The 44,209-nt window shown below is 71.2% G+C and carries 35 protein-coding genes, 2 tRNA genes and 1 pseudogene (1 of these 38 cut by a window edge); 24 read left to right on the forward strand and 14 right to left on the reverse strand.

Annotated features, from left to right (window positions below):
- Both FLL47_RS06470 and FLL47_RS06475 read left to right on the forward strand, forming a co-directional pair.
- Nucleotides 1–251, forward strand: partial view of a VOC family protein gene (locus FLL47_RS06470; protein WP_144119510.1) — the 3' portion only. Its footprint begins 97 nt before the window's first position; only the last 251 of its 348 coding nucleotides appear in the window; the start codon falls outside the window, past its left edge; the stop codon is at nucleotides 249–251.
- A gap of 268 nt (nucleotides 252–519) precedes the next feature.
- A complete protein-coding gene (locus FLL47_RS06475) occupies nucleotides 520–3,363 on the forward strand; it encodes a glycoside hydrolase family 9 protein (RefSeq protein WP_144119511.1) in 2,844 nt (947 codons plus the stop codon).
- A 188-nt stretch (nucleotides 3,364–3,551) separates the two neighbouring features.
- Here the strand turns inward: FLL47_RS06475 and FLL47_RS06480 are convergent, their stop codons facing one another.
- Nucleotides 3,552–4,679 carry a DUF1996 domain-containing protein gene (locus tag FLL47_RS06480; RefSeq protein ID WP_144119512.1) on the reverse strand — a complete coding sequence of 376 codons (1,128 nt, stop codon included), beginning with the start codon at nucleotides 4,677–4,679 and terminating at the stop codon, nucleotides 3,552–3,554.
- A 61-nt stretch (nucleotides 4,680–4,740) separates the two neighbouring features.
- Nucleotides 4,741–5,451, reverse strand: a complete 711-nt coding sequence (locus FLL47_RS06485; RefSeq protein ID WP_144119513.1) for a DUF4142 domain-containing protein — start codon at nucleotides 5,449–5,451, stop codon at nucleotides 4,741–4,743.
- Between the two features lie 292 nt (nucleotides 5,452–5,743).
- Here FLL47_RS06485 and FLL47_RS06490 point away from each other — a divergent pair, with 292 nt between their 5' ends.
- From FLL47_RS06490 to FLL47_RS06500, 3 genes are all read left to right on the forward strand, one after another.
- Entirely contained in the window at nucleotides 5,744–6,742 is a 999-nt protein-coding gene (locus tag FLL47_RS06490; protein WP_186315585.1) for a ferric reductase-like transmembrane domain-containing protein, read from the forward strand.
- 100 nt (nucleotides 6,743–6,842) lie between these two features.
- Nucleotides 6,843–8,108, forward strand: coding sequence for an NAD(P)/FAD-dependent oxidoreductase (locus tag FLL47_RS06495; RefSeq protein WP_144119515.1), 1,266 nt, complete (start codon nucleotides 6,843–6,845; stop codon nucleotides 8,106–8,108).
- Nucleotides 8,109–8,131: 23 nt separating this feature from the next.
- Complete coding sequence (locus tag FLL47_RS06500) at nucleotides 8,132–8,785, forward strand: COG4315 family predicted lipoprotein (protein ID WP_144119516.1); 654 nt, start codon at nucleotides 8,132–8,134, stop codon at nucleotides 8,783–8,785.
- A gap of 78 nt (nucleotides 8,786–8,863) precedes the next feature.
- On the opposite strand, the gene FLL47_RS06505 is transcribed toward FLL47_RS06500, so the two are convergent.
- Nucleotides 8,864–10,321 (reverse strand): carbohydrate-binding protein, encoded by a 1,458-nt coding sequence (locus FLL47_RS06505; RefSeq protein ID WP_144119517.1) that lies wholly within the window; start codon nucleotides 10,319–10,321, stop codon nucleotides 8,864–8,866.
- A gap of 172 nt (nucleotides 10,322–10,493) precedes the next feature.
- On the opposite strand from FLL47_RS06505, the gene FLL47_RS06510 reads away from it, so the two are divergent.
- Nucleotides 10,494–11,705 carry a deoxyguanosinetriphosphate triphosphohydrolase gene (locus tag FLL47_RS06510; protein WP_144119518.1) on the forward strand — a complete coding sequence of 404 codons (1,212 nt, stop codon included), beginning with the start codon at nucleotides 10,494–10,496 and terminating at the stop codon, nucleotides 11,703–11,705.
- Between the two features lie 88 nt (nucleotides 11,706–11,793).
- Here FLL47_RS06510 and FLL47_RS06515 read toward each other — a convergent pair whose 3' ends face one another.
- The gene (locus FLL47_RS06515) at nucleotides 11,794–12,507 is read right to left on the reverse strand and encodes a hypothetical protein (RefSeq protein WP_144119519.1); all 714 of its coding nucleotides are present in this window, start codon (nucleotides 12,505–12,507) and stop codon (nucleotides 11,794–11,796) included.
- Between the two features lie 55 nt (nucleotides 12,508–12,562).
- On the opposite strand from FLL47_RS06515, the gene dnaG reads away from it, so the two are divergent.
- The 6 genes from dnaG to FLL47_RS06545 all read left to right on the forward strand — a co-directional run bounded on the left by dnaG (nucleotide 12,563) and on the right by FLL47_RS06545 (nucleotide 18,751).
- Nucleotides 12,563–14,407, forward strand: coding sequence for a DNA primase (gene dnaG / locus FLL47_RS06520; RefSeq protein WP_342780305.1), 1,845 nt, complete (start codon nucleotides 12,563–12,565; stop codon nucleotides 14,405–14,407).
- A complete protein-coding gene (locus FLL47_RS06525; protein WP_144119521.1) occupies nucleotides 14,407–14,925 on the forward strand; it encodes a hypothetical protein in 519 nt (172 codons plus the stop codon). The genes dnaG and FLL47_RS06525 overlap by 1 nt, the downstream gene beginning before the upstream one ends.
- Before the next feature lie 236 nt (nucleotides 14,926–15,161).
- Nucleotides 15,162–16,076 carry an ABC transporter ATP-binding protein gene (locus FLL47_RS06530; RefSeq protein WP_144119666.1) on the forward strand — a complete coding sequence of 305 codons (915 nt, stop codon included), beginning with the start codon at nucleotides 15,162–15,164 and terminating at the stop codon, nucleotides 16,074–16,076.
- Complete coding sequence (locus FLL47_RS06535) at nucleotides 16,076–16,831, forward strand: ABC transporter permease (RefSeq protein WP_144119522.1); 756 nt, start codon at nucleotides 16,076–16,078, stop codon at nucleotides 16,829–16,831. The genes FLL47_RS06530 and FLL47_RS06535 overlap by 1 nt, the downstream gene beginning before the upstream one ends.
- A gap of 11 nt (nucleotides 16,832–16,842) precedes the next feature.
- Nucleotides 16,843–17,664, forward strand: a complete 822-nt coding sequence (locus FLL47_RS06540) for an ABC transporter permease (protein ID WP_144119523.1) — start codon at nucleotides 16,843–16,845, stop codon at nucleotides 17,662–17,664.
- Nucleotides 17,665–17,827: 163 nt separating this feature from the next.
- Nucleotides 17,828–18,751: a hypothetical protein gene (locus FLL47_RS06545; RefSeq protein WP_144119524.1), complete on the forward strand. Its 924-nt coding sequence runs from the start codon at nucleotides 17,828–17,830 to the stop codon at nucleotides 18,749–18,751.
- A gap of 27 nt (nucleotides 18,752–18,778) precedes the next feature.
- Here FLL47_RS06545 and FLL47_RS06550 read toward each other — a convergent pair.
- Nucleotides 18,779–18,976: pseudogene (locus FLL47_RS06550) on the reverse strand (hypothetical protein); the annotation flags it as partial.
- A 168-nt stretch (nucleotides 18,977–19,144) separates the two neighbouring features.
- Between FLL47_RS06550 and FLL47_RS06555 the strand changes: the two are divergent.
- Together FLL47_RS06555 and FLL47_RS06560 are read left to right on the forward strand one after the other, a co-directional pair.
- Nucleotides 19,145–19,220 (forward strand) — tRNA-Asn (locus tag FLL47_RS06555).
- Nucleotides 19,221–19,394: 174 nt separating this feature from the next.
- Entirely contained in the window at nucleotides 19,395–20,861 is a 1,467-nt protein-coding gene (locus FLL47_RS06560) for a hypothetical protein (protein ID WP_144119526.1), read from the forward strand.
- Between the two features lie 60 nt (nucleotides 20,862–20,921).
- Here the strand turns inward: FLL47_RS06560 and FLL47_RS06565 are convergent, their stop codons facing one another.
- Nucleotides 20,922–21,737 carry a serine/threonine protein kinase gene (locus FLL47_RS06565; RefSeq protein WP_186315586.1) on the reverse strand — a complete coding sequence of 272 codons (816 nt, stop codon included), beginning with the start codon at nucleotides 21,735–21,737 and terminating at the stop codon, nucleotides 20,922–20,924.
- Nucleotides 21,738–21,893: 156 nt separating this feature from the next.
- On the opposite strand from FLL47_RS06565, the gene FLL47_RS06570 reads away from it, so the two are divergent.
- The 3 genes from FLL47_RS06570 to FLL47_RS06585 all read left to right on the forward strand — a co-directional run bounded on the left by FLL47_RS06570 (nucleotide 21,894) and on the right by FLL47_RS06585 (nucleotide 27,719).
- A tRNA-Ile gene (locus FLL47_RS06570) sits at nucleotides 21,894–21,970 on the forward strand.
- A 1,098-nt stretch (nucleotides 21,971–23,068) separates the two neighbouring features.
- Nucleotides 23,069–27,343: a polymorphic toxin-type HINT domain-containing protein gene (locus FLL47_RS44660; protein ID WP_186315587.1), complete on the forward strand. Its 4,275-nt coding sequence runs from the start codon at nucleotides 23,069–23,071 to the stop codon at nucleotides 27,341–27,343.
- Nucleotides 27,324–27,719 carry a hypothetical protein gene (locus FLL47_RS06585; RefSeq protein ID WP_144119528.1) on the forward strand — a complete coding sequence of 132 codons (396 nt, stop codon included), beginning with the start codon at nucleotides 27,324–27,326 and terminating at the stop codon, nucleotides 27,717–27,719. Before FLL47_RS44660 ends, FLL47_RS06585 begins: the two co-directional genes overlap by 20 nt.
- Nucleotides 27,720–27,956: 237 nt before the next feature.
- Here the strand turns inward: FLL47_RS06585 and FLL47_RS06590 are convergent, their stop codons facing one another.
- The 4 genes from FLL47_RS06590 to FLL47_RS06605 all read right to left on the reverse strand — a co-directional run bounded on the left by FLL47_RS06590 (nucleotide 27,957) and on the right by FLL47_RS06605 (nucleotide 30,677).
- Nucleotides 27,957–28,706 (reverse strand): ABC transporter permease, encoded by a 750-nt coding sequence (locus FLL47_RS06590; RefSeq protein WP_144119529.1) that lies wholly within the window; start codon nucleotides 28,704–28,706, stop codon nucleotides 27,957–27,959.
- Nucleotides 28,703–29,641 carry an ATP-binding cassette domain-containing protein gene (locus FLL47_RS06595; protein ID WP_144119530.1) on the reverse strand — a complete coding sequence of 313 codons (939 nt, stop codon included), beginning with the start codon at nucleotides 29,639–29,641 and terminating at the stop codon, nucleotides 28,703–28,705. The genes FLL47_RS06590 and FLL47_RS06595 overlap by 4 nt, the downstream gene beginning before the upstream one ends.
- 97 nt (nucleotides 29,642–29,738) lie before the next feature.
- Nucleotides 29,739–29,939: an alkyl sulfatase C-terminal domain-containing protein gene (locus FLL47_RS06600; protein ID WP_144119531.1), complete on the reverse strand. Its 201-nt coding sequence runs from the start codon at nucleotides 29,937–29,939 to the stop codon at nucleotides 29,739–29,741.
- A gap of 162 nt (nucleotides 29,940–30,101) precedes the next feature.
- On the reverse strand, nucleotides 30,102–30,677 hold the full coding sequence (locus tag FLL47_RS06605; RefSeq protein ID WP_144119532.1) for a dienelactone hydrolase family protein: 576 nt from the start codon (nucleotides 30,675–30,677) through the stop codon (nucleotides 30,102–30,104).
- A gap of 242 nt (nucleotides 30,678–30,919) precedes the next feature.
- Between FLL47_RS06605 and FLL47_RS06610 the strand changes: the two genes are divergently transcribed.
- The 3 genes from FLL47_RS06610 to FLL47_RS06620 are packed head-to-tail and all read left to right on the forward strand — an operon-like array spanning nucleotide 30,920 to nucleotide 33,761.
- A complete protein-coding gene (locus FLL47_RS06610; protein WP_144119533.1) occupies nucleotides 30,920–31,246 on the forward strand; it encodes a hypothetical protein in 327 nt (108 codons plus the stop codon).
- Between the two features lie 21 nt (nucleotides 31,247–31,267).
- Complete coding sequence (locus FLL47_RS06615) at nucleotides 31,268–33,115, forward strand: M91 family zinc metallopeptidase (RefSeq protein WP_144119534.1); 1,848 nt, start codon at nucleotides 31,268–31,270, stop codon at nucleotides 33,113–33,115.
- Nucleotides 33,102–33,761, forward strand: coding sequence for a hypothetical protein (locus FLL47_RS06620; protein ID WP_144119535.1), 660 nt, complete (start codon nucleotides 33,102–33,104; stop codon nucleotides 33,759–33,761). Before FLL47_RS06615 ends, FLL47_RS06620 begins: the two co-directional genes overlap by 14 nt.
- A 14-nt stretch (nucleotides 33,762–33,775) precedes the next feature.
- Here FLL47_RS06620 and FLL47_RS06625 read toward each other — a convergent pair whose 3' ends face one another.
- The 3 genes from FLL47_RS06625 to FLL47_RS06635 form a co-directional block, all read right to left on the reverse strand.
- Nucleotides 33,776–34,183: a hypothetical protein gene (locus tag FLL47_RS06625; RefSeq protein WP_144119536.1), complete on the reverse strand. Its 408-nt coding sequence runs from the start codon at nucleotides 34,181–34,183 to the stop codon at nucleotides 33,776–33,778.
- A gap of 72 nt (nucleotides 34,184–34,255) precedes the next feature.
- A complete protein-coding gene (locus FLL47_RS06630; protein ID WP_246157603.1) occupies nucleotides 34,256–35,437 on the reverse strand; it encodes a glycoside hydrolase family 3 N-terminal domain-containing protein in 1,182 nt (393 codons plus the stop codon).
- A 94-nt stretch (nucleotides 35,438–35,531) separates the two neighbouring features.
- On the reverse strand, nucleotides 35,532–36,371 hold the full coding sequence (locus tag FLL47_RS06635; RefSeq protein ID WP_144119537.1) for an alpha/beta fold hydrolase: 840 nt from the start codon (nucleotides 36,369–36,371) through the stop codon (nucleotides 35,532–35,534).
- A gap of 433 nt (nucleotides 36,372–36,804) precedes the next feature.
- Here FLL47_RS06635 and FLL47_RS06640 point away from each other — a divergent pair, with 433 nt between their 5' ends.
- Nucleotides 36,805–39,261 carry a glycosyl hydrolase family 28-related protein gene (locus tag FLL47_RS06640; RefSeq protein ID WP_144119538.1) on the forward strand — a complete coding sequence of 819 codons (2,457 nt, stop codon included), beginning with the start codon at nucleotides 36,805–36,807 and terminating at the stop codon, nucleotides 39,259–39,261.
- Between the two features lie 51 nt (nucleotides 39,262–39,312).
- Here FLL47_RS06640 and FLL47_RS06645 read toward each other — a convergent pair whose 3' ends face one another.
- The gene (locus FLL47_RS06645; protein WP_144119539.1) at nucleotides 39,313–41,301 is read right to left on the reverse strand and encodes a putative bifunctional diguanylate cyclase/phosphodiesterase; all 1,989 of its coding nucleotides are present in this window, start codon (nucleotides 41,299–41,301) and stop codon (nucleotides 39,313–39,315) included.
- A gap of 226 nt (nucleotides 41,302–41,527) precedes the next feature.
- Here FLL47_RS06645 and FLL47_RS06650 point away from each other — a divergent pair, with 226 nt between their 5' ends.
- The 3 genes from FLL47_RS06650 to FLL47_RS06660 all read left to right on the forward strand — a co-directional run bounded on the left by FLL47_RS06650 (nucleotide 41,528) and on the right by FLL47_RS06660 (nucleotide 44,123).
- Nucleotides 41,528–42,712, forward strand: coding sequence for a branched-chain amino acid ABC transporter substrate-binding protein (locus tag FLL47_RS06650; RefSeq protein WP_186315589.1), 1,185 nt, complete (start codon nucleotides 41,528–41,530; stop codon nucleotides 42,710–42,712).
- A 28-nt stretch (nucleotides 42,713–42,740) separates the two neighbouring features.
- On the forward strand, nucleotides 42,741–43,532 hold the full coding sequence (locus FLL47_RS06655; protein WP_246157605.1) for a class I SAM-dependent methyltransferase: 792 nt from the start codon (nucleotides 42,741–42,743) through the stop codon (nucleotides 43,530–43,532).
- Nucleotides 43,533–43,697: 165 nt separating this feature from the next.
- A complete protein-coding gene (locus tag FLL47_RS06660) occupies nucleotides 43,698–44,123 on the forward strand; it encodes a hypothetical protein (RefSeq protein WP_144119541.1) in 426 nt (141 codons plus the stop codon).
- The last annotated feature ends 86 nt before the right edge of the window (nucleotides 44,124–44,209 follow it).

Here is a 44,209-nt window from a genome sequence, read left to right on the forward strand (position 1 = left end):
AGCGGCCCGACGCGGTGGCGATCGCGCCCGACCAGGCGACTTATCCGGGCATGCTGTTCGTGCGCGCGCCCGCGGCGAAAGTCGGCCGCAACCGGCTGCAGGTGGAGCTGGACTGCGACGACCTGACCGCCGACATCGAGCGGCTGATGGACATGGGTGCACGCCATGTGCCGGTGGAGGCGTCGAGCACGCCGTGGACCCTGCTGGCCGACCCGGAGGGCAACGAGTTCCGGCTGCGCCCCCGGCCGTGATTCCCGAGCGCTGAAAGTTCCATCGCGATGAGTCGATATGGGAGCGTTTCCATGGGTCATCGGGTAAGTGCAGGTCATTGACGCTTCACATGCGCGTTACATCCGGCTACATTGGTCCGCAGTTGTGGGAGCGCTCCCGCACACCTTCCGCCCGATCACTCACCGTGCCTGGCCGCCGCGTCGGGCGGGGCAGGACGCGCCCACGTCCGCCCCGCGCTGTCCCGTCGTGGCGCGTCCCGGTGCGGCTCCACGTACGAGGAGTCCCGCCATGCCCGATGCACGACCACACTGGGGACGCCGGCTGGCGGCGACGGCTGCCGCGGCGCTGACCGCGGCGACCTTCGCCGTCGCCGTCAGCCCCGGCCCGGCCGCCGCCGCTCCGTCCTTCAACTACGCCGAGGCGCTGCAGAAGTCGCTGTACTTCTACGAGGCCCAGATCGCGGGCCCGAAGCCCGCCTGGAGCCGGGTCTCCTGGCGCGGCGACTCCGCCATGAACGACGGCTCGGATGTCGGCCTGAACCTGACCGGCGGCTGGTTCGACGCCGGCGACCACGTCAAGTTCGGCTTCCCGATGGCGTTCACCACGACGATGCTGGCCTGGGGTGCGGTCGAGTACCGGGCCGGCTACGCCGCCTCCGGGCAGCTCACGCAGCTGCTGAACAACCTGCGGGTGCCCAACGACTACTTCATCAAGGCGCACCCGTCGGCCAACGTCCTCTACGGACAGATCGGCAAGGGCGACGACGACCACAAGTGGTGGGGTCCGGCCGAGGTGATGCCGATGGCGCGGCCCGCATACAAGATCGACGCGACCTGTGGCGGCGCGGACCTGGCGGGGGAGACCGCGGCCGCGATGGCCGCCTCGTCGATGGTGTTCCGGCCCACCGACCCGACCTACGCCGACACCCTGGTCACGCACGCCAAGCAGCTCTACACGTTCGCCGACACGGTGCGTCAGACCTACCACTCGTGCATCACCGACGCGACGAGCTTCTACCGGTCGTGGAGCGGTTACGCCGACGAGCTGGTGTGGGGTGCGATCTGGCTCTACCGGGCCACCGGTGACTCGTCCTACCTGGCCAAGGCCGAGGCTGCCTATGACAGCCTGGGCACCGAGCCGCAGACCACCACGCGCTCCTACAAGTGGACGCTGGCCTGGGACAACAAGCAGTTCGGCGCGTACGTGCTGCTGGCCAACCTGACCGGCAAGCAGAAGTACGTCGACGACGCCAACCGCTGGCTGGACTACTGGACCGTCGGCGTCAACGGCGAGAAGATCCGCACCTCGCCCGGCGGCATGGCGGTGCTCGACAGCTGGGGCGCGCTGCGCTACGCCGCGAACACCTCGTTCGCCGCGCTGGTCTACAGCGACAAGACGACCGACACGGTGCGCAAGGCGCGCTACCACGACTTCGCGGTCCGGCAGATCAACTACGCGCTGGGCGACAACCCGCGCAACTCCTCGTACATGATCGGGTTCGGCGCGAACTCGCCGAAGAACCCGCACCACCGCACCGCGCACGGCTCGTGGTGGGACAGCATGACGGTGCCGGTCGAGACCCGGCACGTGCTGTACGGCGCGCTGGTCGGCGGCCCGTCCTCGCCCGACGACGCGTACAAGGACGAGCGCAACGACTACGTGATGAACGAGGTCGCCACGGACTACAACGCCGGTCTCACCTCCGCGCTGGCCCGGCTGTCCCAGGAGTACGGCGGCACCCCGCTGGCCGGCTTCCCGGGCGTGCAGGCCCCGGACATGGACGAGATGACCGTCGAGACCACGCTGACGGCCGACCTGCGGGAGACCCGGGTCAAGGCGATCGTCTACAACAAGTCGGCGTTCCCGGCCCGCGCGCTGACCACGGCGAAGTTCCGCTACTACTTCACCCGTGACGACGCGAGCGCGGTCGTGGTGACCTCCGGCTACACCCAGGGCTGCCCGTCGCCGAGCACGGCGAAGCAGGCCCAGGGCAACCTCTGGTACGTCGAGGTCGACTGCACCGGATACGCCATCGCACCGGCCGGGCAGTCCCAGCACCGGATGGAGGTGCAGTTCAAGGTCGGCGTCGGCGAGGGCGGCACCTGGAGCCCCGCCAACGACCCGTCGTACCTGGCCACCGCGGGCGTCAACCCGGGCGTGCCGCTCTACCACGGCGGTGTGCGGATCTGGGGCAACGAGCCCAGCACCACCCCCGACACCACCGCGCCGAGCGTGCCCGGCACACCGAGCGCGTCCGGCGTCACCACCACCGGCATGACCCTGGCCTGGGCGGGCTCGACCGACACCGGCGGCAGCGGCCTGGCCGGCTACGACGTCTACCGCGAGGCGGGCGCGACCGACGTGCTGGTCGGCTCGCCGACGGCGGCCACGCTGTCGCTGACCGGGCTCACCCCGAACACCTCGTACACCCACTACGTGGTGGCCAAGGACGGGGCAGGCAACCGCTCGGCGGCATCGACCCCGGCGACGTTCACCACGCTGATCGCCGACCCGGTCGACACCACCGCACCGACCACACCGGGCACACCTGCCGCGTCCGCGGTGACCTCCAGCGGTCTCGCCCTGACCTGGACCGGATCCACGGACAACGTCGGCGTGACCGGATACCGGGTCTACCGCGAGGCTGGTGCCACGGACGCACTGCTGGCCATGGTCACCGGGACCACGTACGCGGTGTCCGGGCTGACCGCCGCCACGGCGTACCAGTTCTACGTGGTCGCGGTCGACGCGGCGGGCAACGCCTCGACGCCGTCGAGCGCGGTGTCGGTCACCACGCTGCCGAACAGCCCGGCGGGCAGCTGCCAGGTCACGTACGGCAGCAACGACTGGAGCAACGGCTTCACCGGCAACGTGACCGTCAAGAACACCGGCACGGCCACGATCAACGGCTGGACGCTGCGGTTCTCGTTCACCGCCGGGCAGCAGGTCACCCAGTCCTGGTCGTCGAAGTACACCCAGACCGGCGCCGACGTCGCGATCACCAACGAGAGCTGGAACGGCACGCTCGCCCCCGGGGCGTCCACGTCGTTCGGCTTCAACGCCACGCACACCGGCAGCAACCCGCGGCCGGCGGCGTTCACCGTCAACGGCGCCACCTGCACCATCGGGTGACGTCCTCCGGCCCGCGCCGCCGCCAGGGGGTGGCGGCGGCGCGGGCACACCGGTCCGACCATGCCGGCGGCCATCGGGGTCTGGCCGCCCGGGGCTGCTGTCCGCCCCGGCCGCTGCCTGAGCCCTGAGCCCTGAGCCAGCGAAAGGGGGCACGCGGCGGTCGCGTGCCCCCTTCGTTCGGTTCCGCGTCAGCAGCGGCGTCCGCGGTTGATGCAGTCGGTCGCGAACGTGATCAGCTGCGCGGGCATCACGTTGACGAAGTCGGCGTGGTCGGTGAGCGGGTTGTGGTTCTGCTCGGGGAAGGTGTCCAGCGCGAACGTCCGTCCGCGCGGCACGCTGTAGGTCAGCGTCATACGCAACTGGGCGATCGGCTTGGTGCCCTCCGGGCAGCGCCCGTCCGAGGCGGGGAAGAGCACGTGCGCGCGGTGGTTGGCACTGTCGGTGTTGACGCCGTCCCAGCAGCTCGGGAAGTCCAGGATGCGCTGCACCTGGCTGCCCCGCGGGCACAGCGGGTACTTCGTGACGCGGCGGTTGGTGAAGCCGGTGCAGGTCCACTGCGCCTTGGCGTTGGCCGGGCCGTTGGTGACGGCCTTCGCATCACCGGTGATCAGCCGGATGAACTCCGGCATCGGGGAGACCTTCGCGAACCGGTTGCCGCGGAACTCCAGCCGCACCGACGCCGGACGCAGGATGCGGCCGATGTTGCCGTCGTTGCCGCCGCCGTCGGCGGTCGCGTCGTTGCCCACCGTGCCACGCTGGCGCAGCACCGGCCAGTAGTAGGTGGAGCGGTCGTTCCGCTGGCAGGTGGTGCCCGCCGCGGCGAGGCTCTCGTTGGTGGAGTTGCCGTCGGCGGACAGGTTGCCGACATAGTCGTGCGTGTGGTGGGCGCCGTTGAACACACCCGGCGCGACGATGAAGTTGTCAGGGTTGCGGTGGTCGTTGAGGTTGCGGCCGCACAGCGAGGTGAACGTGCCCGCCGAGCCCGTCGCGGTCGCCCGGCGCTCGCGCACGTTGGGCTCGACCGAGCGGATGTCGACGAAGTCGCCGGCGACGGGTGGGCCGGTCGGGGCGTGGCAGCGTGCGGGCGCGCGCGGCTTCGTGCACTCGGCGTCGGGGCCCTGGTCGTTCGGGATGCGGGCGGCCGCCGCGAGCGCCGCCGGGACCTCGGCGGCGGGTTTGGCGCCGTCGCCCGTCGCGGCCTGCGAGACCTGGCTGATGGTGGCCAGCACGGTCGCGGCGATCAGCACGATCACCGCGGCCAGTAATCGCACCGCGCGAGGTTCCATCCGGTGCCGGGGGGAGTGAGTGCGTGCCATGGCGTGTCCTTCCGAAAGGGTGGGTTCCGGGTGCGCCGCTGTCGGCGGCGGCCGCACCGGGTCAGCGGGGGTGCCGGATGCGGGCCGCGGTGACCGCGCCGACGGCCAGGGCGGCCGCCAGGATCAGCCAGATCAGCGGGGCGGGCGGGCCGCCGGTGCGGCGGGCCGCGGCGGCGACGGGTGTCGGCGGCGCGGGCAGGGACGTGTAGTCGACCAGTCCGGTGCTCTCCAGGTACGACATGTGCCGCATCACGATCGTCACGGCCTGCTCGGCGAACTCGCGGATCACCTCGTTGCGGGTGCCCGCGCGGACCGCCGCGACAACGCTGAAGACCTTGCCGTGCGCGACGCGCAGGCGGGCGGTGAAGACGTTGTCCCACGCCGCACCGCGCAGCCCGTTCAGCTCGTCGAGCCAGCTCTGCTGCTCGGCGTTGGGCCGGTCGGGCAGCGGCACCCCCAGCCGGTCGGCGACCTTGAGCACCTCGGCATCCAGCGCGATGTGCTCGCCACTGATGTGGTGGCCGACCTCCTTGACCTTCGCGCTGCGGGCGCGGTCCTGGGCCTGCTTGCCGGCGGGGGCCTCCCAGAGCCCGGCGAGGCGCACGCGGACCAGCAGGTCCCGGTCGGCGGGACCGAGTGGCCCGAACTCGGTGACGGTCCAGCCGGGTTCGAGGCTCTCGGCATGCGCGGCCGGCGGCGGGGTGAGCACCACCGCGACGGCGAGGGCCGCGAGCGCTGTGACCGCCGCGGTCCGGGCGAGGCGAATGTCCATCAGACACCTTTCCGTGTTCGCCCGAATACTTGATGCGACTACCTATTGGTAGCGACAGGAGCGTAGGCGTGACACGGGCTCCGGAGTCAATCCCCGGAGGCTTTGTTAAGCCGTTTTTAGGGTCCGCATAGGACGGACCTAAATTAGTGTGCCCAGTTCGCACAGGGCGTCCGCGATGTGGTCCCAGGCATTGACATTGCGTCGCAAAGGGTTGAAGGTGTCGTCCCAAAGGGATCGTGTAACTAATTCACGGTGCCATTCACGCTTATTCGAGCAGAGTAGCGGGACGGTTATGGAGAGTGCTCATGTCATCGCCGCGACGGTGGGATTCACCTCGTTCGGGCTGCTCTGGCTGGCTGTGCTCGGCGGCGTCGCGTTGCGCAACGGATGGGGTCTGAGCCGGATCCGCCGATCCGTGGCGTACGCCGCCCATCAGGGCATCGCCCTGATCGGGTTGACGCTGGGCCTGGTGCACGGGATCGCCCAGCTCGCCGTGCCGAACGGCACCATCAGCGTGGTCGAGGTCATCGTGCCGTTCGTGGACACGCACGACCCGATCGGCATCGGCGCCGGCGTGCTGGGCCTGGAGCTGGTGCTGGCCGGCGCGATCTCGATCGTGATCCAGCGCAGGCTCGGGTTCAGCCGGTGGCGCGCCGTGCACATGGCTACCTACGTCGGGTTCTCGCTGGTCTCGGCACACGTGCTGATCTCCGGCACGGACACCGGCCCGGCCTGGGTCTGGGGTCCGGTCTACACCGCCTGGCTGGCGACGGTCGCGCTGTGGTTCACCACCTGGCCGCGCCGCAACCGCCGGGTCGAGGCCGACAACGTGCTGGCCACGATGCGGGCCGAGCAGCCGCGCGACAGCCTGGTGGTGGACGTGGACCCGGTGCGCTGCGCCCGGTTCGGCTTCTGCGAGCAGGAGTCGCCCGAGGTGTTCAGCCTGCGCAGTGACGGGCGGCTCGACTACACCGCGGCCCCGCCCGCATACCGCCTGGAGGAGGTGGTCCGCGCGGTCGAGGTGTGCCCGGCACGGGCGATCAGCGTCCGGCGTCCGGCCGGGACCGCCCCGGCCGCGCCCCCGGCACCGGTGACCCCGCTCATCACGCGCCAGCGCGAGCGCGCCGCCACGCCACCTGCCGACTACGACGACGACGATCGCCGCCCGGCCTTCGAGCCCGCCACCGAACTCGACGAGTTCCGGCAGCGGGCACGGCACAGCCGGGCCCAGCACCGTACGGCCCGCGACCGATTCCACGTCGGCGACCTGACCAGCGAGGAGCAGCCGTGATGGAGCGGTCCGAGGAACCTGACGAACGGGGAGTCGACGGGGACAGGCGAACCGTGTGGCCCGGTGGCCATGTCGGTGCCGAGTTGAGCGAGGAGCAGGCATGAGGCACCGCACATCCGACCTGGACCGGATCGTCGTCGTCGGCGGCGGTCGCGCCGCGGTGGCGGCGGTGGAGGAGCTGGAGCGGCTCGGGTTCACCGGCGCGGTCACCGTGCTGGCCGGCGAGGCGCGACTGCCGTACCACCGGCCCGCCTGCTCGAAAGGCCTGCTCACCGGGCAGCGGCCCGCCGACGTGCAGTTGGCCACCACCACCACCGCCTCCGCACGTTGGCTGACGGGCCGGGTCGCTGCCGAACTCGACGCCAAGCGCCAGATCGTCTACGCCCAGACCGGCGAGATGTACGTGTACGACGCTCTTGTCGTCGCGACCGGCGCCCGACCGGTGATGCCGGACGGCTGGCCGGTCGGCGAGCCCGGCCTGCACAGCCTGCACAGCATCGACGACGCGCTCAGCCTGGCCGCCGACCTGCGCCGTGCTCAGCGGGTCGCCGTCGTCGGCGCCGGACTGACCGGGTGCGAGGCCGCCTACGTGGTGCGCTCGCTCGCCCGCGAGTGCATCATGATCGACTCAAATCCGCAGGTCATGACACGCGCCGTCGGGTCCGTGACGGGCGGGCTGATCGCCGACACGATGCGCCACGAAGGCGTGCGTATGCGCCTCGGCCGCCGGGTCAAGAACCTGTCCCGGGGCCGCCGCGGCTGGCGGCTCGACCTCGACGACGGCTCGCACGTCGACGCCGACCTGGTCATCGCCACGCTGGGGGAGCGGCCCGACACCGACTGGTTCACCGCCCGCCATGCCGACACCAGCGATGGCCTGCTCTGCGACGAGAGCCTGCGGGTGCAGGGCGTGGACCAGGTGGTCGCCGCCGGTGCGGTGGCCCGCTGGCCCAACGCCTGGTACGGCGACAAGCCCGCCCGCGTCGACCAGTGGATCGCCGCCATGGAGCTGGGCCAGGCCGCCGCCCGCACGCTGCTGTCCGGGTCGCGCGCCGCGCCCGCCGTCGGGGTCCTGCCGCGTTACTGGTCCGACCTGTTCGGGTTGCGCATCCAGGTCTGCGGCCGCATCGACCAGGCCGAGGAGGTCGCCGTCACCGAACTGCGCCCCGGCCGCCGCGACATCGCCCGCGGCGGGGTGCTCGCCGCCCACCGCCGGGGCGGGGTGACCTCAGGAGTGGTCGCGGTCAACGCGCCGCGGCAGTTCACCACGCTCGCCCGCGCGATGCGGGAGGCGGGCCCGGCCCGCCCGCTCGTGTCGCTGCCCGCCGTCATCCCGAACCAGCGCCGTCTGAGCCTGGTCGGTTGAGCCGAGAGAAGGGAAGTCTTCCGATGCTTCGAAGTGTTCGTGTCGTACTCGCCGCCACGCTGCTGCTGGCCCCGATGGGTGCGATGGCGGCATGTGCGGGCCTGCGCGACGGGCCTGCTCCGATCAACCAGCCCGCACCGTCACCGCTCGGGCCGGCGGAGAACGAGCCCGCCGCCGAAGTGGCCGTTGCCGTCGGCAGCCCGACCGCCGAGCTGCGCGCCAAGAAGATCCCGAAGATGGGCGACATCGTCACCGACGCCGACGGCTTCGTGCTCTACCGGTTCGACAAGGACACCGCCGATCCGCCCGCCAGCAACTGCTCGGGCGACTGCGCCGCGGTCTGGCCGCCGGTGCTGGTCGACGAGAACCTGAAACTGACCGGGCTCGACGCCAAACTCGTCGGCACGGTCGAGCGGGAGGACGGCGCCACCCAGGTCACCCTGGCAGGCTGGCCGCTCTACCGCTACCTGGGCGACAAGAAGGCCGGGCAGTGGAAGGGCCAGGCCGTCGGCGGAGTCTGGTTCGTCGTCGCGCCGACCGGCAAGAAGAACCTGTCCTGCCTGCCGACGGCGACCCCGGTACCGGTGCCCCCGCCGGGCACGGCGGCGTCCCCGGCCGCGGCTCCGCCCGCCTCGTCCGCCGCTTCACCGACCGCCGACGAGACATACACCTACTGACCCGGGTTTACGCGGTGCGGCGGGAGGGGCGGCGGTTGCCGCCCCTCCCGCCGACCACACCGGGCAGGGTCTGCCGGATCAGCGCCGGAACCGGAACCAGTCGATGTTGACGTAGTCGTTGGGCTGCCCGCTGGTGAAGGTGAGGTAGACCGTGTGCGTACCGGTCACCGAGCCCACGTTCGCGGGTATCTCCCGCCAACTGGTCCAGCCGCCGGTGTTGGCGATGGCGAAACTGCCGATCGGCGCGTTGGACAGGCTGTCCAGGCGCACCTCGACCAACCCGCTGATGCCGCCCGCCGCACCCGAGGCGGCCCGTGCGACGAAGTCCCGCGCTGTCGGCGAACCGAAGTTCACGCCGTCGAACCGCAGGTTGTCGCCGTTGCCGATGCTGCCGACGTAGTAGCCCTCGTAGATCGTGGTGCCGGCCTGGGCGTTGCGGCTCTCGGCCTGGATGTTGGCGTACGCGTCACGGTTGCCCCCGCCCGGCGGCGGCGACTGCGGCGGGCTGGCCGGCGGCGACGACGGCGGCGTGGTGCCGCCCGTGGTCTGGTAGACGGCCACGTAGTCGACCCGCATCGGCTGGCCCGAGACGGTGCTGCCGGTCGGCGTCGCGGAGCCCGCCACGCCGTTCGGGAACGCGCCGCCCATCGCCACGTTGAGCAGCAGGAAGTAACCGGCGTGCGAGGTCATCTGGGACCAGTACGAGCCGACCTGGCTCTGGTTCACGGTGTGGTAGAGCGTGCCGTCGACATACCAGCGCAGTTGCTGGGCGTTCTCGTTGGTGCGGTCCCACTCGAACCGGTAGGTGTGGAACGCCGACTGGCAGGTGCTGCCCGGGCAGGCCCGGCTCGCGCCGATGCCGTTGAACTCGTTGCACGGCCCGCCGGGTGCGACGCCGCAGTGCAGCACGCCCCACACCGAGTTGATGCCGTTGACGTTCTCCATGATGTCGAACTCGCCGACGCCCGGCCAGTTCTGGTAGTTGCCCCGGTAGGGGGCGCCCAGCGCCCAGAACGCGGGCCAGTAGCCGGCGGCGGCGGCCCCGGTGACGTTGGGCATCTGGATGCGGCCCTCGATGCGCAGGACGCGCCCGGCCGCGGGCTTGAAGTCCGTGCGGACCGTCTCGATGCGGGACGAGGTCCAGCTGGAGCCGTTGCGGATCGGCGTGATCAGCAGGTTGCCCGCGCCGTCCTGGCGGACGTTGTTGGTGCTGTTGGTATAGGTCTGGATCTCACCGGTGCCCCAGTTGGCGGGGCCGCCGGGGTAGGAGGTGCCGGTGTCGATGATCCAGTTGCTGGACGAGGGCAGCGTGTTGTTCGCGCCGTTGAAGTCGTCGCTCCACACCAGCTGCCAGCCCGAGGGCGTGCCGGGCAGCGAGGCGTGCGCGGGGATCGCGTTGACCGCGGCGGCCGCCGCAGCGACCAGGACGGCCAGACCGGCGGCGAAGGTCGCCGTGCGGCGTTTGGAGAATCGCGTGCTCATCAGGGCTTTCTCCTCCTGGGGCAGAGGGTGGTCCGCACGCCGGGGGCTCGGCATGGGCGGCGGACCGGGTCCGTGGACAGGTTGTGAGAGCGCTCTCTTGACTCACCACTTAACGTGCCCGCAACATGAATGTCAATAACCATCGATGCCAACGTGGAGGGTGCCGGTCGGCTGACGTTCACCGCGCGTGCGCGATAAAGGGGAGTGAGGTCAGTAGTCTTGGTTGATGGTCGATCCCAGCGAGCGGTTCATCCCCGAGCCTTCGAAGGACACCGGCTTCGGCCGTAGCCCGTACGAGCGCGACCGGGCACGGGTGCTGCATTCGGCCGGGTTCCGGCGGTTGGCCGCCAAGACCCAGGTGCACACCGCGGGCAGCGGCGACTTCCTGCGTACGCGGTTGACGCACTCGATCGAGGTGGCGCAGATCGCCCGCGAGATGGGTGCCCGGCTGGGCTGCGACCCGGATGTCGTCGACGTCGCCGGGCTCGCCCATGACCTGGGGCATCCTCCCTTCGGGCACAACGGTGAGGACGCGCTCGACGAGGTCAGCCGGGCCTGGGGCGGGTTCGAGGGCAACGCGCAGACGCTGCGGGTGGTCACCCGGTTGGAGGCCAAGGTGGAGGGCGCGGGGCTCAACCTGACCCGGGCCTCGCTGGACGCCACCTGCAAGTATCCGTGGCCGCGGCGGGAGGGCACCCGCAAGTTCGGCGTGTACGCCGACGACCGCCCGGTCTTCGACTGGGTGCGCATGGGTGCGCCCGACGACGACCGGCGCTGCCTTGAGGCGCAGGTCATGGACTGGTCGGACGACGTCGCCTACTCGGTGCACGACGTCGAGGACGGCCTCTACTCCGGGTTCATCGAGCTGCCGCCGCTGCTGATCGACGCCGACGAGCGGGCTGCGTTGTGCGCGGACGTGGCACAGGTGTACTCATCGGAGTCGCCGGCGCTGCTGCACGAGGCCCTGATCGAGCTGCTGGCCGATCCCGTCGTCGCGCCGCTGGCCGGATACGACGGCTCGTTCAAGGCCCAGCTGGCGCTCAAGCGCTGCACCAGCGTCCTGACCGGACGGTTCGTCGCCGCCGCGGTCGACGCCACCCGGGAGAAGTACGGCGACGGCACGCTGCGCCGCTACGACGCCGACCTGATCGTGCCGCCCGCCGCCCGCATCCGCTGCGCCCTGCTCAAGGGCATCGCCCTGCGGTACGTGATGCGCCGCCGCGGTATGGAGCCGTGGTACGACGAGCAGCGCCAGATCCTGCGTGACCTGGTGCGGGTGCTGGCCGAGCGGGCCCCGGACGAGCTGGACCCGGTCTTCGCCCCGCTGTGGCGGGAGGCCGCCGACGACACGGCGCGCTGCCGCGTCGTCGTGGACCAGGTCGCGTCGCTCACCGACACCGCCGCCCAGGCCTGGCATCAGCGGCTGACCGGCGCCTGACCACTCGCCAGAGGCGTTCATGATCGCTGTCTCTGGTCGGAATGTGCGGTTGGACCGCAGTTTCCGACCGGAGACAGCGATCTTCGCGTTACAGGGTCGGCTCTGCGGCGGACTGATGGGGTATTTCGGGCAGGGGGGAGCGGGTGGTGAGGAGGTGGGTGTTGGCGGCGGCGTTGGCGCGGACGGTGCGGGTGACCCACCAGAGGTGGACGGATGCGGCGGCGGCGAAGAGCACGAGAGCGAGCAGGACCACGGCCCAGCCGGGTAGCCGGGCGGCGGCGGCGAGCAGGCCGCCCCCCATCGCGAGCAGTGCGCTGTTGACCAGGCCGATGGTGGCGGCCAGGCCGACCGCGTCACGCAGGCGGAGCTGGTAGCGGCCGGCCGGGGGCGGGAACAGCCCGGGGTCGTCGAGGGTGGGCAGCAGGACGAACGGGGCCACCTGCGGGGCGCGCCGCACCAGGTAGGTGCGCAGCGTCTGCTCGGCCAGACCGTAGCGCTGGGAGGCGCCGGTGTAGCGCAGTTGGCGCAGGAACACCGCCGGGCCCATCAGCAGCACCAGGGTGCCGAGCGCTGCCACGGCGCCGACCTTCACGTTGTCGTCGATGTTGCTGCCGAGCAGGCCGGCCGAGACCGCGGCCACTGCGGTGGCGATGACCAGGAAGAAGTTGTACCGGTTGTGGGCCTGGTCGCTGACCGCCCGGCGCATTTCGAGGATCTTGGTGTACTCGGCGAGCGCGACGGTGAGCTCGATGTCGTCGGCGGCGCGGCGGGCAGCGTCGGGTGCGGAGGTGGGATGGGCCACGATCGAACGGTATCGGCTGTGCGCCCGTGTGGCGTCCCCTGGCAGGATGTACCGCATGGCCGGGGGTCGGATCCGTGATGAGGACATCGCGCTCGTACGCGAGCGCAGCTCGATCGTGGACGTCGCCGGTGAGCAGGTCACCCTGAAGAACGCGGGCGGCGGCAACCTCAAGGGGCTGTGCCCGTTCCACGACGAGAAGACCCCGTCGTTCACCGTCTCCCAGGCCCGCAACGTGTGGTTCTGCCACGGCTGCGGCGAGGGCGGCGACGTGATCAACTTCGTGCAGAAGATCGATCACCTGAGTTTCATCGAGTCGGTGGAGCGCCTGGCCGACCGGGCGGGCATCCAGCTGCGCCGGATCGAGGGCGGCCCGGCGATGGAGCGCCCGCAGCACGGCCAGCGCCAGCGCCTGGTCGCCGCGCACGCCGCGGCCCAGGAGTTCTACGCCGAGCAGCTGCTCACGCCGGGTGCGCGGGCGGCCCGGGAGTTCCTCGCCCAGCGGGGCTTCGACCGGGACGCGGCCCAGCGCTACGGCTGCGGGTTCGCCCCCGCGGAGTGGGACCTGCTGGTCAAGCACCTGCGCGGGCTCGGCTTCACCACGGCGGAGATGGAGACCGCGGGCCTGGCCCGGGCCGCCCGGTCGGGCAGCCTGGTGGACCGGTTCCGCCGCCGCCTGCTGTGGCCGATCAGGGACGTCTCCGGCGACGTGATCGGCTTCGGGGCGCGCAAGCTGTTCGACGACGACGACGGCCCGAAGTACCTGAACACCCCCGAGACGCCGCTGTACAAGAAGTCGCACGTGCTCTACGGCATCGACCAGGCCAAGCGTGAGATCGCCAAGCAGGGCCGGGCGGTGATCGTCGAGGGGTACACCGACGTGATGGCCTGCCACCTGGCCGGGGTGACCACGGCCGTGGCGACCTGCGGCACCTCGTTCGGCACGGACCACATCGGGGTGCTGCGGCGGCTGCTGCTGGACACCGACGCGTACGCCGGGGAGATCATCTTCACCTTCGACGGCGACGCCGCGGGGCAGAAGGCGGCGCTGCGCGCGTTCGGCGACGACCAGCGCTTCGTCGGGCAGACGTTCATCGCGGTCAGCCCGGACGGCATGGACCCCTGCGAGCTGCGCCTGGCCCGGGGCGACCTGGCCGTGCGCGACCTGGTGGCCCGGCGGGAGCCGCTGATCGCGTTCGCGCTGCGCTCCACGCTGGCCCGCTACGACCTGGACACGGTCGAGGGCCGGGTGGCCGCGCTGCGGACCACCGCGCCCATGGTCGCGAAGATCAAGGACCGTTCCCTGCTCACCGGGTACGCACAGAAGCTCGCCGGGGACCTCGGCGTCGACGTCGACCAGGTACGCACGGCGATCCGCACCGCCGACGGCGCGAACGTGCCCGCACCCCGGCCCGCCGCGGCCGCTCCGGACAGTCCGCGGCTGGTGGTCGAGCGGGAGGCGCTGAAGCTGGCGATCCAGCAGCCGGTGCTGGCCGGGCCGGTGTTCGACGCGGTGGACGAAACCCTGTACGCGCACCCGCCGTACCGGGACATCCGGGTGGCGATCGCCGCGGCCGGCGGGGCCTGCGCCGGGGTGGCCGGGGCCGGCTGGGTCAACAGCGTGCGCGACGCCTGCACGGATCTGGCCGCGCAGATGCTGGTCCTGGAGCTGGCGGTGGAGCCGGTACGGTACGACGGCGAGCCGGACTCGGGCTACCTGCACGTGGTCCTGGCCCGGCTGCAGCTCGCCGGCCTCAACCAGCGCATCGGTGAGGTGAAGTCGCGGCTGCAGCGCATCAACCCGGTGACCGAGTCCGACGAGTACCGGGCGCGCTTCACCGAACTCGTCGCCCTGGAGCAGCACTCCCGGGCGCTCAAGGAGAAGGCCGCCGGAGGGCTCTGATGAAGTTTTCACTGTTCGGCGGGCGGCGCGTGCTGCCCGTGGAGCGCCGCCCGGAGCTGGCCGCCGACGAGCGGGTGCTGGCCTGGGCCCCGTCGGGCGACGACACGGTCATCGCGACCAACCTCGGGCTGTGGTGGGACGAGCAGCGCACCGGCTGGCACCGCATCGACAAGGCGGTCTGGGACGGTGAGGCGCTGGTGGTCACCCCGGCCGAGGTCGTCGCGGAGCGCACCGGCTACGAGGTGGTCGCCGACGGCACGCCGGTGCGCCGCAAGCTCACCGACCCGCACCACCTGCCGCACCAGGTGCGCCTGCGGGTGACCAGCTCGGTGCAGCAGCCGCAGCACCACGAGCTGCCCGGCGGCGGCGCCTGGATCTTCGCCCGGCGGGTGCCGGGCGTCGACGGCCTGGCCTGGACCGTCCGCTACGACCAGGGCACCGACGGGGAAGACCCGGCCGTCATCGCCGCGACCGACCAGCTGATCGCGGCCGCCCAGGGCGACCTCGGCGACCTCTGACCAACCCCTGCCCACGCACCTGACCGGCACCCGCAGCCGCCAGGTCGCTGCGCGCGTGCACGGCTGCCGAGATCGCCGTTTGGTGTCAGGATCTGCGCTCAAACCGCAGATCCTGGCACCGAACAGCGATCACGGCCGAGGTCGGCCAGCGGGATTGATCGATAAATCGGGTAAAAGGCCGCGAGATTGTCGGAGCGCGGGGATAGGGTCGCCGCGTGAGCGACCAACGACCCCCGATGATCTATGCCCGTGGCCTGGTCAAGCGGTTCGGCGACTTCACCGCGGTGGACGGCATCGACCTGGAGGTCGCACCGGGCGAGGCGTTCGGCTTCCTGGGCCCCAACGGCGCCGGCAAGTCCTCCACCATGCGCATGATCGGCTGCGTCTCCACGCCGACCGCCGGTGAGCTGCGCATCCTGGGCATGGACCCGGTGCGGGAAGGCCCCGCGATCCGGGCCCGGCTGGGGGTGTGCCCGCAGACCGACAACCTCGACCCCGACCTCACCGTGTTCGAGAACCTGACCACGTATGCGCGCTACTTCGGCATCCCGCGTGCCGAGGGCCGCCGCCGCGCCGCCGAGCTGCTGGAGTTCGTGCAGCTCACGGAGAAGTCCGGCAGCACCGTGGACCCGCTGTCGGGCGGCATGAAGCGCCGGCTCTCCATCGCCCGCGCCATGATCAACGAGCCGGATCTGGTGCTGCTCGACGAGCCCACCACCGGCCTCGACCCGCAGGCCCGCCACCTGCTGTGGGAACGGCTGTTCCGGCTCAAGCAGCGCGGCGTCACACTCGTGTTGACCACGCACTACATGGACGAGGCCGAGCAGCTCTGCGACCGGCTGGTCGTGATGGACGCCGGCAAGATCGTCGCCGACGGCTCGCCGCGCCACCTCATCGAGACGTACTCCACCCGCGAGGTCGTCGAGCTGCGCTTCGGCGACGACGCCCCGGCGACGTACGTGGAGAAGCTCGCGGGCATCGGCGAGCGCCTCGATCCGCTGCCGGACCGGCTGCTGCTCTACAGCGCCGACGGCGACGCGGCCGTCAACGAGGTGCACCGGCGCGGGTTCACCCCGTCGAGCGTGCTGGTGCGCCGCTCGACCCTGGAGGACGTGTTCCTGATCCTCACCGGCCGGACGCTGGTCGACTGATGGACGGGACTCTGGCGGTCTTCAACCGCGCGATCGTCTCGTACCGGCGGCTCTGGCAGGCCTCGGTCTTCTCGTCGTTCATCCTCCCGGTGCTGTTCGTGCTCAGCATCGGCATCGGGGTGGGCGGCTACATCAGCGGCGTCGACGGCGTCAGCTACCTGGACTGGATCGTGCCCGGCGTGCTCGCCTCGACCGCGTTCCAGATGGCGGTGGGGGAGTCCACCTTCCCGGTGCTGGGCGACTTCAAGTGGGTCCGCGGCTACCACGCCATGCGGGCCACCCCGGTACGCATCGCCGACATGATCGCCGGATACCAGCTCTACATCATGTTCCGGGTGCTCATCGCCGCGGTGGTGTTCCTCGGGGTCAGCGCGCTGTTCGGGGCGATCCACTCGCCCTGGGTGGTGTTCACGCCGTTCGTCTGCGCGCTGCTCGGGGTGGCGGTCTCCGCGCCGACCTCGGCGTTCGCGGCGACGATCGAGAACGACAGCTACTTCGCGCTGCTGTTCCGCTTCCTGGTGATCCCGTCGACGCTGTTCGCCGGGGTGTTCTTCCCGGTGTCGCAGCTGCCGGAGCTGCTGCGGCCGCTGGCGTACGCGTCGCCGCTGTGGCACGCGGTGGAGCTGTGCCGCGCGGCCACGCTGGGCGTTGCGCCGCCCTGGCCCGCCGCCGCGCACGTGGCCTACCTGCTGGCCTGGGCCGGGCTGGGTTACCTGCTGGCGCTGCGCGCCTTCCGCCGACGGCTCTCGGACTGAGGGGACTGACCATGGTCACCACGTACGCCGTCACGCGGGTCGCCCGCGGCAACCGGCTCTCACCCGCCCGGGTGGGTGCGGTCATCAACCGCAACGTCGGGGCGCTGCGCTCCGGCCCCGCGTACTGGCTGGTCCTGGCCTCGGGCTTCTTCGAGCCGGTGCTCTACCTGCTGTCCATCGGAGTCGGGGTCGGCGCGCTCGTCGGCGACCTGACCCTGCAGAACGGCGAGGTCCTGCCGTACGCCAACTTCGTCGCCCCGGCCATGCTGGCGGTCTCGGCGATGTCCGGCGCGCTGGCCGAGACGACCTTCAACTTCTTCTTCAAGTTCAAGTACGTCAAGACGTACGACGCGATGCTGGCCACCCCGCTGCGCCCGATGGAGATCGCGGCCGGCGAGCTGACCTGGGCGATGATCCGCGGCTCGCTCTACACCGGAGCGTTCCTGATCGTCATGGTGGCGCTGGGCCTGACCACGCCCGGCTGGGCACTGCTGGCCTTCCCCGCGACCTGGCTGGTGGGCCTGGCTTTCGGCGCGGTCGGCATGGCGGTGAGCACCTACATCCGCGGCTGGCAGGACTTCGACCTGATCAGCACCGGGCAGTTCGCGCTGTTCCTGTTCTCCGGCACCTTCTCGCCGGTGCAGGACTACCCGGTGCCGGTCGAGATCCTGATCGCGATCACCCCGCTCTACCACGCGGTGGAGCTGATCCGGGGCATCACCACCGGGATGCTCAGCTGGTCGATGCTCGGCAACGTGGCATATCTGCTGGTCATGCTGGCCGTCGGCCTGTACGTGGCGAGCCGCCGCCTTACCTCGGTGCTCTGCCGTTAAACCTGTTCGGGCGTGAATGAGCGCGTGAACTAGATCATGCTCATGCGCTCATTTGTTAGGTTCTATTTGTCTGATGTGGATCAGGCGGGTACGTTCTCGGCAACACGCCGCCGGGCGGAGGTGACCGATGCGCCTACGACATCCCGACGGACAGACTGTGCACGTGGCGACCGTCGTGTCCGTCGAGAACGTCAAGGACGTGCGCGCGCTACTGAAGACGCTGGACAACCGCGTCGTGCCGCAGCGCCAGCGCCTGTTCGCGGACGTGCTCAGCGTGAGTCTGCGGCTCGGCCCGATCCTGGCCGCCACCCTCGCCTCCTCGCTCGGGCTGCGCCGACGGCTGCGCCACGAACTGGCCACCCGACGGCTGGAGGTGGTCACCCTCGACACCGGCCCCGACCTCGCGGCGCCCGACGGCAGCTGGCGCACCTGGTGGATGCACACCCTCGACCTGGCCCGGGTGCTGGTCGACCTGCTGCCCGAGGACAGCGCCCACGGCTCCATCTCCACCACCCTGCCGCGTTCTGCCGTGCCCGCGCTCACCGGTGACGAGGCCGACGCCGAGACCGACACCGCGGCCGACGAGGCCCGGCGCGAGCAGCGCGAACGCGAATGGCAGGTGGCGACCCGGTTGATGGCCGACCTCAGCGGCGGCCTGACCGAGATCGCCTGGCATACCGGTCGGCTCGTCCGGGTCGCGGTCGAAGCCGCGCCGAAGACCCTGATCACCGGTTCGCAGGACGTCGTGCGGCTGCTGGAGCGCGCCGACCCGGCCCGGATCGGCGCCTGTCTGAGCGCCGCGCAGCTGGCCGACGCCAAGGAGAGCCCGGCTCAGGCGCTCACCCGGCTGCGCCGAGCGCGGCTGTCCGTGGTGAAGCTGCGGCTGGGGCACCACGCCGACGACAGCGATCTCGGCGCGGTGGCCCGTTCGATGCTGGCCGCTGTGCTCGGCGGCGTGCACGCAGGCTGCGACCATCTCGAGGTCGACGGCACCGAGGAGCTGGACGCCGCCCGCGACGAGCTGAGCGCGGTGGGACTCGACGGCGCGGCCGACCGCCCGATGCCGGGAGTCGGCCGCGCCGGTTAGGTCCGCGCGAAGGGGGCTTCAGACCTGCTGGTTCAGCTTGCGCAGGCCCTCGTCGTACAGCTTCGCGGCCTGCGCCTGGACCAGGCCCGCCGCTTCCTGCACCGTGGGGTGCTCCATCACCTTGCGGGTGGTGGCCACCAGGTCGTCGTAGGTCTGGCGTCCGGCACGCGTGCCGAACACGAACCCGACGGCCGCACCCGCGGCGAACCACACCAGCTTCCCCATCGTGCCTCCTCAGCATCGATCGCGTGATACGTCCCATCCTGCCTGGTGTGGGCACGCCGCGACACCAGACCGGCCAGGGTTACCCGTTTGCCATACCCGGGGGACCGTCCTGTAGTCTTGTCGAGGCGCGCCGCTGAGGAGAGATCCGCAGGGTCGCCAAGAGCACATTCCCCTGTAGCTCAATTGGCAGAGCAGCCGGCTGTTAACCGGCAGGTTCTTGGTTCGAGTCCAAGTGGGGGAGCCAGCACACGAAACCCCGGCCCTAGGGCCGGGGTTTTTTTGCGTCTTCCGCGCTCAACAAAAGCGAATAAAAGACGTGTCTGACGGTTTTGCTGCATTTGATGCTTTTAATAGCCATATGCTCCGTCTCGGTGTTTTCGCACCTCACACGTCATCTCACGCAGCGGAGGCATTGCGTATGAGAACCGCACGAACCAACCCGACCCGCCAGGTGGCGCACGGCGCACTACTGAGCCTGGCGCTGCTGACCTCGGTGGCCTCTGCAGCCGCATTCGGCGCGCAGACGGTCCCCATGACCAAGGTGGGCCTGAGCAAGGCCGCCCTGCAGACCCTGACCACCCTCGCGTCTGATGACGTGCCCATCGGCGGCGTGATCAGTGACACCGCCACCCTGGTCGGCACCGAAGGCCCCGGCTCGCTCAGCTTCTCCCTGTACGGCCCGGACGACGACACCTGCACGACCCTGGTGACCACCCTGGGCCCGGTCGCCGCCCCGGGCGACGGGTCCTTCCCGTCGGGTGACTTCACGCCGACGACTGCCGGGCTCTACCGGTGGGTCGCGGAGTACACCGATCAGAACGGCAGGACGATCACCTCGGACTGCGAAGACACCGCCGAGCACGTGGTGGTCAACCAGGCCACGCCGACGTTGCGAACGCTCGCCTCCGACGACGTCTCGCTCGGCGGATCGGTCTTCGACCGGGCGCGGCTCACGGGCGGTTTCCAGCCCACCGGGACGATCACGTTCAACCTGTACCCGGACGTCGGCTGCGAAGAGGCGCCGGTGGAGACGTCGACCGTGCCGGTGAGCGGCAACGGGCCGTACCAGTCCGCCCCGTTCACGCCGACCGCGCCGGGCACCTACCACTGGCGGGCCGACTACAGCGGTGACGCCAACAACACCGCCGCCGGGACCGCGTGCAACGACCCGCTCGAGGACGTCGTCGTCAGCCCGCTGGCCACGCCGACGATCACCACCCAGGCATCCCCCGACGTGGACCTGGGTGGCACGATCAGCGACACCGCGACCCTGACCGGGGGCAACAACCCGACCGGCATCATCACCTTCACCCTGTTCGGGCCGGACGACGCGGAATGCGCGGGCGAACCGGTGGTGACCGATGGTGTGGTGGTGGCGGGCCCCGGACCGTTCACCTCGGCCGGGGTCATCCCGACGGAGCCGGGCACCTACCAGTGGATCGCCGCGTACAGCGGAGACGCGAACAACGCCGAAACGACCACCGCCTGCGGCGATGCGGGCGAGAGCGTCGTCGTTCGGGCGGTGCCGGTGACGCCGAGGCTGGTCACGGAGGCGTCGCGCGACACCTTCGTCGGCAAGCGGGTCCACGACACGGCGACCCTGTCCGGCGGTGCCGACCCGACCGGCACCATCACCTTCAGCCTGTACGGCCCGGGCGACGCGACCTGCTCGCGTACCCCGGTCTTCACCTCCACCGTGACGATCAACGGCAACGGCGTGTACCCGTCCGGAACGTTCCGGCCCACCACACCCGGCACCTACCAGTGGATCGCCGCCTACAGCGGTGACTCCGACAACGAGGCCGTCAGCACCACCTGCGACGACGAGAACGAGCGCGTGGTCGTGCGGAAGAAGGCGCCGTACGGGCCCAAGCCCCGCCCGTAAGACGTGATCATCCTGGTGGGCCCGGCGGTCGCCGGGCCCACCAGTTTGTATACGGGCAGGTCACCGCGGTGCCGTCGCCGCCCGCCAGGCGACGGCGAGCTCGCCGACCGTGGCGTGGCGGTGCTCGGGGCACGGATCGGTCGCCCTGGTGATCACGGCCGACTGGCGGTCATCGCCACGCCAGGCGGACTCGGCGTCGCCGGCGTCCAGCAGCAGCCGCAGCGTCCGGCCCAGGGTGAACACCGTCGTCCGCTCGTCGATCACGGCGCCGCGGCGGAACTCCTCCGGGGCCATGAACCTCGTCGAGCCGGGCAGCCGGTCGGCCTCCAGCGTGAACGGGCCCGGCCGGTACTCGTCCACGTCGACCACGTGCATCCGGGACGCGGCGAAGTCGTAGAGCAGGCAGCCGTCGTAGAAATCCACCGCGACGAAGCCGGCCGCGGCGACCGCGACGTGCGCGTCGAGCACCGCGTCCAGCGCCGCCTCGACCCGGTCGGTAGGCAGCGCCCGGAAACGGGCCATCGCCCCGTCCGGATCCGTGCGCACCGCGGCCCCGCGCGGATCCGTCGGGTACAGCACACCGCCGTCCAGCCACGGGTACACCAGCGCGGCCTCGCCCGAGCGCAGCCGGTAGGCGGCCAGCGGAGCGGCGATCGCCTCGTGCGCGACAGCCGCGTGCACGGCCAGCGCCCGATGCAGCGACCCGTCGTGCCGGGCCCGGAAGGTCTTCACGAAGCGCTGCCCGGCGAGGGTGGCCACCCCGTACGAGACGCAGCCGGAGCCCTGCAGCTCGAAGGCGGCGAAGCGGGTGCCCAGGGAGTCGAGCCAGGCGGGCAGGTCGGCGTCGACGGGGGTCGGGATCAGCGGACGCGGCATGTCGCGACGGTAGGGGACCGCCTCCGCGGAGGCGATCGGATATCGCGCCCGGCCCTGGCGGGCATGCCCGACCGGCCAGGAGTGTCGCACCGATATCGGGCGTGTGAGCAGCGGCGCAGATTCGCTACGCTATGCAGCGCCGGGATGGTCCGGCGCGGGGCGGTAGCTCAGCAGGTTAGAGCAGGGGACTCATAATCCCTCGGTCGCGGGTTCGAGTCCCGCCCGCCCCACCAGGCCATCCTGCGTCTGAGCTGGGCGTCTCTCATTTATGCGGATCTTGTTGATTGACGGCGTACCCGGCCGGTCGGTATGTCTGCCCGATGTGTGCCCGGGCGCGACTCCGCCGCGGGACGACCCGCGCGGCCGCCTCCGCGGCCTCCCGTGCCACCTCCGACGGGACGCTGAGTAGGTGTCCGGCGTGAGCCCGACCGCCGAGTGCTGGAGCACCTCCTGGACCACCTTCATCTCGTTGCCGGCGGCTGGGGCGATGGTCGTCGCGCCGTGCCGGAGGTCGTGCAACCGGATCGGCGGGCCACCCGCTGCGGGCAGCGAGCCAGTCGAACAGGTCCGAGACCTTCGATCTGGGTCTGCCCGACACCGACGCCAACGCGGCCGAGTTCGGTTATGTCGGGTCCGGAAACAGCCGTTCGGCGTTTGCGAAGGCATGGGTGGTGGCGTGGGCCGAGTGCGGCACGCACGCGTTCCTGGCCACACGATCGCGCTGTACCTGATCGAACCCCGAGCAGCATGATCAAACTAAGCTACGCGGCATTTTGGTCTTGACCCGGCTTGCCGAGGACGTTACGTTCCGCGAGCGGATCTCGCATCCGTGATCCACAGTGGATGACAACGGGGAGTTCGTGTCATGGTCGCCATGTCGCGTCTAAAGGTATGCGCTGCAGCCACATCACGAGCGGTGTTCACATTGCACGATGCCACGCGTCGTGGCTGCCGCTCCGGTCACTGCCGCATCTCTCACGGGTGATGGCAGCAGCCCCGGGTGCGGCTCAGATCCTGCAGGAGCAACCGTCCGTGTGATCCACGCTGATGGGCAAAGAGGCGGCTCTGTCGCGGTCGCCGTCGGCGCGATCGCGCATACCCTCTCCACCTGCAACGGCTGCCTCGTCGCCGTATGACGTGGCCGGCCGAACCGCCACCCGGGCGCCGGCCGGTGCCGTCAATGCGCCGTGTCGGTTCCGGCGATGAGCGGATCCCTGACGTGGCTCCGGCTGATCGGGACTGCCGTGGTCCGGCCAGGACGCGATCGCGGCCACTGTTCGTGCAACTTCAACGGGGAATCGGAGAAGACCTTGAGTTTGTCATCTGGCTTCGTGACAGCCAGGCCGCATCGGTGGGACGCGACCAGGCGCCGGGCGCTCGTCGCGGCCCTGACGGCGCTGGTGCTGCTGTCGGTGCTGCTGCGCGCCACTCCGGCGCGGGCGGAAGCACCACCCATCGCCGTGGACCGATCACTCGCGGTGACGGCATGGCTGTACGGCGGTGCGCAGGTTCGGGTGGCGGCCGAGGCCGCGCTGGTGGGTTCCGACGAGCAGGTGCGGGCGTTCCTGGACGAGGGCTGGGCTCAGGCGCAGCGGATCGACCAGCGCGACGCGGTCGTCAACGTGCTCGGCGAGAGCGGTCCGGCGGTGCGGGCCGCGGCGCAGCAGGCGCTGGCCGCGGCGGACGGCGGTGACCAGGGTGCGATCTCGGCGTTCCTGGCCGACGGCTGGCAGACGGCGGCCGACATCGATGCGCGGGTGTCGGTCAACCAGTTGATGGCGTCGGCGGGTCCGCAGGTCCGGGAGGTGGCGCAGCAGGCGCTGGACTCCGAGGACCCGGCGGTGATGCGGACGTTCCTGGACTCCGGCTGGCAGGTGCAGTGGCGGACCGACCAGCGGTTGCGGGTCAACCAGGCGATGGCCATGGGTGGTCCGCAGGTGCGGGCGGCGGGGCAGAAGGCTTTGGACGCGGGGTCGCCGGAGGCGATGGAGGCGTTCCTGGGGTACGGCTGGGCGGTGGCGTCGGCTCGCGACGATGAGGCTGCGACGTTGACGGAGTTGCTGGCGCAGGCGCAGGCCGCTGGTGAGGTGGCGGCGCAGGAGACGCAGCAGGCGACGCAGGAGGCGGATCGGGCCAAGGCGTCGGCTGAGGCGGCGAAGAAGGCGGCCGAGGAGGCGGCGGCGGCGACGGAGGCGGCGCGGGACAACACGGCGCAGGCTGCGGCGCATGCCAGGCGTGCGGCGGTCGCCGCGGACAAGGCGGCGCAGGCGGCGCAGGTCGCGGTGCAGGCGGCTGCGGCGGCTTCGCGGGCGGCGCGCGCGGCGGCCTCGGCTGCGGCGAAGGCCGCCTCGGCTGCGGCGAAGGCGGGTCAGGCCGCGGCGAAGGCGCGTGGTGTGGCGGCGTGGGCGGCCCGGTTCGGGTCGTGGGCGGGCCCGGCACGGACGGCGGCAGAGGAAGCCAGGGAGATCGCGGAGCGGACGCGGGACTTCGCGGAGAATGCCGACCAGGCCGGCAAGGCGGTGCAGGCGAACAACACGGCTGTCGCGGCGGCCAAGGCAGCGGCGTTGTTCGCCAAGGCGGCAGCTGATGCCAATGAGGAGGCAGCCGAGCACGCCTACGCCGCGGGTGCGGAAACGGCCGAGGCGGTGGCGGCGGCGCAGCGGGCGCGGGCCAACGCGGAGCGGGCGCTGCGGGCGGTACAGGCCGCCGAGAAGTATCTGCAGACTGCCATCGCGGCGACGTTCGCGGCGCGGGACGCGGCGTTGCGGGCGGCCGACAACGCCGATGCCGCTGCGCTGGCGGCGATCGAGGCGGCCGATCATGCCGGTGAGGCCGCGTATGCGGCTTCGCGGGCGACCGAGCATGCCAACGCGGCGACGGTGGCGGCGCAGGCCGCGCTCGACACGGTGAACCTGGCCGTGGCGGTGTTCGACGCGGCGCGTGAGGCTGACGCCGAGCGTCTGGCGGTGTTGCGTGACCAGGGCGTGGAGGCGGCGCAGGTCGCCAATGTCGAGTACGAGGCGCAGCAGCGTCAGGTGAACTGGGATGTCGCGCAGTCGGCCAAGCGTGACGCGCAGACCAACCAGCTGCTGGCGGTGGCGCAGAACCCGGCGACGCCCACGGCGGAGGCGGTGGCCGCGGCGCGGCGGGTCGCGCTGGCGCTGGCGCAGGGGCCGGGTGCCTGGACGCAGGAGGCTGCGCGGACGGCGCTGGCCGCTGATGACGCCGGGGTGCTGGAGTTCGCGCGGACCGAGATCGTCGCTGCTGCGGCGCGTGACGACCGGCATGCGGTGATGAACCTGGCGGTCTCGGACAACACGGCGCTGACGACGGCGGCGAACACGGCGCTGGCCGGAAGTGACGCGACGGTCCGGCAGTTCCTGCTCACGCAGAACTATCCGGGCCGGTACACCCAGGACCGGTTGAAGGTGAACCAGATCCTGGCGACGGCCAACAGCGTGGGCGACGTCGTCCTGGCGCAGGCGGCGCAAACGGCGCTCAACGCCGAGACGCTGCAGGCACTGCGGGACTTCCTGGACAACGGGCAGTACACCGCGGCGGCCACCGGGCAGCGGGTGATGGTCAACCAGATCGCTGCCGCCGGAGGTCCGGAGGTCAAGGCCGCGGCGCAGATCGCGCTGGACGGCCCGCCGGTCGGCCTGCGGGAGTTCCTGAACACCGGCCAGTACACCGCTGCTGAGCGCGATCATGAGCAGGCGGCCCACCTCGCGGTGGTCGGCGGGATGCTCGAGAAGATCAACCAGATCGCCGCGACCGCGGTGCAGCACTCTCTGGAGGCGCACGCGGTGGCCGCGCAGGCGCGTAACGACGCCGCGCAGGCGGCGGACTACGCCGAGCAGGCGCAGGAGTCGGCGAACGAGGCCGCCGGCCACGCGATCCAGGCGACGGTGTATGCAGCCCAGGCCACGCAGTCGGTCGACAAGGCAGCCGCGGCGGTGAACACCGCCAAAGCCGCGGCGACCCGGGCCAACGCCTCGGTGCGCAGCGCGGTCCGGTCCGCGACCTGGGCCGTCCTCTCCCACGAGGCGGCCGTCAAGGCGGCCAACGACGCCCGTGTCGCCGCCATGGAGGCCGAGGCGTGGGCACGCGTCGCCGGGCTGGACGCCGAGGCGGCTCACGTGGCCGCCAAGGCGGCCCACACGCAGTACATGGATGCACGAGCCCGAGAGGTCGTCGTGTGCAGTCGCGAGTACACCACGGACTTCGCCCTGAAGTGGCAGGAGTTCCTGGACCCGACCGGCGATGCGAACCGCGACTGTGTCGAGAACATCATCGGGAAGCCGGAGGCCCTGGCCAGGCGGGCGTACACCAACGCCGCGTTCTGCGGCTACTACCCGGACGGCAGCCGGCTCTACCAGAACTGCATGCACTCCACGCTGGACCCCGCGTTCCGCATGATGCAGTCGCTGGTCGCCCTGTCGGAGTACGCCCGGAGCATGACGGCGGTCTTCCTCCCGGCCGCGGCGGGCTTCGCCGGCCTGTGCATCGCCACCCTGGCCTGTGGCGCCGCCGCCGGCGCGCTGCTGACGATCACCGACGTCGGCGTCAACATCGTCAAGCTCATCAATGGCGACCAGACGCTCGGCCAGACCCTGCTCAACCTCAGCCAGGCCGCCCTCGAATCCCTGATCCTCTTCGGGGTCGGAAAGGCGCTCGTCGCCGGCTTCCGCAGTCTCCAGGTGCTCTACGTCGCCATCCAGAACGCCAAGAAGGCAGCGGCGGAGATCAAGGCGGCCGATCTCGGACGACTGCAGCTGCTGAAGACCACCTGGATGCGGGGCTGTGTCAACGGCTCCAACAGCTTCGTAGCCGGCACGCCGGTGCTGCTCGCCGACGGCGGCGCCAGGGCCATCGAAGACATCCGCGTGGGCGACCAGGTGCTGGCCACCGACCCGCTGACCGACGTCACGCGGCCGCGTCCTGTCACCGGCACCATCACCGGCACCGGCCAGAAGCACCTCGTCGACATCACCGTCACCGACGGGGGTGATGAGAGCCTGATCACCGCGACCGACAGACACCCCTTCTGGGTGCCGGACCGCGAGCAGTGGGTCGACGCCGGCGAACTGCGCCCCGGGAACTGGCTGCGTACGGGTTCGGGCGCGTGGACTCAGGTCAGCGCCGTCGGTCTGCGGACCGAGCGGACCACGGTCCACAACCTCACGGTCGCCGACGACCACACGTACTACGTGCTGGCCGGTCAGACGTCGCTTCTGGTCCACAACACCAGTGGCTGCGGGTCGATCGCATTGGGCAAGCAGCAGGTAGGTGATGATGACATCGCCCTCAACGTCTTCGCCATGGAGCGCGGGGCACTGATGTACCGGGACTGGACCGGCTCTGGTCCGTGGTACCAACAGTTGCTGGGTTTCATCCAGGACGGCGTGACCAAGATTCACGTGAATCTGGACGGCATCGATGACCCGATCGCATATGCTGCGTCCGGCCGGGACGTGGATGCAACCGACCCGCTCGGTCAGGGCTTCACGCGATGGGAGATGTACCAGCTGAGTATCCACCCCGAGGCGTGGGATCGAATCACGTGGTATCGAAAAGGAAAACCGGATGCCAACCCGTTCGCTTAGTGAGCCCGGCCTTCCGTGGGAGAGCGGGCGCACGTTTCGGGTCTGGGGATACGGCATCGGGCATTCCCATCTGCTGCTGCGGAGCGTCGGGCTCAGCGGACAGCAGACGATCAACGTGCTGTTCGAGGCTGTCGAACTGATGAAGCTGCGTCGGACCTACCCGGACCTCGTCATCCGTAGGGCAACGGACGAGGAGGAGCCTGTTTTCAGCGAGCTCGCCGAGCTTCCGGTCCGTTTGCTTCACCTGGCGCTTTCGAGCACCTCCACCACGGGGTTCGTCGCCTGCTCGCGGGTCGTCGCCAGTGTGAGCGACGATCCGGAAGATCTGTCATTGGCCGCTGGAGATCTGCTCTTCTCCGTGCACGCCCGGACGTGAGGTGCTGGGCCATGCGGGACCACCTCGCATGGCCCAGCCTGTCTGCGGGGACCCGTTCAGTCCTGGGCTGGTCTCGTACGCCACCACCACCTGGGCGCGGTCGCGCAGGACGAGTCGCGGATCCGGCGCCGCGCCACGGCCGGACCGGGCAGACAGCGCGGCGCCGCCTCGGCGAGAAGAACTTCACCGAGGCGGCGCTGGAAGGCACCCGGACGAACCGGTGTCAGCTGGTCGTGGTCACGCCCGCTTCTTGAACGTGGAGCGCGCCCACAGGTACCCGACGAGTGCGATGCCGACGCACCAGGCGAGGGCGGGGATCACGTCGCCGGCGGACGGTGTGCCGTCGAGGAATCCGCGCAGGGTTTCGATGATCGGTGTGAAGGGCTGGTACTGGGCGAACTCCCGCAGCCCGGGTCCCATCTTCTCCGCGGGCACGATCGCACTGCTGAAGAACGGCAGCATTACCAGCGGCACGGCGGCCAGGCCCGCGGTTTCCGGCGACTTCGCCGACAGTCCCAGGGCGACCGTCAGCCAACCGGCGGCAAACCCGAGCAGCACGATCATGCCGACCACGCCGAGCCAGTCGAGCAGGCTCGCCGCCGGGTTGAATCCCAGCAGGAAGGCCACCCCGATCAGGGCCGCGATGGCGACCAGGTTGGTCAGCACGCTGGCGACGACGTGACCGGTCAGCACCGCACCGCGGGAGACGTCCATGACCTTGAACCGGTTGATGATGCCCTTGGTCATGTCGGAGTTCACCGCCGTCGCGGTGGATCCCAGCCCGTAGCAGACGGCCAGCAGCATCAGTCCTGGCGTCGCGTAGTCGATGTAGTCCACGCCGACCTCGAAGGCGTCTCCGAACATGTATACGAACATCAACATGATCACGATCGGCATCAGGACCGCGTTGAACACCGAGGTCGGGTTCCGGGCGATGTGCTTGGAGTTGCGGCGCAACATGACCAGCGAGTGCGACTTGGTGCTCATTTGGCAGCCTCCGTGGTGTGGCCCGTCAGGGCGAGGAAGACGTCGTCGAGATCGGGGGTGTGTACGGAGCACTCCTCGGCACTGAGCGAGTGCTCGTCGAGCCGGTCCAGCAGGGCCCGCAGCGACTTCGTGCCGCCGTCGCCGGGAACCCGCAAGGTCAGTGCCTCGGGGTCGGGTGTGGCGTCGGTGAGGACCCGCGCGGCGGCGTCGAGTTCGGCGACGGTGGTGAACCGGAGCCGGATGTGGGTGCCGGGGATCTGGCGCTTTAGCTCGTCTGGAGTGCCCTGGGCGACGAGGCGGCCCTGGTCGAGGACCGCGACGCGGTCGGCGAGCTGATCGGCTTCCTCGAGGTACTGGGTGGTGAGGAAGATGGTCACGCCGTCGGCGACCAGGCCACGGATGATCGACCACATCGTGTGACGGCTGCGCGGGTCCAGTCCCGTCGTCGGCTCGTCCAGGAAGATGATCCGCGGGTTGCCGACGAGCGTCATCGCCAGGTCGAGCTTGCGGCGCATGCCCCCGGAGTAGGTCGATGCGGGCTTGCCCGCCGACTCCGTCAGCTCGAACCGCTCGAGCAGGTCCGTGACGACCCGTTGGCCGTCCTTGGCGGGCACCCGGCTCAGATCCACCATCAGCTGCAGGTTCTCCTGCCCTGTCAGCAGCTCGTCGACCGCCGCGAACTGGCCGGTGACGCCGATCGCCGCGCGGATCGCCTTGGCCTCGGTCGCGGCATCATGGCCGGCGACGCGGACCGTGCCACCGTCTGCCTTCATCAGCGTGGTCAGCACGTTCACCGTCGTCGTCTTACCCGCCCCGTTCGGGCCGAGCAGCGAGAACACCGTCCCCGCGCGGACCTCGAAGTCGATGCCGTCGAGCACGACCTTGTCCTTGTAGGCTTTTCGCAGTCCCGAGACCGCAATCGCTGAATTCGTCATGCGGCAACTATCGGGATCCGGCCTGTCACCCCTCTGACATGCCGCTGACACGCCCGCTGACACGGCTGTGTGCCGCCGTATCCGGTCTGCCGTCGCGTTATCGCGCCGGTTGCCGGGTCTGCGGGCTGGGTCGCCGGAAGAGCTTCTTCAGCAGGCGCAGCACTCGTGTGTCGCCGGATGCGGTGGCGCGGCCGGCGTCGACGGCTTCGGCGAGGGTCGAACGCCCTTCGGCGATTTCGAGGAAGGCATCGGCGTCGATCGTGACGGTCACGTCCGGGCGCTGGGCCGGCCCGTGGATGGACGGGGTGCAGGTCGTGGGCGACGCCGGCGACGGCGACGGCGACGGCGAGCAGCTTCTCGCCCCCGCGGGACCGCGCCGACGTCACCGGGTACGCGTACCGGCATGGCCTCACCGGGTCGTGACCGCCGACCCCACCCGGCGGAGGCGTCCGGGTCCGGGTCAGCGGCGGTTCACGAAGTCGAGCACCCGCCCGATGACGAGCGTGGCGGCGTCGGCGTCGTAGTTCGGCAGGGAGCTGTCGGTGAACAGGTGCCGGTCGCCGGGGTAGACGAACAGCTCTCCGTCGTCGGCTTCCTTGACCAGGGCACGGGCCGCATCGATGTCGCCCTCCCCGGCGAAGAACGGGTCGGCGTCCATGCCGTGGACCTGCACCGGAACGTCGGCCGGCCAGGCGCCGCCGAACTCCGACGGTGGCACGCAGGACTCCAGCAGCACCGCGCCGCGGGCGCCGGGCCGGGTCTGCGCCAGCCGCTGCGCGGGCAGCACACCGAGCGAGAAGCCGACGTACACCAGCTCGGCGGGAAGGGCGTCGGCGGCGCGTACACCACGCTCCAAGATCTCGCCGAAACCGACCTGGCGGGCGTAGGCCAGGCCCTCGTCCAGCGTCGGGAACGTGTTGCCGTCGTACACGTCCGGGGTGTGCACCGTGTGTCCGGCCTGCCGCAACCGGTCGGCGAAGGCCCGGATGCCGTCGGTCAGCCCTTGCGCGTGGTGGAACAGCAGCACTTCGGCCATGTGATTCTCCTTCGATCGGGTCGGCGGCGGCCCTGCCCGCGCTCGCCGCGAGCAGGCCTGCCGGCGGGACGGCAGCAGACTTCCCGAGGGGTGTCTGTCGGCACCCTAGAACCCATTGCGGACGTTCTGCGTCCGGAATCGTGCCCCGCGACGCCCGCGTCGTGGCACCGGACGAACGTAGCCGCCGCCGCCCGTGCCCGCTGCGGTGGCCGACATTGCGCTTCGTCACTAGGCTGCCCGATGTGCCGCCGAACGAAGTGCGCGCCGACCCGGTCGAGGTGACCAGGATGGCCGACCAGATGATGCGCTCGTCGCAACGGATCGCCGACGCCTGGCGTACGGCCGGAGGCCCGCTCGCGGTGCCCGCGACGGCCTTCGGCGACGGCCTCGCCGCGGCCGCGACCGCCCACACCGAGGTCGTCGACGAGGGCGACGTCGCGCTCGGCCGGCTCGTCGCCGTGCTGGAGGGCGATGTGGACCGGTTATACCGGATCGCCTTCGCGTACAAGAAGGCCGACGACGACGCCGCGGCGAAGGTGCGCCGGCAGCATCGCAACATCCCCATCTGACCCAGGATCGGTGGACCTCGCATGGCCATACCCCCGCCTGAGCCCACGACCACGGCGCCCGCGGCGATCCTGACGCCGGACGTGTGGGATCTGCACGCGCGCCCCGACCAGCTCGACACCGCGGTCGCCTCCTGGCGGGCCGTGGCCACGGCGGTCTCCGGCGCCGCCGACGACGTCGACGCGTCGGCGAAGGCGCTGGTGAACGGGCCCTGGGAGGGTCCCGCCGCGGACTCGTTCGACGCGCACCGCAAGAAGCTGGTCGCCGACCTCGACGCCGCGGAGGCCGCGGCGAAGGCGGCCGCGACGGCCCTGGAGCAGTCCGCGGGGGCGCTGCGGGCCGCCCAGTCGCACCTGACCGGCGAGTGGGGCAAGGCGACCGCGGTGACGTTCACCTATTACGCACCGATGCAGCTGATGTTCAGTCCGAAGGACGACGCGGAGTCCACCGTGGTGACCGGCTCGATGGGACGCTGCCGGGAGATCACCAGCGACCTGTCCGACCAGCTGCGCGACCGGATGGCGGAGTTCGGCAAGGCGCGCGACGCGTTCCGGGCGATCGCCGGCAACTGGTCCGCGGTCGCCGCGGGCACCACCGACCCGTTCACGCTGCCGCCCGAGGCGGCCGGCACCGGTGTCATCTACGACGGCAACCGGGTCATCGTCAGCACCGGCACGGGCGACGACGACGTGCAGATCAGCATCGACCCGGACACCGGCATGCAGGTCGTCACGATCAACGGGGCGAAGTACCACTTCCCGGCGGGCGCGGACGTGGTGGTGCGCGGCGGCGAGGGCAACGACAGCATCACCGTGCAGCCGGGCACCAAGGTGCACGTCACCCTGCTCGGCGGCGAGGGCGACGACGTCGTCAGGGGCGGCGACGGCGATGAGACGATCCTCGGCCTCGACGGGCGCGACCGCGTCTACGGCGGCGGCGGCAACGACCGCGTCTCGTCCGGGTCGGGCCGCGACTACGTCGACGGCGGCTTCGGCGACGACATCCTCTCCGGCGGCCTGGGCAACGACACCGTGTACGGCCTGGACGGCAACGACGCGCTCAGCGGCGGTGAGGGCGACGACTACCTGGAAGGCGCCAAGGGCGACGACACCGTCTCCGGCGGCGCGGGCAAGGACATCGTCTCCGGCGGCCACGGTGACGACACGGTCCGCGGCGGCGGCGGGGACGACACCGTCTACGCCGGGCGCGGCAGCGACACCGTCGACGGCGGCAGCGGCGCCGACAAGCTGTACGGCGAGAAGGGCGACACGTCCACCGGCGTCGAGCAGACGGTGACCGTCGAGATCAAGGACTTCCAGACGTTCATCAACATCGACGGCTCGCCGGAGTTCAAGGCGCGGGTCGAGGCCGACCTGGAGATGCTGGCCTCCTCGCCGCGCGGCCAGCAGATGCTGGCCGCGCTGCAGCGCGGGCACGACGAGAGCGAGGGCGGCTGGTGGCTGTGGCACCACGACGGCGACTCGCTGACCATCAAGGAGTACAACAACCCGGCCGACCCGAACAACAGCACCGCCAGCCACAGCGGCGGCAGCCACCAGATCGACTACAACACCCACCTGGACCAGCTGACCATGGGCAACGGGCGGACCGTCGAGGGACCGCCGGTGGCCGTGCTCTACCACGAGATGGCGCACGTCTACGACTACATGAACGACGCGCAGGCCCCCGGCATCTACACCGGAGCCGACAATCCCGGCGTGGAGAACGACGAGCGCCAGGCGGTCGGCCTGCCGATCGACGGCGACCAGGACCCGAAGACGCCCGACGAGATCTACGACAAGCACCGCTACGACCTGACCGAGAACGGCTTGCGCGAGGAGATGGGGGCGCCGCGCCGTGACGCGTACTAGGCGCGGATGGTCCGGTCTGCTCACCGGCTGCCTGGCCGTGGTGCTGGGGGTGGCGGGCTGCGCGGACGACCCGGCGGAGCCCGCAGACCCGCCGAGCGCGGGCGACCCGCCGGCGGTCGGCTTCCGCGCCGAGGTCACCGTGCGCGGGCAGCAGCTGCGCATCAGCTACCGCCTGGTCAACCGGTCGGGCGGGGACCTGCTCGTGCTCAACCGGGTGCCCGCCTACAGCTCGGCCGGCACCGCGCGGGACGACCCGAACGCGGTCTACGTCGTCGGACGTCCCGGCACGGGGACCGTGCAGCTCGGCAAGCGGGCCTTCCCGCGGCCCGACACCGACCGCAAGGACTGGGGCGCCGCCCCGCAGGTCGGCGCGGTCGTGCTGCCCGCGGGCCAGGAGGTGGCCGAGGAGATCACGGTCCCCCTTCCGCTGCGCCGCAACCATCCCTACGGCGACGACATCGGGTACGGGGTGATCAAGTTGCCGGACCCCGTCGACGAGGTGGTGTTCTGCCTCGGCCTGGCGCGGATGGGCGAGGTGCCGGGCGCGCTGCCGTCACCTGGCGGTCCGGCCGTGACGTCGGTGCCGCATGCGGTCTCCACCACGCGGGTGCAGCACCTGTTCTGCTCCGCGCCCACGATGCTGTGAGGCGCGGATCCGGTTCAGGCGCGGATCGCGTTCTTGCCCTGCGGCGGCGGCTTGCGGCGGCGGCTCAGGCGGTCCAGTGCGACGTCGATGCGAGGTGCGGCGGCCTGGTCCAGCCGGCCCCGGCGGTGCAGCGACCCCTCCACGTGCGCGCCCAGCGCGAGGTCGGGCCACTTGCGCCAGCGTCGCGGCCGCTTGCGGTGCAGCCGCTGCTCGGCGTCGTCGGCGCGGTCCTGGTCGACCGGGCCCGCAGCATGGCGCAGGGACTGCTGGGCGTGCAGCCGGTTGGCCCGGTTCGGGGTGCGTTTGCGGGTCCGGATGCTGGTACGCGATGACTTGTCGTTCTCGCCGTAGTTGTTGCGACGGTCCTTGGCGTAGCTGAGCTGCTTCTTCTCCTGCGGCGTCCGCTGCCGTGCTGCCGTCATCGCCGTCCGCCCTCGCGCATGGGGGCGAGACTACGAGCCGTCAGTGCTGCGGCGCAACCGCGTTCCGCCTGTTCAGCGTGGTGGCCACAGGGCGTCGATGCGGGCCACGGACCGGTCGATCTGCGCGGCGGTGACCTTCCCGGTGCGGACCAGCCCGAGCACGTGCTCGACGGTCTCGGTCACGATCGCCGGGTCGTAGACCGCCTGGTTGCAGAAGACGAGCTGGTCCACCCCGGCCTCCAGGGCGTACGTGGTCGCCTCGTCGCGGGCGTACCGGCTGGTGATCGCGACGGCCTGCATGTCGTCGGTGACCACCACGCCCTCCCAGCCCAGCTGCCCGCGGAGCAGGTCGGTGACGACGGCGTGGGACAGCGACACCGGCCGGTCGGGGTCGAGTTTGCGGTTGAGGAAGTGGGTGACCATCACGGTGTCGGCGGTGCCGGAGGAGATCAGGCGCTGGAACGGGACGATCTCGGCTCGGGTCCAGGTGTCGGTCACGTCGACGGCCTCGAAGTCGGTGTTGCCGGTGGCGCTGCCGAGGCCGGGAAAGTGCTTGATCGAGGTGCGCACCTTCGCCTTGCGATAGGTGTCGATGGTGTCGGTCGCGCAGGACACCACGACGTCGGGATTCGCCGAGAAGCTGCGGCCGAGCAGGGCGATCGCCGGGTTGGACGGGTTCACGGCGAGGTCGGCGACGGGGGCGAAGTTGAAGTTCACCCCGATCTGGACCAGGGTCTGCGCCATACCGCCCGCCCAGGCACGGGTGGCCGGGGGAGAGTTGACTGCGCCGATCTCGGCCTGCGACTTCGTGGCGGGGAAGCCGTTCTGCGGCCCGAGCCGCGCGATCTTGCCGCCCTCCTGGTCGATGGAGACGATCAGCCCGTGCGGTGCCGCACCCTGCAGCGTCTTGATCAGCGCGGTGACCTGCGCCGGGGAGTTGATGTTGCGGCTCTCGCCGGTCAGCTGGTCGCGGTCGAACAGGATCACGCCGCCGAGCCCGCGCTCGCTGATGTCCTTCATGATCCAGTCGTCGGGGCCGACCTGCGCGCCGCGGAAGCCGACGATCATCATCCGGGCGATCTTCTTGCGCAGCGCAGCCGCGTCGAGGGTGGGGCTGGCCGCGACGGGCGTGGTGGTCGCGGCGGCGGGCGCGGCCGGATCCGGTCGCTTGGCGCACGCCCCCAGGCCCGCGGCGGCCACCGCGGCGCCGGCACCGGCGAGCAGGCCCCGGCGGGTGATTCCGTCCCCTGTCACCCCGTCCACGTTACTGAGCCTTGTGCCTGCTCAAGCCGGTTATCGGCGGACCCCGCCCGTGGGCGACGGCCGGTCCGGTCCGCTCGTCGTGGCGTCACCGGCCGTGGGCGAAGTCCCGTACCGCGGCGGCGAAGGCGGCGGGCTGCTCCGCCCAGGGCAGATGCCCGGCGTCCAGGCTGACCCGGGTGGCCTTCGGCAGCGCGCGGGCCAGGGAGTCCACGCTACGGCGCGGGCGGATGTCATGTACGCCGTCGATGATCAGCACGGGGACGGGCAGGGTCGCGGCCGCGGCGAGCGCCGCTCCCGAGTCGACGTACTCGGCGGTCTGCCGGCTCATCGCAGCGTGGTAGGCGAGGTTGACGCCGAGGAACGGTGTCGCCGCCCGCTCGGCCAGTTCCCGCGCCGTCGCGGGGTCGGCGAAGTCGGCGGTCCACTGCAGCACCGCCAGTTCCCGGTCCTCCTCGGGGCTGCGCTCGCGGGCGCCGAGCTCGTCGTAGCGGGGCCGGTGCGAGCCGAGCCGGGCGAGCAGGCCGGCCTGGTATTCGGCCCGCCAGGTGGCGGCCGGGTCCACGCCGACGCCGGATACGTACACCAGGTGGCTGACGTGGTCGGGGTGGGCCAGGGCGTAGCGCAGCGCGAGCAGGCCACCCCAGGAGTGGCCGAGCACGGCGACCGGTGTCGTGCCGGTGCTGCGGACGATGGCATGCAGGTCGGCAAGGTTCTGCTCCATCGAGTACGGCTCCGGAGACGGCGACCGGCCGCAGCCGCGCTGATCCCACTGCACGACGGTGAAGTCCGCGGCGAGCAGCGCGGCCGGTTCGTCGAAGTAGTCCCAGAGCCCCGGCCCGCCGTGGCACAGCACCAGGGGAGGTCCGCCGCCCGTGCGCCGGGTCCACAGTGATGTCTCGTCGTCCGCGGGCATTGTCTCGATCATCCAGACATCATCCGCCTTCGCCCGGTCCGCTGTGGACCGGGAGAAGTCGCTGCAACAACTTGCGTTGAGTGCAGAGAAATTTGCGTAAACTCTGCTGTCGCAAGCCTGCCACGACGCTGAATTATGCCTCGTGCCATAGCTTGCCACCCTTGCACTTGACCGCAAAAGTGCCCTGTGAACAGGGATTTCTGTCCTCCTGTGGGTGGGGGCGGGGTCGCAAGTACACCCTGGACTTTTGTTTGAATTTTGCGCTCGGCTCTGGACGTGGCGACCGTGCCGGACCTAATCTGCTGACATCCTCGGAACACGCTCGCGACGTGTCCGAAACAGCCGCCGGACACCGCCCGCGATGCGCGTGCCGGCCGATTCCCCACACCCCCGATCCGACGAGCGCGCTTGTGATCCGCGCAGATCATCCCGATAGGAGCCATTGATGAAGCTCCGCACCGCCCTGCTGGCCGCAACGACGGTCGCCGCGGCCGGCGTGCTGGCCGCGACGAACGCGACGGCCGCCGTCGCCGGTCCGGCCCTGCCGACCGTGCCGACCCTGCCCGGCACCGCCCTGCCGCTGCCCGCCTTGTACGGCGAGCGCGGCGCGGCCGTGCCCTTCACCGAGTACGAGGCCGAGCACGCCCGCACCGACGGCCGCGTGCTCGCCGCGACCCGCGCCTTCACCCAGCTCGCCGCAGAGGCGTCCGGCCGCCGCGCGGTCGCCCTCGACGCCGGCGAGTGGGTCGAGTTCACCCTGGCCAAGCCGGCCAACGCGGTCGACGTGCGCTACTCCGTGCCCGACGGCACGACGGCGGCGCTGACCGTCACGGCGAACGGCAGAGCTGCCGGGCAGCTGGCCCTGACCTCGAAGTACTCCCACGTGTACGGCAACTACCCGTACACCAACGACCCGGCCGACCGGGGTCAGCACCACTACTTCGACGACGCGCGCACCACCTTCGACCGCACCCTGCCCGCGGGCACCCGGGTGCGGCTGAAGGCGAGCGCCGCTGCCGTGGTCGACCTCGCCGACTTCGAGGTCGTCGCTCCCGCTCCGGCCGCCCCCGCGGGCTTCCTGAACGCGGTCGACTTCGGTGCGGATCCGACCGGTGCGGCCGACTCCGGCCAGGCGCTCCAGACGGCGATCGACGCCGCCCGCGACGCCCGGCGCGGCCTGTGGATCCCGCCGGGCGACTACACCGTGACCCGCCACCTGCAGGTGGACCGGGTGACGGTACGCGGCGCGGGCCCGTGGCACACCGTGCTGCGCGGCGCGGGCGTGGGCCTGTTCGGCAACGCCGCGCCGAACCCGAGCACCGGCGTGCACCTGTCCGACTTCGCGGTCTTCGGCGAGACGGTGGTGCGCAACGACGCCACCATCGACAGCGGCTTCGGCGGCTCGCTCGGCGGCGGCTCGACCATCAAGAACGTATGGGTCGAGCACGTCAAGGTCGGTATGTGGTTCGACGGCCCGTCCGAGGACCTGACCATCGACGGCGGCCGGATCAAGAACGTCTGGGCCGACGGCCTCAACCTGCACAACGGGGTCAGCCGCAGCACCGTGACCAACCTGTTCGTCCGCAACACCGGCGACGACGGCATGGCCATGTGGTCGGCGGCCAACGCCGACACCGGCAACGCCTTCACCCGCAACACCGTCTCCGTGCCGCTGCTGGCCAACGGCTTCGCGGTGTACGGCGGCCGGGACAACACGGTCCGCGACAACGTCGCCGCCGACACCGTCACCCAGGGCGGCGGCGTGCACGTGGGCAACCGGTTCGGCGCGAACCCGCTCGCCGGGACCACCACCATCAGCGGCAACCTGCTGGTGCGCACCGGCAGCCTGGTGCCCAACGAGCCGACGCAGATCGCCGCACTGTGGTTCTGGGCCGCCGACGCCCCGATGACCGGCTCCGTCCAGGTCCGCGACACCACGCTGCTGGACAGCTCGTACGCGGGCATGCAGTTCTTCGGCAAGGCCATCACGAACGTGTCCGTGGAGCGGGTGACCGTCGCCGGGGCGGGCACGGTCGCCCTGCAGTTGCAGGCGCCGGGCGCGGCCTCGTTCGCCAAGGTCGTCGCGTTCGGCCTGGGCGGCACCGGGGTGCACGACTGCGACAGCGGCTTCGCGGTGACCCGCGGCGCGGGCAACCTCGGCTGGAACGGCACCCGGTGCGGCTTCGCGCCGGCCGGTCAGCTGGAGATCGCCCAGGCCACCGGCGTCGAGTACGGCTTCCAGCCGCTCGGCACCGAGGCGGTGCGGCCTGTCGAGATCACGAACCCGGGTCCGAAGCCCATCACGATCGAGGCGGTCGTGCCGCCGCGCGGGTACACCGTGGACAGCGGCTGCACCGTGATCGCGGTCGGCGCGACCTGCACGCTCCAGGTGCGCTTCGCTCCGGAGACCTCGGGCAACTACGCGGGCGCGCTGACCATCCACAGCACCTCGCCCGCCGGTCCGTACGTGGTGGGTCTGAAGGGGATCGGCTTCGACCCCGACGGCAACCTGGCCCTGGGCCGCGACATCACGTCCAGCTCCCAGGCCGGCTGGTGGATCGCACCGCCGAACCTGGTGGACGGCGACCCGTCGACGTACTTCGAGAGCCTCAACGGGGCCTTCCCGCAGACCGTGACGCTGGACCTGGGCCACCAGGCGTCGGTCAGCCGGATCGTGCTGAAACTGCCTGCCAACTGGGGCGGCCGCTGGCAGACCATCGCCGTGTCGGGCGACGGCGCGCCGCTGGCCGACGCGGCAGAGCACCTGTTCGCGCCGGAGACCGGCAACGTCGTCACGATCACCTTCCCGGCCGTCACGGCACGGGAGCTGACGCTGACGTTCACGTCCAACACCGGCTGGCCGGCGGCGCAGATCTCGGAGTTCGAGGTCTACGCGCACTGACCGCCGGGCGTCGCGTCCGCCGTGCCCACACCGGCACGGCGGACGCGGCGCTCACGGGTTGAGCGCGGCCGCGGTCTGGGTCTGCACCGTGGCGCCGCCGCGGCGGGTGGCGGGTTTGAGCGTGGTGCGCGCAGTGTCCTGCGCCTTGCGGATCTCCGCCATGAGCGCGTCGGCCGGCACCGGGTAGGCCAGCGCGAAGCCCTGCACCTGGTCGCAGCCCAGCCCGTCGAGGATCGCCAGCGCGGTGAGGTCCTCCACGCCCTCGGCCGTCACGAACAGGCCGAGGTTGTGCGCGAGTTCGATGGCGCTGCGCACCAGGATGGCGTCGCCGGGGTCGGTGGCCAGGTCGTGGATGAAGGTCCGGTCGATCTTCAGTTCGTCCGCGGCGAGCAGCTTGAGCTGGCTCAGCGAGCTGAAGCCGGTGCCGAAGTCGTCGATCGAGACCTGTACACCGTCGCGGCGCACCCGGCGCAGCGCGTCCTGCGCCCGCCCCGGGTCGGTGGTCATACCGCTCTCGGTGATCTCCAGGCGCAGCAGCGTGGCGGGCAGCCCGTGCTCGGCCAGCGCGGAGCGCACCTGGCCGACGAAGGCGTCGTCGAGCAGGCAGTTCGGCGACACGTTGACGGAAACGGTCATCGGGCGGCTCTGGGCGCACCAGTGCGCGGCCTGCTTCACCGCGATCCGCAGCAGGTGGTACGTGAGCGGGATCTCCAGACCGCCGGTCTCGGCGACACCCAGGAACGCGCCGGGCGACAGCAGGCCGAGCTGCGGGTGGCGCCAGCGCACCAGGGCCTCGGTGGCGCTGACGGTGGCATCGGCGAGGCGCACCTGCGGCTGGTAGTACAGCACCAGCTGGCCGTCGGGGTCGCCGTCGGTGAGCAGCGCGCGCAGGTCGCCGAAGAGCGCCATCCGGCCGGGCTGGTCGGTGTCGATCTCGGGGTCGTACAGGGCGACGCCCTTGCCGCTGGTCTTGGCTCGGTACATCGCGGCGTCGGCGTGGCGCAGCATGTCCTCAGCGCTCGTGCCGGGACGGCCCAGCACCATGCCCACGCTGCCGCTGACGGCCGCGGAGCCCGCGGGCAGCAGGTAGTTGCGCCGCAGCGCCCCGGTGGCCCGCTCGGCGATCTCGACGGCCCCCTCGGCCGAGGTGACGCTGGGCAGCAGCACGGCGAACTCGTCTCCGCCGAGCCGGGCGACGGTGTCCCCGTCGCGGACCACCTTGCGCAGCCGGTGCCCGGTCTCCACCAGCACGTCGTCGCCGGCCTGGTGGCCGAGGGTGTCGTTGACGGCTTTGAACCCGTTCATGTCGATCAGCATCACGGCGAGCTGTTCGGCGTCCGGCCGCGCCGGGTCCAGGGCGTCCTCCAGCCTGCGCTGGAACAGCAGCCGGTTGGCCAGCCCGGTGAGCGGGTCGTGCAGCGCCTGGTACTGGCTCACCTCAGCGTGCTGGAGCACCCGGCGCTGGTAGCCCAGCATGACCCGCCAGATCGCGGCGACCAGGGCCAGGCCGACCGCGAACCCGACGACCGTCGCGGCGAACATCCGGGTCTGCACCTTGCGCAGGTCGGCGACCAGCTTTTGAGCCTGGGTGTGGTGGTTTCGGGCGACTTCGGTGATGTCGTGCTGGAGTGTGTAGTACGCCGGGGTCACCTCGAGCCGGTCCTGCTGGACGGCTTCGGGGTTGCGATCGGTCACCATGATGATCAGCTCGTCCGCGGCCTGCCGGTACGCCGACTGCTCGGCCTGCAGGCGCAGTGCGTCCTCCAGCGCCGGCCCTGTGCTCAGCTCCACCGCCCGGCGCAGCGTGGCGTCGGCCTGCGCGGCCGACTCCAGGTAGCGGGCGCGGCTGGCGACCGACGGTTCGAGCTGGTAGTGGCGGGCCTGCATCTCCTGCACCGCCACCGCCGCGCTGGCCTCACTGAAAATGGCGTCGAGCACGAGCGCCTGGCTCTGCACCTCGGTGGCCCGGGTGGCCTGGAGCGTGCCCCACAGCGTGAACGCGCCCAGCCCACAGAGCACCGCGGCGAGCGCGGCGGTCATGCCGAGGCTGCGGCGCGGCCGCAGCACCGGATCGGCTCGGCGCGCGGCCCTGCCCCGCCTGCCGAGCCGTTCGACGGCCCGCCTCCAAGACGGCCAGTGCATTTTTCGGGGGTCCTCCTCCGAGTGGCCGGGCGGCCGCTCCGTTCGGGTCTTGTCCGGTGGGTCAACGCGATCTTCCACGCGGCAATTCCGGCTTATCCCGCGAACTCTGATAATAATTCACGATATGGACATCCTCCACGGACCGCGAATGCCGCGGCGGCTGCGCACGACGGTCGCGCTGCTGGCCACCCTGCTGCTCGGCGGCGTCGCCGCCTGCAGCCAGCCCGAGAAAGCGGACACCACGCCCGATGTCGTACGACTCGGCGCGCTCGTTCCGCTGACCGGCGACAACGCGCCGACCGGGCAGCGCCTGCTGGAGGCGTTCCAGATTGCGATCAAGGACGTCAACGACGCGGGTGGGGTGCTCGGCAGGAAAGTCGAGCTGGTCGTGGCCGACGACGCCTGCGATCCCGGCACGGCGGTCGTGAAGGCGAACGAGATGACCGGTCGGGACATCACCGTCTCCGTCGGCGGCGGGTGCAGTGTCGCCGCGGTGCCGACGCTCAAGGTCTTCCGGACCGCCGGCATTCCGATGATCATCCCGGCGGCCAACTCGATCGATCTGCTCGCGCCCGGCTACGACAGCGTCTTCCTGCTCGCCGGCACCACCACGCTGGAGGCCGAGCAGGCCGTCAACGCGATGGAGAAGCTCGGCCGGCGGCGGCTGCTGGTGATCGACGACGGCACCAGCTTCCCGCAGACCGTGGCCGCCGCGGCCGTCGCCAGCGTGGAGAAGAAGGGCGGTCCGCTGACCCTGGCCGGGCAGATGCGGGTCAGCCAGGGGGCGACCAGCTACCCCCGGGTGCTGGACAAGGTCAAGGAGGTCGACGCCGACCTGGTCTTCTTCACCGGGTACTACCCCGAGGCCGGCCGGATGATCCGCGACCTGCGCGACGGCGGTTATCAGGGCACCATCATGCTGTCCGACGCGGGCACCGACCCGACCCTGTTCGACGTGCTCGACGACAAGCAGGCCGAGGGCGTCTACGGGATCACCCTGCCGCTGGCGCAGTTCGAGCCCAAGGCCAAGGACTGGGCGGCGAAGTACCGGGCCTCCTACGGCCACGAGCCGGGGCCGTTCACCATGCAGGGCTACGACGCCGTACGCCTGGCCGCCAATGCCATCGAGCGCGCCGGGACGACCGACCACGAGGCCGTACGCAAGGCGATCGCCGACACCAAACCCGGTGACATCGAGCTGCTCTCGGGTCCGTCGCAGTTCAGCGCGAACGGCACCCAGCCGAATCCCACCTTCGTCCTGCTGCAGATCAAGAACGGCGCCTTCGTGCTGGTGCGCGAGGTCAGCTGAGTCGAACGGCGGTCGTATTCTCGACCGCGTGACGGATGTCTGGGCGGTCGGGGACGCGTACGAGGTCTACATGGGCCGGTGGAGCTCCCGGGTGGCGGACGCGTTCGTGCGTCTGCTGGCAGTGCCGCCCGGTCGCAGCTGGCTGGACGTGGGCTGCGGGACCGGCGCGCTGACCGCCGCCGTGCTCGCGGTGGCGGAGCCGTCCCGGGTGACGGGCGTCGACCCCGCGGACGGCTTCCTGGCCCACGCGCGGGGCCGCGTCACCGATCCGCGGGTGACGTTCTACAGCGGCGACGCCCGCTCGCTGCCGGTGCCCGACGGGGCCTTCGACGCCGTCGTCAGCGGTCTGGCGCTCAACTTCGTGCCCGCTCCCGAGCAGGCGGTCGCCGAGTGCGTGCGCGCCGCCGCGCCGGGCGGGACGGTCGCGGCCTACGTCTGGGACTACGCCGAGGGCATGGCGATGCTGCGGCACTTCTGGGACGCGGTCGTCGCGCTCGATCCCACCGCTGCCGACCTCGACGAGGGCCGCCGCTTCCCGCTGTGCCGACCCGAGCCGCTGCGCGACCTGTGGGCCGGTGGCGGCCTGGCCGACGTGCTGGTGCGGGCGGTCGAGGCGTCCACGGTCTTCGCCGACTTCGACGACCTCTGGACGCCGTTCCTCGGCGGCCAGGGCCCGGCGCCCGGTCATGTCGCCGCCCTGCCCGCCGACCGTCGTGCCGCGCTGCGGGACCGTCTGCGCGACAGTCTGCCCATCGCCGCCGACGGGTCCGTCGCGCTGACCGCACGGGCCTGGGTCGTCAGCGGCGTACGCCCTAGCTGACCTGGTCAGACGCTCCGCCGGAGTTGCTTGGGCTTGGCCGGCGCGCTTGCCCCGCCGGAATGTCCGCACCGGACGGCGGTTAGCGCCCTGCCGAGCGGGTATCCGGGTCGCAACGGGCCGCCGTTCCCTTCAGGCGTGCTCGGCGCGAAAGAGGAGGGCAGCTCAATGGCTAAGAACAGCAACGGAGTCGCCGCTTCGGCGGAGCAGCTCAAGCAGACCCTGGCCGAGTCGGGTCGCGCGGTCGCCGTGCAGGCCGGAGAGGTCGGGCACACGCTGGCCGAGTCCGGCCGCACCGTCGCCGCACAGGCCGGAGAGGTCGGGCACACGCTGGCCGCATCCGGCCGCACGGTCGCCGCACAGGCCGGTGAGGTCAAGGACCAGGTCGCTGCGACGGCGGTGCTGGCCAAGGACAAGGCGGGCGAGGTCGTCCACGACCTGGCCGACCGGATGCCGTCCAGCTCGCAGGAGTGGGAGGAGATGGGCCGCGACGTGATGGACAGCGTCCGTCGCAACCCGCGACCCTGGCTCATCGGCGCGGCGGTGGTCACCGTCGTCTGGTGGCTGGGCCGCAAGTCGAAGCGGTCCCGCTGATCGCGAGCAGCGCTGCACCGGGCGGGGGGGGCCGGTGCCAAGACAAAGCCCCCCCCCCCCCGGTTGATCGGGCCCCCCCCAGGGCG

This window comes from Catellatospora sichuanensis (genome assembly GCF_007483665.1).
In the GTDB taxonomy this organism is placed as follows: Bacteria; Actinomycetota; Actinomycetes; order Mycobacteriales; family Micromonosporaceae; genus Catellatospora; species Catellatospora sichuanensis.

Bases quoted from the DNA above. Each gene is read 5' to 3' on its own strand.
- FLL47_RS06475 (WP_144119511.1), top strand. From the start codon at position 520: ATGCCCGATGCACGACCACACTGGGGACGCCGGCTGGCGGCGACGGCT.
- FLL47_RS06480 (WP_144119512.1), bottom strand. From the start codon at position 4,679: ATGGCACGCACTCACTCCCCCCGGCACCGGATGGAACCTCGCGCGGTG.
- FLL47_RS06485 (WP_144119513.1), bottom strand. From the start codon at position 5,451: ATGGACATTCGCCTCGCCCGGACCGCGGCGGTCACAGCGCTCGCGGCC.
- FLL47_RS06490 (WP_186315585.1), top strand. From the start codon at position 5,744: ATGGAGAGTGCTCATGTCATCGCCGCGACGGTGGGATTCACCTCGTTC.
- FLL47_RS06495 (WP_144119515.1), top strand. From the start codon at position 6,843: ATGAGGCACCGCACATCCGACCTGGACCGGATCGTCGTCGTCGGCGGC.
- FLL47_RS06500 (WP_144119516.1), top strand. From the start codon at position 8,132: ATGCTTCGAAGTGTTCGTGTCGTACTCGCCGCCACGCTGCTGCTGGCC.
- FLL47_RS06505 (WP_144119517.1), bottom strand. From the start codon at position 10,321: ATGCCGAGCCCCCGGCGTGCGGACCACCCTCTGCCCCAGGAGGAGAAA.
- FLL47_RS06510 (WP_144119518.1), top strand. From the start codon at position 10,494: ATGGTCGATCCCAGCGAGCGGTTCATCCCCGAGCCTTCGAAGGACACC.
- dnaG (WP_342780305.1), top strand. From the start codon at position 12,563: ATGGCCGGGGGTCGGATCCGTGATGAGGACATCGCGCTCGTACGCGAG.
- FLL47_RS06525 (WP_144119521.1), top strand. From the start codon at position 14,407: ATGAAGTTTTCACTGTTCGGCGGGCGGCGCGTGCTGCCCGTGGAGCGC.
- FLL47_RS06530 (WP_144119666.1), top strand. From the start codon at position 15,162: ATGATCTATGCCCGTGGCCTGGTCAAGCGGTTCGGCGACTTCACCGCG.
- FLL47_RS06535 (WP_144119522.1), top strand. From the start codon at position 16,076: ATGGACGGGACTCTGGCGGTCTTCAACCGCGCGATCGTCTCGTACCGG.
- FLL47_RS06540 (WP_144119523.1), top strand. From the start codon at position 16,843: ATGGTCACCACGTACGCCGTCACGCGGGTCGCCCGCGGCAACCGGCTC.
- FLL47_RS06560 (WP_144119526.1), top strand. From the start codon at position 19,395: ATGAGAACCGCACGAACCAACCCGACCCGCCAGGTGGCGCACGGCGCA.
- FLL47_RS06565 (WP_186315586.1), bottom strand. From the start codon at position 21,737: ATGCCGCGTCCGCTGATCCCGACCCCCGTCGACGCCGACCTGCCCGCC.
- FLL47_RS06585 (WP_144119528.1), top strand. From the start codon at position 27,324: ATGCCAACCCGTTCGCTTAGTGAGCCCGGCCTTCCGTGGGAGAGCGGG.
- FLL47_RS06590 (WP_144119529.1), bottom strand. From the start codon at position 28,706: ATGAGCACCAAGTCGCACTCGCTGGTCATGTTGCGCCGCAACTCCAAG.
- FLL47_RS06595 (WP_144119530.1), bottom strand. From the start codon at position 29,641: ATGACGAATTCAGCGATTGCGGTCTCGGGACTGCGAAAAGCCTACAAG.
- FLL47_RS06605 (WP_144119532.1), bottom strand. From the start codon at position 30,677: ATGGCCGAAGTGCTGCTGTTCCACCACGCGCAAGGGCTGACCGACGGC.
- FLL47_RS06615 (WP_144119534.1), top strand. From the start codon at position 31,268: ATGGCCATACCCCCGCCTGAGCCCACGACCACGGCGCCCGCGGCGATC.
- FLL47_RS06625 (WP_144119536.1), bottom strand. From the start codon at position 34,183: ATGACGGCAGCACGGCAGCGGACGCCGCAGGAGAAGAAGCAGCTCAGC.
- FLL47_RS06635 (WP_144119537.1), bottom strand. From the start codon at position 36,371: ATGATCGAGACAATGCCCGCGGACGACGAGACATCACTGTGGACCCGG.
- FLL47_RS06640 (WP_144119538.1), top strand. From the start codon at position 36,805: ATGAAGCTCCGCACCGCCCTGCTGGCCGCAACGACGGTCGCCGCGGCC.
- FLL47_RS06645 (WP_144119539.1), bottom strand. From the start codon at position 41,301: ATGACCGCCGCGCTCGCCGCGGTGCTCTGTGGGCTGGGCGCGTTCACG.
- FLL47_RS06650 (WP_186315589.1), top strand. From the start codon at position 41,528: ATGGACATCCTCCACGGACCGCGAATGCCGCGGCGGCTGCGCACGACG.
- FLL47_RS06660 (WP_144119541.1), top strand. From the start codon at position 43,698: ATGGCTAAGAACAGCAACGGAGTCGCCGCTTCGGCGGAGCAGCTCAAG.